Annotated in this window: 48 protein-coding genes and 1 tRNA gene (2 of these 49 running past the window's edge); 20 read left to right on the top strand and 29 right to left on the bottom strand. The window is 46.6% G+C overall.

Annotated features, from left to right (window positions below; all coding sequences use genetic code 11):
• The 9 genes from rodA to VYM24_RS08780 form a co-directional block, all read right to left on the bottom strand.
• On the bottom strand, positions 1 to 386 hold the 5' end (the start) of the coding sequence (rodA, locus tag VYM24_RS08820; protein ID WP_330941971.1) for a rod shape-determining protein RodA. 1,081 nt of this gene lie to the left of the window's left edge; the window shows 386 of its 1,467 coding nt (coding positions 1–386); its start codon is at positions 384 to 386; its stop codon lies beyond the left edge, outside the window.
• Positions 367 to 2,232, bottom strand: a complete 1,866-nt coding sequence (mrdA, locus tag VYM24_RS08815; protein WP_278706291.1) for a penicillin-binding protein 2 — start codon at positions 2,230 to 2,232, stop codon at positions 367 to 369. Before mrdA ends, rodA begins: the two co-directional genes overlap by 20 nt.
• Position 2,233: 1 nt before the next feature.
• Positions 2,234 to 2,734: a rod shape-determining protein MreD gene (gene mreD / locus VYM24_RS08810; protein WP_291537811.1), complete on the bottom strand. Its 501-nt coding sequence runs from the start codon at positions 2,732 to 2,734 to the stop codon at positions 2,234 to 2,236.
• Positions 2,735 to 2,816: 82 nt separating this feature from the next.
• Positions 2,817 to 3,659, bottom strand: coding sequence for a rod shape-determining protein MreC (mreC, locus tag VYM24_RS08805; RefSeq protein WP_291553159.1), 843 nt, complete (start codon positions 3,657 to 3,659; stop codon positions 2,817 to 2,819).
• A 9-nt stretch (positions 3,660 to 3,668) separates the two neighbouring features.
• Positions 3,669 to 4,691, bottom strand: coding sequence for a rod shape-determining protein (locus tag VYM24_RS08800; RefSeq protein ID WP_007209637.1), 1,023 nt, complete (start codon positions 4,689 to 4,691; stop codon positions 3,669 to 3,671).
• A gap of 112 nt (positions 4,692 to 4,803) precedes the next feature.
• Positions 4,804 to 6,327, bottom strand: coding sequence for a bifunctional phosphoribosylaminoimidazolecarboxamide formyltransferase/IMP cyclohydrolase (gene purH / locus VYM24_RS08795; RefSeq protein WP_299092405.1), 1,524 nt, complete (start codon positions 6,325 to 6,327; stop codon positions 4,804 to 4,806).
• A 198-nt stretch (positions 6,328 to 6,525) separates the two neighbouring features.
• Entirely contained in the window at positions 6,526 to 8,562 is a 2,037-nt protein-coding gene (locus VYM24_RS08790) for a M13 family metallopeptidase (protein ID WP_291553164.1), read from the bottom strand.
• Between the two features lie 25 nt (positions 8,563 to 8,587).
• Positions 8,588 to 10,549 (bottom strand): ABC-F family ATP-binding cassette domain-containing protein, encoded by a 1,962-nt coding sequence (locus VYM24_RS08785; protein ID WP_330941970.1) that lies wholly within the window; start codon positions 10,547 to 10,549, stop codon positions 8,588 to 8,590.
• Positions 10,550 to 10,675: 126 nt separating this feature from the next.
• Positions 10,676 to 12,169, bottom strand: coding sequence for a PAS domain-containing sensor histidine kinase (locus tag VYM24_RS08780; protein WP_330941969.1), 1,494 nt, complete (start codon positions 12,167 to 12,169; stop codon positions 10,676 to 10,678).
• Between the two features lie 221 nt (positions 12,170 to 12,390).
• Between VYM24_RS08780 and VYM24_RS08775 the strand changes: the two genes are divergently transcribed.
• Complete coding sequence (locus tag VYM24_RS08775; protein ID WP_330941968.1) at positions 12,391 to 13,236, top strand: helix-turn-helix domain-containing protein; 846 nt, start codon at positions 12,391 to 12,393, stop codon at positions 13,234 to 13,236.
• Between the two features lie 53 nt (positions 13,237 to 13,289).
• Here the strand turns inward: VYM24_RS08775 and VYM24_RS08770 are convergent, their stop codons facing one another.
• Both VYM24_RS08770 and VYM24_RS08765 read right to left on the bottom strand, forming a co-directional pair.
• Positions 13,290 to 13,478: a hypothetical protein gene (locus tag VYM24_RS08770; RefSeq protein ID WP_330941967.1), complete on the bottom strand. Its 189-nt coding sequence runs from the start codon at positions 13,476 to 13,478 to the stop codon at positions 13,290 to 13,292.
• Entirely contained in the window at positions 13,465 to 14,049 is a 585-nt protein-coding gene (locus tag VYM24_RS08765) for an ATPase (RefSeq protein WP_291553175.1), read from the bottom strand. Before VYM24_RS08765 ends, VYM24_RS08770 begins: the two co-directional genes overlap by 14 nt.
• A 285-nt stretch (positions 14,050 to 14,334) precedes the next feature.
• Here VYM24_RS08765 and VYM24_RS08760 point away from each other — a divergent pair, with 285 nt between their 5' ends.
• The 6 genes from VYM24_RS08760 to VYM24_RS08735 all read left to right on the top strand — a co-directional run bounded on the left by VYM24_RS08760 (position 14,335) and on the right by VYM24_RS08735 (position 20,660).
• On the top strand, positions 14,335 to 15,813 hold the full coding sequence (locus VYM24_RS08760) for a DUF3943 domain-containing protein (RefSeq protein WP_330941966.1): 1,479 nt from the start codon (positions 14,335 to 14,337) through the stop codon (positions 15,811 to 15,813).
• A 108-nt stretch (positions 15,814 to 15,921) separates the two neighbouring features.
• The gene (locus VYM24_RS08755) at positions 15,922 to 16,842 is read left to right on the top strand and encodes a hypothetical protein (RefSeq protein WP_291554401.1); all 921 of its coding nucleotides are present in this window, start codon (positions 15,922 to 15,924) and stop codon (positions 16,840 to 16,842) included.
• Positions 16,843 to 16,941: 99 nt separating this feature from the next.
• A complete protein-coding gene (locus tag VYM24_RS08750; RefSeq protein WP_291554403.1) occupies positions 16,942 to 17,448 on the top strand; it encodes a S24/S26 family peptidase in 507 nt (168 codons plus the stop codon).
• A gap of 72 nt (positions 17,449 to 17,520) precedes the next feature.
• Complete coding sequence (locus VYM24_RS08745; protein ID WP_291554405.1) at positions 17,521 to 17,787, top strand: PqqD family protein; 267 nt, start codon at positions 17,521 to 17,523, stop codon at positions 17,785 to 17,787.
• Between the two features lie 3 nt (positions 17,788 to 17,790).
• Entirely contained in the window at positions 17,791 to 18,966 is a 1,176-nt protein-coding gene (locus VYM24_RS08740; RefSeq protein ID WP_330941965.1) for a nucleotidyltransferase domain-containing protein, read from the top strand.
• A 32-nt stretch (positions 18,967 to 18,998) separates the two neighbouring features.
• Positions 18,999 to 20,660 carry an ABC transporter ATP-binding protein gene (locus VYM24_RS08735; protein ID WP_330941964.1) on the top strand — a complete coding sequence of 554 codons (1,662 nt, stop codon included), beginning with the start codon at positions 18,999 to 19,001 and terminating at the stop codon, positions 20,658 to 20,660.
• 95 nt (positions 20,661 to 20,755) lie between these two features.
• Here VYM24_RS08735 and VYM24_RS08730 read toward each other — a convergent pair whose 3' ends face one another.
• The 3 genes from VYM24_RS08730 to VYM24_RS08720 all read right to left on the bottom strand — a co-directional run bounded on the left by VYM24_RS08730 (position 20,756) and on the right by VYM24_RS08720 (position 28,738).
• On the bottom strand, positions 20,756 to 21,667 hold the full coding sequence (locus VYM24_RS08730) for a nucleotidyltransferase family protein (RefSeq protein ID WP_007219823.1): 912 nt from the start codon (positions 21,665 to 21,667) through the stop codon (positions 20,756 to 20,758).
• Positions 21,668 to 21,792: 125 nt separating this feature from the next.
• Positions 21,793 to 24,141, bottom strand: coding sequence for a translocation and assembly module lipoprotein TamL (gene tamL, locus VYM24_RS08725; RefSeq protein ID WP_330941963.1), 2,349 nt, complete (start codon positions 24,139 to 24,141; stop codon positions 21,793 to 21,795).
• Positions 24,142 to 24,163: 22 nt separating this feature from the next.
• The gene (locus VYM24_RS08720) at positions 24,164 to 28,738 is read right to left on the bottom strand and encodes a translocation/assembly module TamB domain-containing protein (protein WP_330941962.1); all 4,575 of its coding nucleotides are present in this window, start codon (positions 28,736 to 28,738) and stop codon (positions 24,164 to 24,166) included.
• Between the two features lie 520 nt (positions 28,739 to 29,258).
• On the opposite strand from VYM24_RS08720, the gene VYM24_RS08715 reads away from it, so the two are divergent.
• Positions 29,259 to 30,521 (top strand): transglutaminase domain-containing protein, encoded by a 1,263-nt coding sequence (locus tag VYM24_RS08715; protein ID WP_291554416.1) that lies wholly within the window; start codon positions 29,259 to 29,261, stop codon positions 30,519 to 30,521.
• Here the strand turns inward: VYM24_RS08715 and VYM24_RS08710 are convergent.
• The 4 genes from VYM24_RS08710 to VYM24_RS08695 all read right to left on the bottom strand — a co-directional run bounded on the left by VYM24_RS08710 (position 30,505) and on the right by VYM24_RS08695 (position 36,407).
• Positions 30,505 to 32,799 (bottom strand): hybrid sensor histidine kinase/response regulator, encoded by a 2,295-nt coding sequence (locus tag VYM24_RS08710; protein ID WP_330941961.1) that lies wholly within the window; start codon positions 32,797 to 32,799, stop codon positions 30,505 to 30,507. The genes VYM24_RS08715 and VYM24_RS08710 overlap by 17 nt on opposite strands.
• Before the next feature lie 37 nt (positions 32,800 to 32,836).
• Positions 32,837 to 34,171, bottom strand: a complete 1,335-nt coding sequence (locus VYM24_RS08705) for an MATE family efflux transporter (RefSeq protein WP_291554420.1) — start codon at positions 34,169 to 34,171, stop codon at positions 32,837 to 32,839.
• Positions 34,168 to 35,403, bottom strand: a complete 1,236-nt coding sequence (locus VYM24_RS08700) for a M16 family metallopeptidase (RefSeq protein WP_330941960.1) — start codon at positions 35,401 to 35,403, stop codon at positions 34,168 to 34,170. The genes VYM24_RS08705 and VYM24_RS08700 overlap by 4 nt, the downstream gene beginning before the upstream one ends.
• Before the next feature lie 164 nt (positions 35,404 to 35,567).
• The gene (locus VYM24_RS08695) at positions 35,568 to 36,407 is read right to left on the bottom strand and encodes a peptidylprolyl isomerase (RefSeq protein ID WP_007209611.1); all 840 of its coding nucleotides are present in this window, start codon (positions 36,405 to 36,407) and stop codon (positions 35,568 to 35,570) included.
• A gap of 92 nt (positions 36,408 to 36,499) precedes the next feature.
• Here VYM24_RS08695 and VYM24_RS08690 point away from each other — a divergent pair, with 92 nt between their 5' ends.
• The 11 genes from VYM24_RS08690 (at position 36,500) to VYM24_RS08640 (ending at position 48,527) form a co-directional block, all read left to right on the top strand.
• Positions 36,500 to 37,858, top strand: coding sequence for a sigma-54-dependent transcriptional regulator (locus VYM24_RS08690; RefSeq protein ID WP_330941959.1), 1,359 nt, complete (start codon positions 36,500 to 36,502; stop codon positions 37,856 to 37,858).
• A 134-nt stretch (positions 37,859 to 37,992) separates the two neighbouring features.
• A complete protein-coding gene (locus VYM24_RS08685; RefSeq protein WP_291554427.1) occupies positions 37,993 to 38,286 on the top strand; it encodes a hypothetical protein in 294 nt (97 codons plus the stop codon).
• A gap of 85 nt (positions 38,287 to 38,371) precedes the next feature.
• On the top strand, positions 38,372 to 38,614 hold the full coding sequence (locus VYM24_RS08680; protein WP_291554429.1) for a hypothetical protein: 243 nt from the start codon (positions 38,372 to 38,374) through the stop codon (positions 38,612 to 38,614).
• 182 nt (positions 38,615 to 38,796) lie between these two features.
• Complete coding sequence (locus VYM24_RS08675) at positions 38,797 to 41,532, top strand: TonB-dependent receptor (RefSeq protein WP_291554431.1); 2,736 nt, start codon at positions 38,797 to 38,799, stop codon at positions 41,530 to 41,532.
• A gap of 27 nt (positions 41,533 to 41,559) precedes the next feature.
• On the top strand, positions 41,560 to 42,849 hold the full coding sequence (locus VYM24_RS08670) for a DUF4876 domain-containing protein (protein WP_330941958.1): 1,290 nt from the start codon (positions 41,560 to 41,562) through the stop codon (positions 42,847 to 42,849).
• A 13-nt stretch (positions 42,850 to 42,862) separates the two neighbouring features.
• Positions 42,863 to 44,404: a DUF6850 family outer membrane beta-barrel protein gene (locus tag VYM24_RS08665; RefSeq protein WP_330941957.1), complete on the top strand. Its 1,542-nt coding sequence runs from the start codon at positions 42,863 to 42,865 to the stop codon at positions 44,402 to 44,404.
• A gap of 77 nt (positions 44,405 to 44,481) precedes the next feature.
• The gene (locus tag VYM24_RS08660; protein ID WP_330941956.1) at positions 44,482 to 45,066 is read left to right on the top strand and encodes a hypothetical protein; all 585 of its coding nucleotides are present in this window, start codon (positions 44,482 to 44,484) and stop codon (positions 45,064 to 45,066) included.
• Complete coding sequence (locus VYM24_RS08655) at positions 45,053 to 45,625, top strand: PepSY-associated TM helix domain-containing protein (RefSeq protein WP_291554439.1); 573 nt, start codon at positions 45,053 to 45,055, stop codon at positions 45,623 to 45,625. The genes VYM24_RS08660 and VYM24_RS08655 overlap by 14 nt, the downstream gene beginning before the upstream one ends.
• Before the next feature lie 262 nt (positions 45,626 to 45,887).
• Positions 45,888 to 46,775 (top strand): ABC transporter ATP-binding protein, encoded by an 888-nt coding sequence (locus VYM24_RS08650; protein ID WP_330941955.1) that lies wholly within the window; start codon positions 45,888 to 45,890, stop codon positions 46,773 to 46,775.
• Positions 46,776 to 46,790: 15 nt separating this feature from the next.
• Positions 46,791 to 47,459 (top strand): hypothetical protein, encoded by a 669-nt coding sequence (locus VYM24_RS08645; RefSeq protein ID WP_294502066.1) that lies wholly within the window; start codon positions 46,791 to 46,793, stop codon positions 47,457 to 47,459.
• A gap of 36 nt (positions 47,460 to 47,495) precedes the next feature.
• Positions 47,496 to 48,527 carry a DUF4857 domain-containing protein gene (locus VYM24_RS08640; RefSeq protein WP_330941954.1) on the top strand — a complete coding sequence of 344 codons (1,032 nt, stop codon included), beginning with the start codon at positions 47,496 to 47,498 and terminating at the stop codon, positions 48,525 to 48,527.
• A 99-nt stretch (positions 48,528 to 48,626) separates the two neighbouring features.
• Here VYM24_RS08640 and VYM24_RS08635 read toward each other — a convergent pair whose 3' ends face one another.
• The 3 genes from VYM24_RS08635 to VYM24_RS08625 all read right to left on the bottom strand — a co-directional run bounded on the left by VYM24_RS08635 (position 48,627) and on the right by VYM24_RS08625 (position 50,760).
• On the bottom strand, positions 48,627 to 49,298 hold the full coding sequence (locus tag VYM24_RS08635; protein ID WP_330941953.1) for an RluA family pseudouridine synthase: 672 nt from the start codon (positions 49,296 to 49,298) through the stop codon (positions 48,627 to 48,629).
• 104 nt (positions 49,299 to 49,402) lie between these two features.
• A complete protein-coding gene (gene fabG, locus VYM24_RS08630) occupies positions 49,403 to 50,149 on the bottom strand; it encodes a 3-oxoacyl-[acyl-carrier-protein] reductase (protein ID WP_044265620.1) in 747 nt (248 codons plus the stop codon).
• Between the two features lie 23 nt (positions 50,150 to 50,172).
• Positions 50,173 to 50,760, bottom strand: a complete 588-nt coding sequence (locus VYM24_RS08625; protein ID WP_026367270.1) for a TetR/AcrR family transcriptional regulator — start codon at positions 50,758 to 50,760, stop codon at positions 50,173 to 50,175.
• A 234-nt stretch (positions 50,761 to 50,994) separates the two neighbouring features.
• Here VYM24_RS08625 and VYM24_RS08620 point away from each other — a divergent pair.
• Positions 50,995 to 51,067 (top strand) — tRNA-Met (locus VYM24_RS08620).
• A gap of 60 nt (positions 51,068 to 51,127) precedes the next feature.
• Here VYM24_RS08620 and VYM24_RS08615 read toward each other — a convergent pair.
• From VYM24_RS08615 to VYM24_RS08580, 8 genes are all read right to left on the bottom strand, one after another.
• A complete protein-coding gene (locus tag VYM24_RS08615; protein WP_299092359.1) occupies positions 51,128 to 51,952 on the bottom strand; it encodes a hypothetical protein in 825 nt (274 codons plus the stop codon).
• 11 nt (positions 51,953 to 51,963) lie between these two features.
• A complete protein-coding gene (locus VYM24_RS08610) occupies positions 51,964 to 52,332 on the bottom strand; it encodes a GntR family transcriptional regulator (protein ID WP_007209418.1) in 369 nt (122 codons plus the stop codon).
• Between the two features lie 2 nt (positions 52,333 to 52,334).
• Complete coding sequence (locus VYM24_RS08605; RefSeq protein ID WP_330941952.1) at positions 52,335 to 53,174, bottom strand: hypothetical protein; 840 nt, start codon at positions 53,172 to 53,174, stop codon at positions 52,335 to 52,337.
• Positions 53,171 to 54,025: an ABC transporter ATP-binding protein gene (locus VYM24_RS08600; protein WP_195538488.1), complete on the bottom strand. Its 855-nt coding sequence runs from the start codon at positions 54,023 to 54,025 to the stop codon at positions 53,171 to 53,173. The genes VYM24_RS08605 and VYM24_RS08600 overlap by 4 nt, the downstream gene beginning before the upstream one ends.
• Positions 54,026 to 54,254: 229 nt before the next feature.
• Positions 54,255 to 55,700 (bottom strand): tetratricopeptide repeat protein, encoded by a 1,446-nt coding sequence (locus VYM24_RS08595; protein ID WP_291555339.1) that lies wholly within the window; start codon positions 55,698 to 55,700, stop codon positions 54,255 to 54,257.
• A gap of 5 nt (positions 55,701 to 55,705) precedes the next feature.
• Positions 55,706 to 56,656, bottom strand: a complete 951-nt coding sequence (locus tag VYM24_RS08590; protein ID WP_330941951.1) for a PstS family phosphate ABC transporter substrate-binding protein — start codon at positions 56,654 to 56,656, stop codon at positions 55,706 to 55,708.
• 13 nt (positions 56,657 to 56,669) lie between these two features.
• Positions 56,670 to 57,485: an energy transducer TonB gene (locus tag VYM24_RS08585; RefSeq protein WP_291555337.1), complete on the bottom strand. Its 816-nt coding sequence runs from the start codon at positions 57,483 to 57,485 to the stop codon at positions 56,670 to 56,672.
• A gap of 26 nt (positions 57,486 to 57,511) precedes the next feature.
• A protein-coding gene (locus tag VYM24_RS08580) for an ExbD/TolR family protein (RefSeq protein ID WP_330942225.1) crosses the window boundary here: on the bottom strand, positions 57,512 to 57,671 show its final stretch. It continues 497 nt past the right edge of the window; 160 of the gene's 657 nt are visible here — the last part of the coding sequence; its start codon lies off the right edge, out of view — the gene reads right to left on this strand; it ends in the stop codon at positions 57,512 to 57,514.

The following is a 57,671-nucleotide window of genomic DNA, read 5'->3' as shown; positions in this document are numbered from 1 at the left end:
GCAAGAGCCAGCGCCGTAGCAAACTTGGCAAACTCAGCCGGCTGCAAACTTACCGGCCCCATGACCAGCCACGACCTCGACCCCTTCGTATCAGGGGCTATAAAGATAGTGACCACAAGTAAGATGGCAAGTGCTATATAAATCAGATAGGCAAACATATCATAAATATCATCTTCAAGCATCAACAGCACAAACCCTAATCCGAAAGAGCAGATAATCCAAACCAGTTGCTTACCTGCACGAGTGGAGAAATCCCAGAAGTCACGGTCGCCATAATCATAGCTTGCCCCGCAAACGCTAAACCAACCGAATACAATCAGAATCAAGTAAACACAGATCGTCACCCAATCCAGTGATTTCCATATACTATCTCTCCTCGTCACCATACATTATCACACGATTACTCATTTCTTCCGCTCTTTCTTCGCTGGCAGGCGAAAGTTTTCCATTCAAATACTGTTCCATCATTAAAGCACCATAAGGTACTCCGTAGGTTGCCCCCCAACCACCATTCTCCACATAAACAGCAATTGCGATCTTCGGCTTATCCATTGGGGCAAAACCTATAAATGCAGAGTGGTCATGTCCGCGATTCTGTGCCGTACCCGTCTTTCCACAGACTTCTACACCCGGCAGTATGGTTCCGGCTATACGGCAAGTAGCACTTCCAGTAACTCCCGTAACGGCAGCCCGCATACCTTCTACAATTTCTTCATAATAAGAGCGGTCGATAGAAGTGTAACGACGTTCCCGGTAGATACTGTCCAATTCTGCGTCCTGAATATCCTTCACAATATGCGGAGTCACAAAATAACCACGATTAGCGATGGTAGCCGCTAAATTTGCCATTTGCAAAGGTGTACTTAAAACTTCACCCTGACCGATAGAAATACTGATTACCGTCAATCCATTCCATGATCCACGATAGGCCTTATCATAAACACCCGCATTGGGAATAAATCCGCGTTTCTCACCCGGCAAGTCCGTTCCCAGCTTATAACCAAATCCTTGAGAAACCATGTGATCTTTCCATACAGTAAGCGCATTCTGTGGTGAACCGTATTTCTTATCACCAAACATGCGATAAAGCCCCCAACAGAAATAAGCATTACACGAAGTGGCAATAGCAGGTATCAGCGGAAGAGGTGATCCATGCCCGTGACATCCCACACGCAGACCTCCATAAATGAATCCGTGAGAACAAGGAAACGATGTGGATGGCTGTATGATACCTTCCTGTAAGAATGTCAGCGCCTGCGCTGTTTTAAAAGTAGACCCCGGAGGATAAACACCCATAATAGCACGATTCAGCAAAGGTTTCTGCTTATCTCTCTGTAGCATATTATGATTTTTACCACGTTGGCGGCCAATCATCAAGTGCGGATCAAAATTCGGAGCAGATACCAAACAAAGGATCTCCCCCGTTTCCGGCTCAATAGCCACAATTGCACCGATTTTATTCTTCATCAGACGCTCACCCAACATCTGCAAATCAATATCCAACCCTAATTTCAGGTTCTTACCCGGTATGGATGGTCGATCCAGTTTCCCATCCATATAGTGGCCCTGAATACGTCCATGCGCATCACGAAGCAAAACCTCTACTCCTTTTTCGCCACGCAGGTATTTCTCGTATGACTTTTCTATACCTTGCTTACCCACATAATCACCGCGAATGTAATAGTCGTCAGCCTCAATATCTCTCATTGAAACCTCACCGATATCCCCCAAAGCATGTCCAGCAGAATTATAAGTGTATTGCCGGATAGTACGCCTCTGAATATAAAAACCCGGGAATTTAAAGAGTTTTTCCTGGAATACACCGCACTCTTCCGCCGAGAGCTGCGTCATAAACACCTGATGCGTATATCTGGAATAACCGGGATTCATCCAGCGGTTCTTCACATCTTTCATTCGCTTCAGCAACTGTTCTTTCGTAATATTCAGTGTGCGGCAAAAATCGAGAGTATCCAGTTCCGTCACCTCTCGCGGCACGAATGTGATATCATACGCAGGTTGATTGAACACCAGTAACTTTCCATTACGGTCATAAATCGCACCGCGCGAAGGATACTGGATTTTATTGAGGAAAGCGTTACTGTCCGCGTTCTTCTTGTAAGTATCAGTCATGATCTGCAACACAAAAAGACGCATGATATAAATGATAACAATCACAATTGCTACCCCACCTATCACTAATTTCCGCTTTTCGAGTGTATAATCTTTTGCCATCTTACTTCTTCTTCACTCCTTCTATAGCCATGATACAGGTTATAGTCAGCAACGCACTTGCCACAATTCTCAGCAGCAACGTTCCGATATGGGCGAACGAAAAGAATTCTATGGTAAGTAATATTGCATGATGAATAAAAACGCTAACAACCAAATACTTCAGGAAAGGTACAATTCCCATCGACTTGATCGAAGGAACTATATTCTCAAACGCATCCCTCGGCACAAACAGGCGTAGGAATGTAGGACGCAGAAAAGCCAGTGCCACCGTAGCTGCAGCATTCATACCCGGCGTATCCGAAAAGATATCCACCGTCAGTCCCAGAAAAAACGCCCACAGCATCAAAGTATTCCGTGGTGTTTCCGACTCAAATTTCAGTATGAGATAAATATATAGAAAAGGAGTGGCATATCCGGCAATATGCACATTATTCAGTATCAGTACCTGCAATAGTACCAAACCGACAAACCAACCTATTTTATGCAGATAATTGATGACCAATTTGATTTACGATTTTACGATTTACTATTTACGATTGAGGTTCCCCCCTATCATTTATCACTCTATCACCTTATCACTCCCATCATTCCCCTTCTTCCTTCTCCAACATCTGCTGCTCTTCTTGTCCGGTACGGGCAATCACCCGAACGTTGCTCACCTTTCCGAAGTCCGTGGCCAACTTTATCTTCAACAGATAAGAGAGGCCGTCGTGGGAATCAGACATATCATCCACCGTTCCCACCATGATGCCTGCAGGAAATACTGTAGAATATCCACTTGTCACCACCGTATCACCCAGGTTAAACTCTGCGTGGCGAGGTAAATCTTTCAGATAAGCATAACGAGAGTCTCCATATTCCCACTTCAAGTAACCGAAATATTCACTGCCCACAATCTTGCAACTGATGCTCGATTTACTGTTCAGCAATGGGATAACGGTAGAGTAATGCGGAGAAGTCTTATAGACAATGCCCACTACTCCGTTGGCATCTACCACTCCCATTTCCGGACGGATACCCGCAGAACTTCCTTCATCAAGGGTGATATAGTTATCCACCCGGTTCAGACTATTCTTGATTACATTCGCTTTGAAAATATGGTATTCGTCCGGTTCGAGCCGTTCCAGGCTATACAACCGAACAGAGTCCATTCCTTTATTTTTCAGCGTTTTCTCCAGGAAAGCCACCCGCTGCTCCAACCACATATTACGGTCGAGCAGGTCTTCATTGACAGATTTCAGATGGAAATAAGAAGTAATAGCTCCCGAAACATCGTAAACTTTCCCCGCCACACTATTGGCTGATGTGAAAAACACACTCTGCTGATAGTAATTGAAGTGGAACAATAAAACAAAACTGGCTGCCTCTAACAGTAGAAAGAGGAACCAGTAGTTGTATTTAATAAGAAAGTTCAGTAAATTTCGCATATGGCTTTATCATCTCATCAGGAATGAGAAACGATCCACATTCTTCAGCGCCACACCCGTACCTTTGGCAACAGCATGCAGGGGATCCTCAGCAATATGGAACGGAATGTTAATCTTATCAGTCAGACGCTTATCGAGTCCGCGGAGCAATGCACCACCACCTGCCAGATAAATACCATTGTGCACGATATCGGCATACAGTTCAGGAGGTGTATTTTCCAGCGCGTTCAAGATAGCGGTTTCAATCTTCGAGATTGATTTCTCCAGACAGTGCGCCACTTCCTGATAGCATACAGGCACTTCCATAGGCAGAGCCGTGATACGGTTCGGTCCGTGAACGATATAATCTTCGGGGGCGTCTTCACCAAGCTCGGTCAGGGCGGCACCCGCATTGATCTTAATACGTTCGGCCATACGCTCGCTGACCTTCACATTGTGCTGACGGCTCATATACTCCTGAATGTCTGCAGTAAAGTCATCACCCGCTATGCGGATGGAATTGTTGGCTACGATACCACCCAAGGAGATAACGGCAATTTCCGTAGAGCCACCACCTATATCTACAATCATGTTTCCTTCCGGAGCTTCCACATCGATGCCGATACCGATAGCGGCAGCCATAGGTTCGAAAATCAGATAGACGTCACGTCCGCCGGCATGCTCGGCAGAGTCGCGCACGGCACGCAGTTCCACTTCAGTACTACCCGAGGGGACACCGATAACCATACGGAGCGAAGGTGAGAAGAGACGGTTGCGATTATTCACCATCTTTATCAAACCGCGTATCATCTGCTCGCAAGCATAGAAGTCGGCAATTACACCGTCGCGAAGCGGACGGATGGTACGTATGTTTTCGTGGGTCTTTTCGTGCATCATCTTTGCCTTATCACCCACGGCAATCATCTTATCGGTGCGACGGTCGAGAGCTACCACCGAAGGCTCATCCACCACAATCTTACCATTGGTTGTAATAATGGTATTGGCGGTACCAAGGTCCATCGCTATTTCTTGCGTAAAAGAGAATAATCCCATATTCTAAATGTAGAATTAAGAATGAAGAATGAAGAATACTATGCAGAATAACAGCGCAAGTAAAGACAGCGCAGCAAATTCTTTATTCTTCATTCTTCATTCATCATTAATATTAGTGTTTGAAATGACGAATTCCCGTAATCACCATCGCGATGCCATGTTCGTTGCAATAGTCGAACGAAAGCTGATCCTTGATGGAACCACCCGGTTGAATAACTGCGGTCACACCTTCATTTCCGGCAATCTCCACACAGTCAGGGAAGGGGAAGAAAGCGTCGGATGCCATCACGGCACCTTTCAGGTCGAAGCCGAAGTTCTTGGCTTTTTCGATGGCCTGCTTCAAAGCATCCACACGTGAAGTCTGTCCCACACCGCTTGCCAGCAATTGCTTGCCTTTAGCCAGTACGATAGCGTTGGACTTACTGTTCTTCACAATCTTGTTAGCGAAAAGCATGTCTTCTATTTCCTGTGCGGTAGGCACTTTCGTAGTTGCAGTTTTCAAATCTTCAGGCTTCTCGATGTTCAGGTCGCGGTCCTGTACCAATACACCATTCAGGAGAGAACGGAACTGCTTCTTAGGCAGTGCGGCAGGCTTGCGAACCAAAATAATACGGTTTTTCTTCTGTCCCAGGATTTCCAATGCGTCTACATCATAATCAGGGGCAATAATTACTTCGAAGAAGATTTTATTGATTTCCTCAGCAGCGTCCTTATCGATCACTCCGTTTGTGATGAGCACACCACCGAAAGCGGAAACCGGGTCACCAGCCAATGCGTCGTTCCATGCTTCAAGCACCGTGGGGCGTGAAGCCAGACCGCAAGCATTGTTATGCTTCAATACGGCAAACGTAGTCTCTTCAAATTCATCGATCAGGTCAACGGCTGCATTGATATCGAGCAGGTTGTTGTAAGAGATTTCCTTTCCGTGAATCTGGTCGAACATAGCTTCCAGATTTCCGTAGAAGTAACCCTTCTGATGCGGGTTCTCGCCGTAGCGCAAAGTTTTCTGATTATTGGCAGAGCAACGGAATGCGGAACCTTCTTCGCCATCGAAGTAGTTGAAGATGGCTGAATCGTAATGAGAAGAAACGGAAAACGCCTCTTTGGCAAACCAACGGCGTTCTTCCAGCGAAGTGGTAGCTCCATGTTCCATCAGCATATCGCGGAACGGCTGGTATTGTGCCTGAGAAGCAATGATAACCACGTCATTGTAATTCTTGGCAGCTGCACGGATCAATGAGATACCGCCTATATCTATTTTCTCGATGATAGTCGGCTCGTCGGCACCGGAAGCTACGGTAGCTTCAAACGGATACAAATCGACGATAACGAGGTCTATTTCGGGAATTTCATATTTTTCTATCTGTTGCATATCCTGTTCCAGTCCGCGACGGCAGAGAATACCACCGAACACTTTCGGATGCAGGGTCTTCACACGTCCACCCAGAATAGAGGGATACGTGGTCAAGTCTTCCACTGCTTTACAGGGATAACCCAGTGATTCTATAAACTGACGAGTTCCGCCTGTTGACAGAAACTCAACTCCTTCTTCATGCAGTTTGGTGATGATTTCGTCCAAACCTTCCTTATGATAAACCGATACTAAAGCGGTTTTAATTCTTTTTGTTTCAGACATGGAATTGCGTATATAAGTATTTGATGTGCAAAGGTACTAAAAATGTTTATTTGCACACATACTCAAACACAATAAATTAGGTATAATTAAAAAAGGCAGCAATCCTGTTTAGGATTTACTGCCTTTATCTTTCTTTTTTGCTAAACGGAGAGAATACCGCCCCATTGTGCCAGAGTTGTGCCAAAACGATGGCAAGACTTACCAGATAGAGACGCGTTCTGCCGCCGGTACATACATCGGATCTTTCTCCGTAATGCCAAATGCATCATACCATGCAGCAATGTGCGGCAACGCAGCGTCTACACGCCATTTGCCCAAAGAATGCACGTCGATCTTCGTCAATTGCAGGATGGCTTCGGGACGGGTATTGTTAGCCCAAACATTGGCATAAGCCAGGAAGAAGCGTTGTTCGGGAGTGAAACCGTCTTTTACTTCCAGCGGAGCGGCAGCAGTAGCCTTCTTGAATGCCTGGTAAGATACCTGCAAACCTCCGTGGTCGGCAATGTTCTCACCCAGTGTCATACGACCGTTGGCATGTACCCCCGGCGCAACTTCGATGCTGTCAAAGAAAGCAACCATTACATCGGCACGTTTCTCGAAGTTCTTGGCATCTTCTTCCGTCCACCAGTCTTTCAGATTACCGTCTTTGTCGTACTGGCGACCTTGGTCGTCGAAGCCGTGTGTCATCTCATGGCCGATTACAACACCGATTGCACCGTAATTGAAAGCATCGTCAGCATCCATATCGAAGAACGGATATTGCAGGATACCGGCAGGGAAACAGATTTCGTTCGTTGTCGGGTTGTAATAAGCGTTTACGGTTTGCGGAGTCATCAGCCACTCGTCCTTGTCCACCGGTTTACCGGCTTTGGCAACCATTTCGGCATATCCCCAAAGATTGGCACGTTTGATGTTGTTCCAATATGAATCGTCTTTGATTTCCAACGTAGAGTAGTCTTTCCACTTATCAGGATAACCGATCTTCACGTGGAAAGTAGCCAGTTTCTCCTGTGCTTTCAGCTTGGTTTCGTCGCTCATCCAGGCAAGGTTGTTGATGCGTTCGCCCAAGCTGGTCTGAAGGTTCTTCACCAAAGATACCATACGTTCCTTGGCAGCGGCGGGGAAGTATTTCTCTACATACATCTGGCCTACGGCTTCACCCAGTGCGGAGCTTACTACAGAAACGGCAGTCTTCCAGCGGGGTTGCATTTCCTGCGTTCCGGACATGGTGCGTTCGTAGAAGTCGAAGTTCTGTTGAGCCATCTCGTCATTCAAATAACCGGCAGCAGAATCAATCAGTTTCCATTGCAGGTAAAGAGCTTGCTGATCAACAGGTAAGGTGTTCAGGATGTTGGCAGCTTCAGCTACTGAAGCGGGCTGGCCGACAATGATTTCCTTCACATCTGTCAGTCCAAGACCTGAAAGGTATGCGTCCCAGTTGAAAGTAGGATAATTCTTCTTCACCTCTTCCATGCTCATCTTATTGTAGTTGGCATGCGGGTCACGCAGTTCGGTACGAGAACGGAAAGCTTTGGCAAGACGGGTTTCCACGTCCATAACCACTTCCATACCTTTCTTGGCAGTAGCTTCATCGAAACCGGCCAACTGATACATTTTCTGTACATGAGTACGGAAGGCATCACGGATAGCGGTAGTAGAAGGGTCAGTAGCCAGATAGTAATCGCGTTCGCCCATGCTCAAGCCGCTTTGATAAAGCTGCACGGCGTTCTCGTTACTGTTCATTTCGTCGGCAGCCACATAGAGGCCGAGGTAAGCACCGATGCCCTGCTTGCGCAGATCGGCGAGCAAAGCATAAACTGCTTCCTTATCTTTCAGGGAAGCAATCTGTTCCAGATCGGCTTTGATAGGAGCAACACCTTCCTTATTCAGCTTCACGCTGTCCATAACAATCTTGTAGAGGTCGCCTACCTTTTGCGCTACACTGCCGGCTTCGTGCTGAGTGGCAGCCAGTTCTTCAATCAAACCTTGTATCTGCTTACGGTTATTCTCGGCAAGTTCTGTAAAAGAACCGTACTGTGAATACTCAGGTGAAAGTGGATGGTTTTCAATCCAACCGCCACAGGCGTACTGATAGAAACTACTCCCCGGAAGGGCAGTTGTGTCAAGATTGGCAAGCTGGATACCGGCTGTCATTTCAGCTTTCTGCTTGCCCGTACCACATCCCGCCATCATAAGGCAAGCTGCGGCTAAAGATAAATAATGAGTTACTTTCATAAGATATAAAATAATGTTATAAGTTTTATTGTGCTTTCCGAGCCTCTTCCAGTTCGGTAGAGACGGCATCCCACTCTTCCATCACAGAGTCGAGTTGTTGCTTCAGTTTCTGATGCTGCTCGTAAAGGGCCATATCCGAAGCTCCCTCAGGAGTTGCCATCCGGGCTTCGAGAATGGCGATGGCAGACTCGGTCTGCTCTATCTCCGATTCACAGTCGGCAACGCGACGTTCCAGTTTTTTGAGCTTCTTGTTCAGTTCCTTCTGCTCTTCATAGGAAAGCTTGGCACCGGAAGACTGAGTGGCGGTATCCGTATTCTCTTTTCCACCGGAGGGTGAGGTAGAAAGTGCGGGGGCTTTCTGTAATTCGTTCAGGCTTTCTATCTGCTTCTTTTGCAGGAAGTCGTAGATGCCACCGAGGTGTTCTTTCACAATTCCACCACCGAATTCATATACTTTAGTCGCAAGTCCGTCCAGGAAATCACGGTCGTGGCTTACTAAAATGACTGTACCGTCAAATTCGCGAATGGCATCTTTCAGTACATCCTTCGAACGCATATCGAGGTGGTTGGTCGGTTCATCCAGTATCAGGAAGTTCACAGGTTCCAGCAGGAGCTTGATCATTGCGAGGCGGGTACGTTCTCCACCGGACAACACTTTCACCTTCTTATCAGAAGCTTCGCCGCCGAACATGAAGGCACCGAGGATATCGCGTATCTTCAGGCGGATCTCGCCTACGGCTACACGGTCGATGGTATCGAATACCGTCAGACTTTCATCCAGAAGTTGTGCCTGGTTCTGGGCGAAGTAACCGATCTGTACATTATGACCGAGGGTGAGCTTACCGGTATAGTCGGTGATTTCCCCCATGATACACTTTACCAGGGTGGATTTACCTTCACCGTTCTTACCTACGAACGCCACTTTCTCACCACGGTTTATGGTCAGGTTGACATCGTGGAAGATGACATGGTCGCCATAGGCTTTCCGGACATTCTCACAGATGACAGGGTAACTTCCGCTACGGCTGCTGCAAGCAAACTTCAGGCGCAATGCCGAGTTGTCTTCCTCGTCTACCTCGATGCGTTCTATCTTTTCCAGTTGTTTAATGCGGCTCTGTACCTGCACTGCTTTCGTGGCTTTATAGCGGAAGCGTTCGATGAAGGCTTCGGTATCTTCTATCTGTTTCTGCTGATTCTCATAGGCACGGAGTTGCTGTTCACGGCGTTCCTTGCGTAGTACGACGAATTCGTCATACTTCACTTTGTAGTCGTAAATCTGTCCGCAAGTAATTTCAATGGTACGTGTGGTGACGTTATTGAGAAATGCACGGTCGTGACTCACCAATACCACGGCATTGGCACGTGTGGAAAGGAAGTTTTCAAGCCATTGGATACTCTCAATATCCAGGTGGTTGGTAGGCTCGTCGAGCAACAGCACATCGGGACGGCGAAGCAGGAGTTTGGCAAGCTCGATACGCATACGCCAACCACCGGAGAACTCACTGGTGGAGCGGTCGAAGTCTTCGCGGCTGAAACCTAAACCTTGCAAGGTTCGTTCTATTTCAGCACGGAAGTTGGTGCCGCCCATCATCAGGAAACGTTCGTTCTCGTGAGTGAAACGGTCGATGAGTTTATGGTATTCTTCGCTGTCATAATCGGTGCGTTCGGCAAGTTGCCGGTTCATGCGTTCGATGTCCGCTTGCATTTCGAAGATGTGTTCGAAAGCCAGTTCCGCCTCTTGCATCACGGTACGCTTATCACTAAGAATCATCACCTGTGGCAGGTAACCGATAGTACATTCGCGGGGAATGGCAACGACGCCGGAAGTGGGCTGCTGTAGTCCGGCCAATATCTTGAGCATGGTAGACTTACCCGCACCATTCTTACCCACCAGGGCGATGCGGTCTTTTTTGTTGATTACGTAAGAGACGTCTTCGAACAGAGGGGTTGCATTAAATTCTACCTTCAGTCCTTCTACTGATATCATAGTGTCAATGAATTTATCGTTCAGGGCTGCAAAGGTAACGATTTCCAGCGGGATATGACATCGTAAGCCTATATTATTGTAACTCGCTGGCGGAATTCATTACTTTCTATAGGGTTATGCACCAATTCATTCTTCTACTTTCAGCGGTAGAATGATTGTAAAACGTGTACCCTCTCCAGGAGTGGACACCACTTCGATCTTGCCTTCGAAACGTTTGACGATTGTTTTGCAAATGGACAGTCCCAACCCCGTACCTTGCTTGAAAGAATCTCCTTTGTAGAAGCGGTCGAAAATATGTTCAAGTACTTCTTTTGCCATGCCTGTCCCAGTATCTTCCACAAATATATTTACACGATCAGAAGCAGTGGGCCGGTAGCCTATACGGATATTTCCTTCGGAGGTGAACTTTATCGCATTGTTCACCAGATTGTTGATAACCTGGCTCAAGCGGGTGGGGTCGGTATAAACGGTCACCTCCTGCCCGGGGAGATCCAGCAACAGCTCCACTCCTTTGCGCATATTCATTCTTTGTGCACTACCTATCTCATTCAATACCCGATGAAGGGAAACACTGCAAAAACTAAACTCCATAGTGTTCGACTCTATCTTGGAAAGATCCAAGATATCGGAGATCAAGACCATCAGCAACTGGCTGTTCTTTTCGATCAGAGAGGTAAATTCAATGATATCTTCTTTGGTCAAGTCCGATTCGCCATAGGCCAACAGAGAAGAAAAACCTACGATAGCATTGAGCGGCGTGCGTATTTCGTGACTCATATTGGCAAGAAAGATACTTTTTAGTTCGTCACTACGCCGGGCTTTACGCAAGGCTTCATTCAGCCGTTCTTCGGTATCCTTGTATTTCTGGGTACTCATGCAGATACCTACAATACGATAAGGGGTTTCTTTCAGTTGCCCGACGTAGGTGGACTGGGCTTCGAACCACTCCCAACTGCCATCGTCACGGCGAAGACGATATTCTACGGGGGCTTCATACAGACTGCCATCCAGTTGGAGGGTCAAAGCGTCAAATACCGACTGACGATCATCGGGATGCATCAGATAAGCAAACTCTTCGGAGGTGAGAGTGTAGTCTCGCGTGGGAATGCCCAAATATTCGAAGTAGCGGGGATCAATAATCATAAGGTTACGCTCCATGTCGTACGACCATTGGAATATTTGTGTTCGGCTCAGGGCGATGTTCAACAGATGCTCCCGAGTACTCTCTTCCAGCACGTTGCGGTAGTAAAGTACTATTCTTACCAATCGGTTTTCTTCATATATGCCCATCAGGGCACCTTGTATAAGAAAACTGATATGTCTTTTCGGTTCGAGCATAAAGCAATTGGAAGTCAAATGGATGATACGCTGGCGGTCTTCATGCAATTCCTGCAAGTAGCGGGGCAGGATATTCTCTTTATCCTGCACTACCTCCAACATATCAACAACGGGCTTTCCAATGATATCCGCATCCAGTTGAAGTTCATCGCTCATCTGCTTGTTCACACGCCAGATGCGGTCTTCAAGATCGATCATAACAATGCTAACGGGCCATACATCGAACAATTGTTCAGCAATGGCGTTCACTATCCGTACTTCCTGAGGTATATTGAGGTTCATAAGGTTATGTTTATCGTGTAGGGTGACAAAGGTCGGGCATAAACAGGTAGATGGCAAACAAAACGGATGAAATCAACATTCCATTTCGGCGCAGATATATTCCATCGTTCACACCTTTACATCTTTTAACGGGGCAGAAAAAGATAGAGAAGCGAATTTAACGGTTATTCCTATTGATTATATACCGATATCTTTCAAATTTGCATACCAAAAGGAAAGAAATGAGCATAAGTAAATTCAATACACATACAAGCTTCACTGCTTACGAGTGTATCACAGTCAATGAGTTAGAACCCTTATTGGAGAAATCTTATAAGACAGAGGGAGGCATTTTTGCCCTCTGCAGCAAGGGTTCCCTGAAAACAATCATCAATCATACCGAATACCGGATTCGGGCGAATGAGTTAATAGCACTTCCGCCGGAATCTTTCCTCCAACTGTTGGCTGCATCGGATGATTTGGAGATACATACTGTCATGTTTTCACAGCAACTGATCCAGAACGCGGGAATGGGTAAAAATATGATGGATAAGTTCTACATCATCGGCAAGCACTATGTTTTCCCGCTATCGGAGGGAACTTCAATATTATATGCGGAAATGTTTACGTTTCTTTCGCACCTTTATAAAGAGGTTGGGGAGAAATTGAGTGACGCTGTTTCTCAGTCGTTCCTAAGCCTAATGTTACAGGGTGTATCCGAACTTTGTCCGGAACAGACGAGGCTGATAGAAACACCGGGTAGCAGACATTTCCAGCAGTACCGGATTTTTGTCAGGCTGGTACATGCAGACTATGCCCAAGAGCACCAGGTGGCACATTATGCAAAGAAAATGCATATGCAGCCGTCCGCCCTTTGCCGGCTTGTCAAGAAGGAGTCGGGGCATACGGCGATGGAGATTATCAATATAGCGCTCATCATGGATGCCAAGACACAACTATGCACGGAGAATACGCCAGTGAAGGATATTGCGCTGAGTCTGGGATTCAACAATGCCGCCTTCTTCAATAAGTTCTTTAAGAAGCATACAGGGGTGACGCCGCAGATGTTTCGGAATTCTGTAAGATAGCAGGGATACAGAAAAAGAACGTATATCTCCACATTCCCAGCAAGCGAAGATATTTATTTCATCTTTCGCTGCTTTGCCTTACGAAGCAGACGGCGGGCAGGAATGGCTTTTATTTCGCCATCAAGTGTACCCACTATCACAGTTTCGTTCCGCAGTGCTTTTTTCTCAAGCATGCGTTGCTCGGCCAGTGCCAACCCATAGTGCAATTTCTCGCTTAATTCCTTCCACTCATCGTTTGACATAACTTTCTATGGTTTTAAAGAGTTCTACTTCATACATCCGTGTCGGAAGAGTAGGACCGCCTTCAGCAACAATAATGCGGTTCTCCCGACTATTATCCGCCAACAGCCAATAGTCTACACAGGACATATAGATGTCGAACAGATTATTTATCCCAGCCTGATAGCGCCGGCGTATAACTTCTTCCGGTATATCATGACCACCTTCACTGACACGCTGACGTACACGATTGATTGCCAGTTCCGGTGAATTCAGCCAAAAGTAAATGAGGCTAACCCGATATCCTTTCTTCTGCACCTGCCGGACAAGCCGGGCATAAGAACGTGTAGCAAGTGTTGTTTCAATCGAGAAATTCTCTCCTTCCCGCATCAGTTCTTCAATACGCCTCAGCATCAGACGACCCGCATCAATCGCCACTCCCTCAGGATTGAAGGGAGACAAGCCACGGGCAATCTCATCAGCGTTCACAAATTCCTTACATTGCAACACCTCGGGCAAAACAGTATAAGATGCCGTTGTTTTGCCGGCACCATTACAACCACTGATAATATAAAGCTGTTTCTCCTTCAGCATATTCTTAGTAAGAATTTAGAGTTGCTAACATTTTCACTGTAACAGTTGCGACAAAGATAAAGAAACTCCCCCAAATCCATGCAGCACAAGCCATAATTTTCGATTCATCCGGAGAATAATTGGTACGCGGACAACGCGGATGGAGCGGATGGAGCGGACGAACGCGTACCAGTCCCCCCCTTTTGTGAACCTTTTATGCTGCAAACGAGTTAATTAAGAAGTTATAGAGGCTTTTTACAAAAAATACAACTACGTGCATTTAATAAAAATCCCTAAGTTTGCGTCATGAAAAAGTTACTGCTGACTCTGCTCACTTTCCTGATAACCGTTAATGTGGCTTATCCGCAACTCGCCATCCGCCACCGTTTAGCCACTCCCCGACCTGCCGACTCGCTCGATATAGACTATTACTCCCATAAAAGGGGACTTCAGGCGGGCAGCATGGTCTTCGGCATCAATATGGGAGTCTGGGCCTTCGACCGCTATATCCGTAAAGCTGACTTTGCCTACATCAACGGGCGTACTATCAAGGACAACCTCAAGCATGGCTTCGTGTGGGACAATGACGCCATGGGCACCAATATGTTCATGCACCCCTACCACGGCAGTCTGTACTTCAACTCAGCCCGATCCAACGGATACAATTTCTGGCAGTCCGGGCTCTTCGCTTTCGGCGGCAGCTTCATGTGGGAGATGTTTATGGAGAACGAATATCCCTCTACCAACGACATCATTGCCACCCCCATTGGCGGTATGGCCCTGGGTGAAGTGACTTACAGGGTTTCCGACCTCATCCTCGACGACCGGAAAACCGGTTGGTCACGCTTCGGACTGGAATTTGCCGGATTTCTGGTATCCCCCATGCGCGGCTTGACCCGTATTATCAACGGAGATGCCTGGAAGCGGCGTTCCACTTCGGGCAAGCAATTCGGTGTACCCGATGTAAGCGTGGATGTGTCTCTGGGCATACGTACCCTGGAACTGAAAGACGAGATTCTGGACAAAGGTATGGGTCTGGCCTCCGAAATCAACGTCGAATACGGTGACTGCTTCGATGCGGAAGATACCAAACCCTACGACTATTTCTCCATCCAAGCGAACCTGAACTGGCAGAAAGATCAACCGGTCCTGGGACAGATAAATATCGTTGGCCGACTGGTGGCCAAAGAGTTGGTGAACAATAAAAAGCACTACCTCAGCCTTGGGCTGTACCAGCACTTCGATTACTACGATTCGGATACGATATCGGCAGTATCGGCAAAAGTACCTTATAAATTCTGTACACCCGCTTCCGTGGGCGGCGGCCTCATCTACAAAAGAAACCTCAAACGGAACTGGGGAATAGATGGTTACGCCTACCTCAACGCCATCCTCCTGGGAGGTACCCTCAGCGACTATTATCAAGTGGACGAACGCATCTACAACCTGGCCAGCGGCTACAGTAGCAAGCTCAACTTTAACTTTACCTACAAGGACCGTCTCGCCATATCCACCATCTACGAAGTCTACCACATGTTCACCTGGAAAGGATACCCCCAAGACATCAACTGGGACGAAGTGGAACCGAAGACGCTCAATGCGCAGGGCGACCGTTCGAGGGCCATTCTCCATGCAGTCGGCCTCCGGCTGGACCTGAAATTGCGGAAGCAACTGTACCTCACCGGCACATTTACGAACTACACCCGCGATACCAAATACAGGTATCACGCCAATGTATTTTCCAATACTTCGGAAGGACGTGTTATGCTGACTTATAAATATTGATGAAAAGACTGGAAAAATGAACCGATACCTGTAATATTGTGTAAAATTCAGTTGTCCAATCAGAAGAATTCCTCTACCTTTACACCGGTACATCAAATATAATAGATTATGAAAGGAGAGCGTAACGCACAGGTATATCAAGTAGGGCCTTATCTATTCGGTACTTCCTCCACCATTCCACGCTGGAAAACGGAAGAGCTGATTCCCTCTCTGAAACCTTTCCTGTTATCTTTAGATACATACAAAGAGAAAGAACTCAAAATAGCATTCTCACTTGCCGTCCAGCCGGAGAGTGAAATCCAAGAAGAAGACCATGCAAAATATCGCTCACTCGTCGAGTTCGAATGGGAAGGTGCCACGTGCAGGATCAGTGTGATTCCGGATACGGACTCTTATCTCATTACCATCCTCGCCCCCAACGATCCGAAAGAGTACACAGCTTATTTCTTCTACGGATTTACCAAAGGTGTCCTGTTCCTGCACGAAACAGAAGCGGATGCATTTGTGCTCAACAATATCCTGATGATGATTTACGCTTTCAATACGGCTTGTTCCGATACTGTATTAATGCACGCTTCCGTCATAAAGAAAAATGGAAAGGGGTATCTCTTCCAAGGCAAAAGCGGAACGGGAAAGAGTACGCACAGCGGGTTGTGGCTGAAGCATATCCCCGGCTGTGAACTGCTGAACGATGATAATCCCATCGTGCATTTCAACCGGAAAACAGGGGAAGCCACAGTCTACGGTTCGCCCTGGAGCGGAAAGACGCCTTGCTACAAAAATGACTCCGTTCCTGTAGGGGCATTTGTACGATTGGAACAGGCTCCGATGAATGAGATTCAACGGGAGAGTCCGGCACGGGCATTCGCATCACTATTGCCGTCGTGCTCCAATCTGAAAGAAGTGAGAGAATTGAATAATGGTGTCATCGAGACAGTGAAATATCTTGCGGTCCATACTCCGGTGTATTTTCTGAGATGCTTGCCGGACAGGGAAGCGGCAGAGATTTGTTTTAATACAATTAAGTAACAAGCTATGAGCTACAAGGTACAAGCTACAAGTGCCTTTCGGTTCATTGCGCAGCCACTCGTAGCTTGTAGCCTGTAGTTCGTAGCTAAAACCAACATAATGATAGATAACGGACGAAAAAGAATCATCCCCAACGAGGTACTGTTACCCGAAGTAGCACGCCTCATCAGCGAAGGACATACCGTAACCCTGACAGTCAGAGGAAACAGTATGAACCCGTTTCTTGTAGACCGTCGCGACCGTATTATTTTAGGCCCTTTTACCGATGATGATTTACAACCGGGCGTTGCCGTACTTGCCAGAGATATAAACGGACGTATTATCTTCCACCGCATCATCCACCGCAATGGCCAAGAACTAACACTACTGGGAGACGGTAATATACGAATAACCGAACAGACCAACATAGCCAATGTCATGGGAGTAATGATTGCCGCCATCCGTAAAGAGAAAGAATATCCGTGTAATGGCCGTACCTGGCAGCGCTATTCTTTTTGGTGGATGAAACTGACCCCTGTAAGGCGATGGCTATTGGCAATATTCAGAAGAAGAAAGATTTTTTCATCCGCAGATGACGCAGATAACGCAGGATTAAATACTACGTAACAAAAAATCAGTGTCATCCGTGTCATCTGCGGATGAGAAATCATCATAATAACAACCTAATACATACAAACAATGAAAATCAAGAACGGATTTACCTTACATCAGATTGGTGACGAACATATCATCATGCACAACGGTACAGGAAACGTAGATTTCAGCAATATCATCAGCCTGAACCCTACGGCAACCCGCCTTTGGCAACATGTGGAAGGAACAGATTTCAATACCGACACTCTTACCGATTTCCTTACGGAGAACTACGAAGTAGACGCTGAAACCGCAAAGCGGGATGCAGAACAACTGATAAAGAACTGGCTGAAAACCGGAATCATAGAATAGCATATGCGTCGTACTTTCCTAACCTTGGTGCGTTCCGGATTATGGAACACCCCCGTCGACCCGACCCCATTCAGTAGTATGAATACTGCCGACTGGGAAGAGATATACCAGCTGGCACGTACCCAAGCCCTTCTCGCCATTACCTTCGACGGAGTACTCAACCTGCCGGTAGAATTGCGCCCACCCCGACCGCTCTACCTGCAATGGGCAGCTAAAGTAGCACAAATCGAGCAGTCTAACCTCCGCCTGAATGAAGAACTCCCGGAAGTTTTTATGCCATACCGGGAAGCCGGTCTACATCCTATTCTACTGAAAGGACAAGGCATCGCCACTCACTACATAAACCCATTGCACCGTCAATGTGGCGACATCGACGTCTATATCGGAAAGGAAGGACAGCCCGTAGCCAACAATATTCTGCTCCGTCACGGTGCAGAGGCAGAAGGAGAAGCATCGGACAAACACGCCAGCTATTCATTTCATGGCGTTCATATAGAAAACCATCGTATCATCCTGCGGATTAACAATCCGGCAGGTAACCGATACTTCCAGCACTTGGTACAGGAATGGTACCCACAACATGCTGAAACAAGAGAGATACACGAATATCCCGTCAGCCTCCCGCCTGTAACATTCAATGCGCTGTATATCTTCATGCATGCATTCGTCCATTTCCTGAACAGCGGCATTGGTCTTCGCCAGGTTTGCGACTGGACCCGTCTGTTGGCAACACGTCATGAAGATATTGACAAACTTTTGCTGGAAAAGTATTTCCGCAAAGTAGGATTGCTACGTGCCGCAAAAGCTTTCGGATATATCACCGTGCATTATCTGGGTTTGCCGGAAGACAACCTGCCCTTCTCTATCAAAGGTATGGAACGGGCAGGAGAAAACTTACTGGATGATATCTTTGCTACCGGAAACTTCGGTCAGCATGACGCACGCATCAAGCCACGTCCCAAAGGTTATTGGGCCGGAAAATGGCACACTTTCTGCCGGGCAACCAAACGCTGCATGAAGCTGCGAAAGTTTGCTCCCAATGAGGCGTTATGGTATCCGGTGAAGCTGATAAAGGGAACAGTAACAATACAAATTAATAAGCTACGAGCTACAAAGCTACAGGCTACAGAGCTACAAGCTACGAGTGCTATGCAGCATGATAGCGCCAGCCACTCGTAGCTTATAGCTTTGCAGCTCGTAACTAATTCATTATGAAGACAGAACAAATAAAGTATATCTGGGAAGTATCTCACGGACAACGGGGACGTATTCTCCTCTCCTGCCTCACAGGTATCATTGGGGTAGCGGTTTCTCTTACCTTTATTTATGCTTCCAAAGTCGTCATCGACATTGCCACAGGTGCCGCCATCGGAAGCCTGACCAATGCCGCTATCCTTACTATTGCTTTATTAATCGCCCAACTTCTGTGCGGAACCGTCGACACCTGGCTCAGTGCCCGTATGCAAGTGGAAACAGGAAACGCATTGCGCCACCGCCTCTTCTCCCGTCTATTGCAAAGCCGTTGGAACGAATTGGAACGCTTCCACACCGGCGATATCGTAAACCGGGTGGAACAAGATACCGCTGCCATCGTGGGGTTACTGACCAGTACAATTCCGGCTTTCATAGTTACCATCGTTCAGTTGGTAGCCGCATTCGTATTTTTCTGCTTTCTCGATCCGTCTCTGCCTTGGGTAGTGGTAGGCATTCTACCTATTTTCCTATTGGGTAGCCGCTTCTATATGAAACGAATGCGCCGCTACACCCGTGAAATCCGGCAGAGCGACAGTCGTATCCAGTCCGTTATACAAGAAAGCCTGCAACACCGAACCGTCATCAAAACCCTGGAACAAAGCGATCGGCATATCGGAAAACTGGATGATCTGCAAGATGCACTCCGTAGTCAGATATTCGGTCGTACCCGCTTTTCACTCTCTGCACGTATGCTGGTGGCATTTGCGTTCTCCGGCGGCTATCTTACAGCATTTCTTTGGGGGGCAGTACGCCTTAGTACAGGGAGTATCACCTTCGGAACAATGACCGCCTTCCTGCAACTGGTAGGAAAAGTGCAACGACCTGCCCTCGATCTTTCACGCCTGCTGCCTTCCTTTATCAATGCCCTCACCGCCGTAGAGCGACTGATGGAACTTGAAGAACTTCCCTCCGAAGCAAGTGGAACAGTGCAACTGTTCCCCCAAACCCCGGACTTACAATTAAAGGATGTCACATTCAGTTATTCAACAGGAGACCGACCTATATTAAATCACTTCTCCTGTAACTTCCCCGCCGGAAGCTGCACTGCCGTATTGGGTGAAACCGGTGCCGGAAAAACTACCTTGATCCGGTTGCTTCTCGCACTCGCTGACCCGCAAGTAGGAAGTATTACCCTTTCATCCGCAAATACAACACAGTCCCTACCCCCAACTTTCAATTCTCAGTCCTCAACTCTTGAAGTTTCCCCTCAAACCCGTTCCAACTTCGTCTATGTCCCCCAAGGAAACACTCTTTTCAGCGGTACCATTCGCGACAACCTATTAATGGGGAACCCTCATGCCACCGAAGCCGAAATGCTCCAGGCTCTCCGTACCGCCTGTGCTGACTTCGTTCTCTCTCTACCGGACGGAATAGATACCAACCTCAACGAACAAGGTGGCGGCCTCAGTGAAGGACAAGCCCAACGTATCGCCATCGCCCGTGCCCTCCTCCGTCCTGGACACATCCTGCTGCTGGACGAAGCCACTTCCGCCCTCGATCCCGAAACGGAACGACTATTAATAAAAAACCTGCGCAGAGACTGCACAGGCAAAACATTCATCTTCATCACACACCATCCGGCAGTAGCCAAGGCTTGCGAAGCAACTATACAACTTTAAAAGAGACATTGCCGTAAAATTAAGAAAGGGAACCATCTCACGATGACTCCCTTTCATTCCTAATTTTAAATTTGCTTTCGCAAAGTTCTCCAGACTTAAAATAGCTTGGCAGGATATTCACCCGCATCCACTAAAGCCTGGATTTTATCTACAACACTTTGGCGATCTTCAGGATAAGTCACGCCAAACCATTTGCTTGTAGTATCGAGGACCTCGCATGTAGCGACACCGTCCTGAATCAACTTATCTACCATCAACGGAATGAAGAATTCACTCTTCAGGTTCTCCATATTCTTCGGATCGCTCAGGAAGCTCTTGAAGAAATCGCAGCTGTATGCGAAATAATCGGGAGTAAAGCCCCAGAAGTTCATACTTACCGGAGTAGTTTCGGGAGTAGCCGTCCATTCGCCATTATCGTCAATGTATTTCACTTCTCCGTCCATACGTTGGATCTTAGTACGTTCTACAACAGAAGTCAGCAGATTGTTGGCATCCGTACCGCAAAGACCGCGAGACACAGTACCGCTATCGCTCAGTGTATTACCAATGCGGAAACCTACCATTGAATATACATTCTTTGAATCTTCGGGCAGTGCAGAAAGGAATTTACCCATCACCTGAAAAGAATCGCGACCATAGAAGTCGTCGCAGTTGATAACGGCAAACGGTTCCTGAATTACATCAGCGCCCATCATTACGGCGTGGTTGGTTCCCCAGGGTTTCGTACGACCTTCGGGGCAAGTGAAGCCTTCGGGCAGATCGTCGATAGACTGGAACACCAATTCGCACGGGATATGACCTTCGTATTTGGAAATAATTTTATCACGGAAGTCTTTCTCAAAATCCTTACGGATTACGAAAACGAGCTTACCAAATCCAGCGTTAATGGCGTCATAAATTGAATAATCCATAATAGTTTCGCCATTCGGACCCAGTCCGTCCAATTGCTTCAAGCCACCGTAACGGCTGCCCATTCCGGCTGCCAATAAGAATAAAGTTGGTTTCATACTTAGTTATTATTTAAAAAGGTTAGTGTATCCTTGTTTTGATTACGGGGCAAAATTACAAAAAATAAAGTCAAGAAAGGTAGACAATTGGTTCATATTTTAGCTCTATCGTACAAAACCCGCCATTAGAACGGATAACCGATAGCAAAATGCCATGCCATGCCATCTTTAAATTTCGGAATATTATAATATCCCTTCTTACCTGTATCATACGGATCATGCAGTGCCACTCCCCAGTCGAAACGGAATACAAGGAAATCCAGGTCGTAACGCAAACCGGCGCCTGTACCCAAAGCAACCTGTTTCGGAAAATTCTTCAACGTCAGCTGTCCATCAGGACGGTTTTTATCCTTACGCATCAGCCAGACATTACCCGCATCGAGGAAAATAGCTCCGTGCAGGTCGCCGAGAATACGGAAGCGGTATTCCACGTTTGCTTCCATACGGATATCGCCCACGTGGTTGATATAGGAATACTTTTTCTCTTTATCGGGTGGATAACCACCGGGACCGATGCTGCGGGCAGAATAGGCACGGATACTGTTGGCGCCACCAATATAGAACTGTTCGGTATAAGGCGCAGTCGTTGCATTTCCGTAGGACCAGATTACTCCTCCTGCAATACGGGAAGCAATCATCTGGTTCTTGTCTATCCTGTAATGATAGCGAAACTCCGAATTCAGCTTCAGGAATTGTGCGAAAGGCACTCCCAACAGTTTTTTATCTTCCTTGCTGAAGGACTGTCCGAATGCTTTATAAATCAAAGAGGTCAGATTACCGGCAGAGCCGAGTGTAGTCTGCCACCAGATGGGATTACGTACATTGCGAAGAGAAGCGTTATCATAAGTGTAGGTATATTCCATCTTGGGAATAAACTGATTACGGAGGCTGATGTAAAGAGCCGGATTCTGAGCCTGTATTTCCTCAAAAGCCGCAGTCGGATTGCGCAGCACATTAAATGTCAGTTGGAAGGGAGTGATACTATGCTTCCGGGTAGGCACAGGCTGAAAGTCATACGTGACGTTTCCACCGAAAGCAAGCAGTTTGTAGTACTTGGCACGGTTCATCTGGTCTATGTAGACACGGAAGGTGGTGGAAGCCGGGAAGTCATATTCCTTGGTACCCATCCGGGGGAAGACAATACGTGGGAAGGTAAGTGCAGAAGATAAGCCCAACTCGTAGCTATTCATCAGCGAGCTGCTGTTCTTACCCGTCTGCCATTCATAAGAGCCGTTCACTTTCACATTCCAGGTTTCACCACCGCCAAAGACGTTGTTCTTCGTTACGGTGAAGGCGGCACCGGGACCGGTCTGGTTATTGCTCTTCATGGTGACATTAAAGTCCAATTCGGCATCATACGGTTTATCCAACATGGCACGGATATTCACATCCAGCGTATCGGAAACGAGTGCCGTATCGCGGGGCGTGTACTGCATCTCCAAATAACGGAAGATGCCCACACTTGCCAGACGCTCCTGGATACGGGTTTGCCGGTATTGACTATATAGCTTTTCCGGACGACGGCGCATACCTCCCTTGTCCAGTTCCTGGCGTTTCCGTTGGTAACCTTGGTAGTTCAGCCAACGGTGGAGCATATTGGGACGTATCTTCAGTTTATCGTAATAGTGTATCCAGAAAGTCTTGTAATAAAGACTGTCATTGGGCGTTTGTCCTTGCGGGCCGTGGAGGTAGAAATTAGTTTTACCTACAAAGAAAGGGCGTTCGGCATCCTTCGGCATACCGGGAACAGGGATCATGCGCAGGCTGACGTGCCCACCGGGAACGAGAGTTGTATCGGCCTGGTAAGTCAGGTAATCAGGGCGAAAATAGTAATACCCCATATTACGCAGCAAACCGCTGACGCGGGTACGCTCACCATCAAGATCGGTAACATTGAACTGTTCACCCGGACTGATCAGGGAGCGACGGCGACCAAGGTTGATAATCTGCATCGTCGTACTATTGAATCCCCGATAATATACGGTATCAATGAAATACGGGTTACGCATATCGACCGTGTATTGCAATTTAGCTTTCAGACTGTCCTTAGGATTAACGAAAGTTTGATAACTTACCGTACCATTGAAGTACCCATAATCGTGCAGGATATTCGTCGCTACTTTCTGCCGGATGTCCGGATTAACGGAAGATATGAGCACGGGAGTAGCGGCAAAGCGATTGAATATCCACTTACCAAAACCTTTTTTGTACTTCGCAAAACCATTGTACACCCACAGTCCGAATGGGAAAGGGATGCGGTATTCGGAGCTACCGAGCAGGGAGTTATTGGGAGCTTTGGCAAGGGCGGCTTCCACTTCTTCCATAGCGGTCTCGCCTACCTTGGTATCAGAGCGGTTCTCTACAATCATCGGCTTCTGACCGGTGTAGAGCACTTCGCCTTCGGGCAGGTGCTTAGTAGTGGAGCAGGCTGCCAGAAGCAGGGTTGCAAGGAGGATGTATACGAATTTCTTCATTTTGATTCTTATTTCTTTTACACTATTCGCTCACAGGTTCTACTTTCTTCTTTCTCTTGAATATGAACAGCTCACTCAGTCGGTCCATCTTGCGGCGAAGTACAAGTCCGACACCCGTCTCGGTTATCTCACCATCGAGCACACTTTCATAGTTTTTGTTGTGGAACACGCGGACATAGCGTGTACCGCTATTATCCAAACGATACTCCAAAGATATATTATCGATGAACGATTCCACGTCATTCGTTGCATTGGCACCACTGGACACTTTTCCACCGATTACAATCTGTATACGGTCATTGAAGAAACGCTGAGAGTAGCGGAAACTATAGTCCGTCTGTTTATCACCCGTTTCAGCAGCGGTACGGTCTTCAATGCCGACACTGAGAGAAGCGTTCTTCAGATTTCCGGTCAGCGCATTAATCTGACTTTGCAGCACGCTGTTCAGTGCGGAACCCATGGTCAAACCACCACCTTTTCCGCTGTTATAAAGATACATACCTGTGGCAAGCATGGTAATGGCTTGTTTGCTTCGTTCATCGGCACTCATTCCTGCCAGTTCGCCCTGTACGTTGGCATCATCGGGAGCACTCAGATTAAAACTCAAATCAGGATTCTCCAAACGGTTCTTGATGCTGATGGAAACGTCGAAGTTCACCATGCGCGAACCGCCGTCATCGCCATCGGATACAGAAGCGCGGACACGTTCCGTAGCAGTCAGGTTGAGTGAAGGGTTCATCGGATTACCCGTCCAGTCCACATAACTTCCATTGACAAACTGGAACTCTTTCAACGGAATAACGGGCAGGGCATATTTCATCATACCACCTATCAACGTATAGCGACCGGACAATGTGAGATCGCCTTGCGGAGTATATTGCAAATTCAGGTCACCTCCACCTTCCAGTTCCACACGACTACTGCGGTCGGGACTAAGATCAGCACGCAAACGTACGGCATCATCGATGTGCACAGACATCAACATGTCCATACCGCCGAGCGACATAGTGGGGACCTCGGTTGCCTGTACCGAAGTAGTATCCGTAAAGGAAGTGAACGTGACAAGTTCACCCAAACGGTCTTCTACAGTCAGAGGAGAGTCAGTCAACACATAGGTCACATCTGTGTTACCCAGCAGATTCATGTTTCCACGCATGGTCAGTCCATCCAGCGGACCACGTACAGTGGCATTCAAATCCACGAAGATTTTGCCGTAAATCATACTTTCCTTGGTACGGGGAGCATCAAGCAAAGTGTAGTTCTGTGCACGCAGGTTCAACTTCGCCGTCGGATTTTCCATATTGCGAAAGTCTATGTTCCCGTCTATCGTAAAAGGATTCCGGCTGGTGGTGTATATGGCAAACTTATTAAAAATAAGTTGATTATTCTCTATCTTCAACGGACGATTGTCAAACCAGTAACGTGCACCTGCCTGACGGGCATAGACGGATACACTGTCCAGTGAAAGGTCACCGCTTAGTTTAGGCTTCTCCATGGCACCGCTGATATAGAGTCCGCCGTCGATGTCACCGGTAAAGGCAACTACCTGGTCGGGCATGAAAGCATTGGCAAGCGAGAGTGGGAAATGCTCAAAAGTAGTGTTGACTTCAACCGAATCGCGCCCGTTTTTCTGGGTCAAGACGGCATCAGCGGTCATTACCTCCTGATCTCCCGACCGGAAGTAGGCATTCAGATAATGCGTACCTTTATCACCCGGAAGCCAGGTGGCACCCAATCCGATGTTACCTACCGGCTGGCGTTCGTAAGTCAGCTTTTCCACACCAGCCTCAGCGGAAACTTGCAATGAGGTTGCGGTCTGTATATAGTTGGCTTCTGCCGAGAAAAGTCCCGTGATGCGGGGCATATATGGCAGAATACCGCTCAGTTTATCCAGGCGGAAACGTATGAGTTCCAAATTGATATTCTGCAAGGAAACGGTGTCGGAACGATCGGACTGCATGCGGAAGCAAAGTCCATCGTCGCTGTCCATATCCACATTGGCATAAACGCGCATATTCTTATGCAAGTAAATCCAGTCGCTGTTATCCACAAAGCGGAACTTCTGGAAAGCGATAATAGGCTCGGCAGGTGTCAGGCGGAAGGCAATACCATTACCCCTACCCCGGCCCTCTATCAAAGGACAGGCATTGATACCCAGATCGAGTCCGGTATCTCCCTTCGCATCCACATAATTCAAGGTCAGTTCGGCATCTTCATTACGGATTTCACCCGTCAGTGTACTGCGGAAGACAAACTGCGGGTTCTTTGGACCATTAATGACACCACCCTGCAACTTCATGCGTGCAGTATCTTGGCTGATAGCGAAGAAAATAGTATCCAGTTGCAGGGAGTCCATGCGCAAACCATGTATAGCAGTACGCCCATTGATACCTCGTTGGGGGGTAGTGCCGAAACGCAACACAAAATCATCAAAAGAAATATCCTTAGTTGCCAGGAAATAACTGACAGGGTTCTGTTTACCGGCTTTCAGTTGCATACCGGCTGAGGGCAGCGCTTTCCGTAATTCTGCATGATCGAGTTGCTTCAATTCTATCTGCTTGGTAAGAAGCGTAGAAAAGGCAGTGCCTTGTTCCAGCAATTTCTTCAGTGTGCTGCGGGCACGGAACTGGAAGTCGAGGTCGCCTGCATCCATGCTCATCTTGATAGAGTCGTGGCGTGCTTCGGCATCGAGAGTGAAAGCGAAAGGATACTTCAATGGCTTGGGAGAAATTCCTAACTCGTGTAAACCGACATTCTCCACATTCATAGCCACCTTGCCATCCAGGTATTTACGATCAAGACGCATATCGGCATCCGCCTGCATCTTCAGCAGAGCATTGTCGCTCGTCATGTGTACAGTGGCAAGAGCGGATTTCAATCCGGCGGTCAGGTCAATGCCGGAAATATCCCAGTGTCCGTATTGTAATTCGCCGAGAGAAGCTTGTACAACAGCCACGGTACGGTAGTTGGCGGGATCGAATCCTTTTCCTTTAGCGGCAACCTTAGCCGAAAGGGTATAGATAGAATCTTTAGGTAGGAAGTGGTGTACTTGCAGGGCATCCACATGAAGGTCTGCCTGATAGGCTTCAGTGGCAGTGTTATAGTGCGCCAACAAGCTCAATAACCCTTCGCGTTCTTTCAGCTTAAGCGTAGCGTCATACTTAGGTCCATCCATGCCAAGACGTGCTGCCAAATGCATACTGTCCGGCACTACTATGGAGCCATCCGGGGTGACGCCTGTCAGTCCGGTAAGGAAATTCAGATTTTGTGTCCGGATATCGAAGTCAATGCTTCCGTTGCGCGTCAGACTGTCGGTAAGATTCCAAATTTCACCACCACCATTCAAAGTAAAAGCACCCGGCAGATCAATGTTGAAGCGGGAAATCTGCATCTGCTTAAAGTTACCTTCCGTACCGGCACGAATAGTAAGAGGGCGGAAAGGATATGCATCCTTGAATGTATCAGGTAAATCACCTGCAAAGAGCATCACATCCTGCTTGCCGATGCGGGCATTGAAACGGGCGGAGAGTCGTCCGGAAGTGGGAATTTCCACCAGTTCCCAATAAGTCTGGGCAGTGAAATCCATTTCACTGTGTGGGGTAAGCAATTTTAAGGAAGGCACCTGAATGACTGTGGAATCAGCATATACCCGTCCCGTCAGTGAAGTGACACTCAGACCGGAACGCTCGTTCATGGAGAATTCCCGGATAACGGCATTGATATTCCGTCCATGATAAAGCACGGAATCCACCCCAATACGAATATCCCGCAAGGCGATGTGCGAAGCATCAAATCCGGGAGCTGGTTTCACACCGGTACTATCAGTAGCCGCAAGACTACCGGTATCTATCAGGCTATTAATGGCACTGAGCAATTGGTTGCCCGTGTCATAGTTCACCGTAGTACCGCTCAATTCAAATTTCTTCAGACCGTACATCTGTCCGCCCAGATTAGCAACCGCATCATCTACCTCCGCATCGCCCAGACGGGCAGCAAGACGCATGGAATCCAGCGGCATTTGCAAATCAACGGAAACGTTTTTCAGTGCCAACTTATGCAAGGCTACTTTCCAATTAAGGGCGGTAGTCGCGGTGTCCGGTTCGGCAGTGGTAGTATCGTTCATCACAACGAGCATGTGGGTATCACTCAATTCCACACGATTGATAACGGCATCCTCTTTCTTCAGGTCTATGCCATGGCTTTCAAGGAAGAAACGTCCCAGCACGCCACGTATGCGGATACCCTCTATCAGATCGGCAGAGTTCATGAAAACTCCGTTCACGGTTACCTCATCCACTTCTACTTGTCCGCGTATCAACGGCCATGCCTGCACGCGCACGTTCAGGCTTTCCAGAGCCAGCAGAGTATCAGGAGTTTGAATGACCTGCACACCACGTACCAAAAGGTTCAGCGGAAAGCGGAGGTCAATGCGTTCAACAGATATATCCATACCTGTTGCCTCGGATGCGATGGCAGTAGCTTGCTTCCGTATCAGGTTCTGTACGGGAGGGATATAAAGCAATATCATCAGTATTGCAAATAATAGGATAGGGGTCAGTAGTATCCACACTACCCATTTTAACCATTTTCTTCTCATTAGGACGTCAATCGATAGTCAGTGTTTAAATCGTTACAAAGTAAACAAATTCCAACGACATTTGGTTGATGCAGAAGACAAAAAGGCTATTTATTCCACTATCCGGCACTCTATACAATGGAGATTCCCTATGCGAATCAGTAGTTGGAATAGATTCATGAGGGAAAAGAAGCGGGTTTGAATCAAATGGGTACGCATCGTCCGCGTACCTATTGTTCATTACTATTAGGTTATGAGGTAAAGTGATCATTCATTTTCCATCCGCAGATAACACGGATAACACGGATTTTTATTTATCAATATCATAGCGTAGTCTTTTAAATCCGCGTCATCCGCGTCATCTGCGGATGAAAAATAATATACCGAATGACGCTTATCACTTATCACTAAACCCTAGTCACTTTTATTCCTTTCTATACCGTTATAAATAGAGCACAAAATACCCCTTTGCATATATTTTTCAACATTTACCCTTGCTGTTTATCAATAAATCCCTTACCTTTGCTTCCATCAAATAGATATGACAAGTATGTTCCGGCAATCAACAAACAGGCTCACGGTATGGTTATTCTCCCTCTGCCTCTTTTTTCCTTTCTGCAAATTGTCTTCTGCATGGCGTAATGCCGCCGCGCAGGATAAGGCTTTTTCAACTTCAGCTGCATCAAAAGCATCCCCTGACAGTATAATGCCTGAACGCCTTACGTTTCCCGATTCCGTGGCACTTGCAGCACCCGAAGCTGCCGGAAGGAGCGTTTCTTCTCTTGTGGCTTACCTGAAACAGCATCTCAGCACAGACGACCAACTGGCACGCGCCATCTATACCTGGGTTTCAAGCAATATTAAATACAATGTGTACATAACTTATACCTCGCGCAGCGAGGAAGCAAACGAAACGAAAGAAATACAAAAGATACTGTCCGAACGCAAAGGTATTTGTCAGGATTACGCATTGCTTTTTAAAGCACTGGTGAAGGAAGCGGGAATGGACGCTTATGTTATTAATGGCTATAACCGCAGAGACGGTGCCTTATTGCCCGACCCACATGAATGGTGCGCAGCCAAAGTAAGCGGGAAATGGTATATGTTCGACCCTACATGGGGCGCAGGATTTGTGGAAAACTACCAGTTCATTCCTTCCCCGAATCATCGTTTCTGCATGCTGTTGCCGGATACATTGCTGAAAACACACATGCCTTTCGATCCGATGTTCCAGTTCCGCGAACGTCCACTGAGCTATGAAGAGTTTGATACAGGAGTTGTGGATGAACAACGCTCCGTACCGGTATTCTATTGGGCGGATACATTGGCTCTATATGCAAGGCAGGATACACTGGAAAGACTGGCAAGTGCCAGACAGCGCATGTTATCGAACGGGCGGAGCAATGACTTGGTTTATTATATGCTGGAACTTACGAGTAACAACATCCGCATAGCCGGTTACCAGAAGATTCTGAATGCTTACAATATGGCAATGGATTTACAGGGAAAAGCTACGGATGCCATCAATGAATTCGTCCGTTACCGGAATAAGGCATTTGAGCCCCTGAAACCGGATGTGGAAATTCAGGCGATGGTAGATATCCCCGAGGGATTGATAAACCGGGCAGATAGTGCGATCAATAGCATCCGCACCGCACCGGAAAGATATAGGGAACCTATCCTTAAATTACGGGATCAGATAATGGAAGTGGCAACAACCGTATATAAACATAAACTTTTTCTGAGGCAGTACTTTAAACTACCGGCCAAGCAGAGGAAAGGGATGTTTAAGCAGACGAAATAAAAAGGAAGGCTTGTTCAAGTATATCTTCTATCAGGCTCAGGGCAGCAAGCGATTTCTCTTTTACCGCTTCATCAAAAGGTACTCCGCGTGAGGCTTCAAGCTCTTTCAATAAAGTAACAAGCTCATTGGCTCCCAACAGAGTAAACAGGGGAAGCATCTTGTGCCCCATGGCGGCAATGCCGTCTGTGTCTTCCGTTTCCAATACCTGTCGCAAGCGATCAACATTCAGGCGTGTTTCTGTGACAAAACTTTCCAGTATGGATTTTGCCGCGTCTGGATCATCACCGGAAAAAGCGGTAAGGGCGGAAAAGTTCAAGGTAGAAGAAGGGGCGGCATCAACAGTAGCAATATCCGCTTGCAGCACACCAATCTCCGCAAGCAATTCATTCACCGTAAACGGTTTATGCAGACTTCCGACAAAACCATGTTGCAGAAACTCCTCACGTTTCATATCACTGCGGGCGGTAACGGCAATCACCGGAATAGTCTTGGCTTGCGGGATATTCGAAGCACGCAGCAGTTTCAGCAAGTCAAAACCATTCATGGCAGGCATTTGCACATCGGTCAGCAGCACATCAAAAGTATCAGTACGGAGGGCTTCCAAAAGTTCATCCAGTTGCAGGCAGGTTACGGAAGTAATGCCACTCTGTGCAAGCATAGCTGCAGTGAGAGTAAGCTGAATGCGGTCGTCATCAATCAAAAGAATATGCAAAGCGGGTATCTGAGTTTGTGGGTCCCCACTTGGTTGTTCATGCAAGGCGGAAGTATCATTATCCAATGCCACCGGATACAAAGGTACCCGTAACGTGAATGTACTCCCCTTTCCGAGCACGCTGTCCACCTCAATACGCCCCTCCAGCAGTTGCACCAGCATACGAACAATAGACAGCCCCAGTCCGAAGCCCTCCTCTCCCTGTGCTCCGGGCAGACGGATGAATTCCTGGAAAATACGCTCACGGTCACCAGGCTCCATACCCTTTCCCGTATCGATAACAGAGAGTTTCAAATGATTACCGGGAAAAGCTGAATCACCTTTCGGCACAAAAGAGGCAGTCAGCGTAATGCCGCCCTCCGAAGTAAACTTCACTGCATTAGAGAGCAGGTTATTGACAATCTGGCGTAAGCGCAATGGATCACTGATAAAAGCTCCTTTCAGCTCCGGATCTATCTCACACTTCAAAGACAATCCTTTGGCAGAAGTCAGTGGTTCAAAGCTGACATAAATTTCTTCCAGCAAGCGTGCGGGATGGAAAGTAACACGATTTATCTCAGCTTTATTCAAGTCTAGGCGGTGGAAGTCGAGCAAGTCGGTAACGAGCTTCAACAGGTGTTCCGAAGAAGTTTTCATGTTGTCGAGATAGAAGCGTTGCCTTCCGTCAACGGTGAGCCGGGAGAGCAAGTCGGCATATCCCATGATGGAACCCAAGGGAGCCTTGAAGTCGTGGGTAATGGCAAGCATCAACTTTTCGCGGGAGGCAAGCAACTCTTCTGCAAAACGGTTGGCCTCCTCCAATTGATGCCGGTAACGGTTACTACGGGTGACATCCCGCCAGATCATGACAAGAAAGATAACAGACAGCACAACAGCCCCGGCAGCAATACCCGAAATAATCGTTGCAGAACGATGCCGGACAGCTTTCTGATACTCAGCTTCTTCGCGGGCACGCATCAGAGTTTCCTGTTCATATCCTTTCAAAAGACTATCGATACGAGCACTCAGCGCGTGGTCAAGACGTTGCAAAGTTCGCTTACGACGCTGCATCACACTATTGGTAGCCTTCTTCTGTCGGGCAACAGTGCGCAGCTTCGCATGCAGGGAATCAACCGGATTATAAGCATCGAGTACAGTATCCGTAGCAACTTCAAGGGTTGTTTGCACCTGAACAGCAGAATCTTTACGTGGCGGAACGAAGACTTCCCCCAGACGGCGGAAGAAGCCTTTCTTCTTGGGTTGTGTCACAACCGTATCGCGACGGGCAATAACCCGGCGTTGTACACGTTGCTGGGTGATAATAGTATCCTGTTCGGCAATAATCTGTTCCACTTCACGGGCTGAAATCATGCTGTCATTGGCTTCGCTCAGTGTGCGCAGCAGGCGGACGGTATTAGCATCCTTTTCCCTCAAAAGTTCTATCAGACTGTCCGTGCGCAGAATATCAGTATTATCCGAACTCATAAGATTCTCCATTTCCCGGTGCACGAAGAACAGGGAATAAAGTAAGACTGCCAACAGGACAGCATAACCGGCAGCTATCTTCTTCTTGGAGACATTATTCATTGTATATTATTATATTGATAGGGTGATACACTTTCCCTCATCTCGTTTTATAGCGGAAACGCAGCCAGAGCATAATCCCCGCACTGGTCAGTCCGAACGGGAAGGCCATCCATACACCGACCGTACCCCAGCCTAGCACGAAACCGCATAAGTATCCTACAGGCAAAGATATAACAAAATAGGAAATAAATGCGATGAGCATCATCGGTTTTACGTCTGCAATACCACGCAGGGCATTGGCAAAACTGATTTGCAGTCCGTCACCAAACTGGTAAACCAGGAATGGCAGGAACAGAGAAGATACCATAGCAGAAACCTCCACACTATCCGTAAACCAGCCCCCCACCTGATTGCGCAACAGAAACACAATACTCAGAAGCACCACCGCCATTGCCATGATCAGGTGATAACCGGCATATGCCGAACGGCGGACATTCACCATATCGTTCTGCCCCTTGAAGTTACTGACACGAACGGCAATCGCCGCCCCCATTCCATAGAACATCATAAAGGTGAACTGAGAAATAGTAAGCATAATCTGATGCGACGCCAAAGCAATAGTTCCCAGCCAACCGACCATGATCGTACTGAGACTGAATGAAGCCGTCTCCATGCCCATCTGCAAACCGACAGGCCACCCAAGTCCATTCAATTTCCTGAACATCTGTTTCGACCATCCCAAGCGGAAGAACCCTGCTTTATATCTCAGGAACCTCCGACTACGAAAAACAATCAATGCAAAAGCAATAACCATGACGATGCGTGAGAACAGGGTACTGACACCTGCACCGAACAATCCCCATTCCGGGAAACCGAACTTTCCGTAAATCAGCACATAATTGCCGACAATATTCAGCGCATTTCCACCAAGAAGCACCCACATGGCAGTCTGCGTTTGAGTAATGCCATCCGTAAATTGCTTAAAGCCATTAAACAGCATGACAAATACCAGGGATGCAAGTAGAACCAGAAAATAAGGTTTTATCAAGGGAATCAGTTCCTCGGGTTGTCCCATGTATTCCACACAGAAATAGACGACAGTCATGATAAGCGTCAGCAACAGTGCTACCAACACATTGGCAAGCAGACTTGAACGCAAAGCTTGTCCGGCCTCCATGAAACGACGGTTACCATAGAACTCGCCCACCACAGGCGTCAGCCCATAAGAGAAACCGGTACTGAAAATAATGCAAAGTGTAAAAAGATTGTTGGTGAAAGAAGCTGCAGCCAACTCAGCCGTGCTGTGATGTCCCACCATCAAGGTATCGGCAAATCCAAGAACAATGACCCCCATCTGGCCGATAACAATGGGAAGTCCTAAGTAAAAGAGGGCTTTATAGTGCCCCTTGTATGTAGCGATTAATCTATTCATTTATCTTTCTCATAATATAATACCACCGAGTTTTCCTCACGGAAAGTCTCTTGTGCAACTGCCTTCAACTGCTCTGCCGTCACTGCACGATACCGTTCTACCTCATGGTCTATATCCTCCGCCTGCCCGGTCAGTTCGAACCATGCCAGATTTGTGGCAACATTCAGATAATTGATATTCCCGAATATCTGGGTGGATTCAAACTTATTCTTTACTTTCTCGAGTTCCTGTTCTTCTATCGCCACTTGCTGCAACTCCTGCAACTCTTTACGTACAGCGGCCTCAGCCTGTTCCAGTGACACTCCGGCCGACGGTTTTCCACTGATATGCAGCAATCCCGCATCACGCGTTCCCGAAATATAAGCATCTATGCCGGAGAATAATTTCTGTTCCTGCACCAACCGACGGTTCAAGCGACTGGAACGTCCGTTGCTAAGGATATCTGAAAGGATGTCAAAAGCGTAATAATCAGGATGCTCGCGACTACACATATGATAAGCCATGAACAGGGCATCCAGGGGGACAGGCCGTTTCACCACCTGTCTGCGTTCCGCTGTTTGTACGGGTTCCTGCGGCAATTGTCGCACAGGCACATTCCTGCGGGGAATCGGACCGAACCATTTTTCTGTCAATCGAACAGCTTCTTCCCACGATATATTTCCGGTAACGGCAAGCACGGCATTATTAGGTGCATAAAAACGGTAGAAGAATGATTTCACTTCCTCCAGTGTAGCGTGTTCGATGTGCGATAAATCCTTCCCGATGGTAGGCCAGCGGTACGGATGCACCTCGTAAGCCAACGGACGGATAAGATGCCCCACATCTCCGTAAGGCTGGTTCAGACAACGCTGTTTGAACTCCTCCATGACCACACCGCGCTGCACTTCAAGGCTTTGTTCACTGAATGCCAGTTCCAGCATACGGTCGGACTCCAGCCAGAAGCCAATCTCTACATTCGACTTGGGAACGGTGAGGTAATAGTTCGTAATGTCATTGTTCGTCCAGGCATTGTTTTCGCCACCTGCCGACTGTAAAGGAGCATCATAGTCAGTTATATTCACAGAACCGCCAAACATCAGATGTTCAAACAAATGGGCAAAGCCGGTATGTTCGGGATCTTCGTCCCGGGCACCTACATCATAGACGATATTCAGTGCTACCATCTGAGTACTGAGATCCTGGTAATGCACCAGACGCAGACCGTTATTAAGACAGTATTTATTTATTTTCATAAAATAGCGATTGTTACTTATCGGAGAAAGGATTTTCTTTCGGGCGGGAATGAATCAGCTACCGGCTACGAGCTACAAGTACCTTTCAGAATATAGCGCAGCTACTTGTAGCTTGTAGCCGGTAGCTCGTAACTTTTCCGTTTTGAACTAATTTCATCAACGGTTTAGTCCAACACTACCACTTTCTTAATCTTCACATCCTCTTCCGGGCGGTCGCTACGATCCGTTTTTACCTGCTGTATCTTATCTACTATATCCATACCTTCAATCACTTCGCCGAACACAGTATATTCACCATCCAAGTGCGGAGTACCACCTACCGTAGTATAAGCCTTCACCTGCTCCGGTGTGAAGTGGAATTCCGGTTGCTTGGCAACTTCCGCCTCAGCCTGTGCAAACAGGCTATCCTGCAAGTTCATCAGACCATCCTGGTCATTTTCCTTACGCATCTTATAGATTTCCTTCATGTGCTTCTGTGCCAAAGCATTGAACACAGTAGTCAGACGATTCTGGTTCATCTGGTTCTCCATCCCCAGCAACGTAGTGTCATTATACACTTTACCCGTCACAATGTAGAACTGGCAACCTGATGATTCCTTCTTCGGATTCACATTGTCACCCTGACGCGCAGCCGACAATGCACCTTTCTTATGGAAATACTTCGGATAAACGAACTCAGCCGGAATAGTATAACCTACATCACCTGCACCCAGCATCTTTCCTTTCGGAGCATTCTTTGACTCAGGGTCGCCTGCCTGTATCATAAAATCCTTGATGACACGGTGGAACAATGTACCTTCGTATGTACCCTCCTCCGCCAGTTTGATGAAGTTATCACGATGTTGCGGTGTCTCATTATACAGTTTCACGATAATGTCACCCGCAGTTGTCTCGATCTTCAATTTAGTTTCCTGATCCATGTTTCTATCTTTCTTTTGTCCCGATTGGCAGGCTGTAACGCTGCAAATCAGTATGGTTAATAATACGGTGAAATTCCTCTTCATAACGCTTTTTATTTAAATTAAGTTTGCAAATATACGATTTTCAGACAAAACGGTTTACCTTTGTGTCTTAAAAGAGACAAAAGAATAAGGCAATGAAATCCATACTCATCGTTGAAGACGACATTACTTACGGTATGATGCTGAAGACCTGGTTAGGCAAAAAAGGCTTTCAGGTAGCTTCCGTCAGCAGTATCGCCCGCGCCCAGAAACATTTGGAAACAGAGGGTGCCGACTTGATTTTGTCCGACCTGCGTCTACCCGACAAGGACGGCATCAATCTGTTGAAGTGGTTGGGAGAGCAAGGTCTGTCCGTTCCGCTCATCATGATGACAAGCTATGCTGATATACAATCGGCGGTGCAAGCCATGAAATTAGGTGCCAGCGATTACGTTGCCAAACCGGTGAATCCAGACGAACTTCTGAAGAAAATTAGCGAAGCGATGAAGCAGCCATCTGTTTCCTCCAAACAGACTGTCTGTTCCGAAAAAGGAAACAATACCCGCTCACAAGCCTCCGGAGAAACTTCTTCTTCCGACTATCTGGAAGGAGAAAGTGATGCAGCCAAGCAATTATATAATTATGTGAAGTTGGTCGCACCTACTACCATGTCGGTACTCATCAACGGTGCCAGCGGAACGGGAAAAGAGTATGTAGCCCACCGTATCCATCAACTCAGCAAGCGCGCCAAACAGCCTTTTGTCGCTATTGATTGCGGCTCCATCCCTAAAGAACTTGCCGCATCGGAATTCTTCGGGCATGTAAAAGGATCGTTCACCGGAGCATTGACAGACAAGACAGGTGCCTTTGTCGCTGCCAACGGGGGAACTATCTTTCTGGACGAAATAGGCAATCTCAGCTATGAAGTGCAGATACAGCTGTTGCGTGCCTTGCAGGAACGAAAAATACGTCCGGTAGGTTCCAATAAGGAAATCACCGTAGATATACGTTTAGTTTCGGCTACGAATGAAGACCTGGAGCAGGCCATTGAGAAAGGAACTTTCCGCCAGGATTTGTTTCACCGTATCAATGAGTTCACCCTGCGTATGCCTGAACTAAAAGACCGCCGTGAAGACATCCTTCTTTTTGCCAACTTCTTCCTCGACCAGGCCAATCGGGAACTGGACAAACAGTTGATTGGTTTTGATGATGCAGCATCCAAAGCACTGTTAGAATATCACTGGCCCGGCAATCTCCGGCAAATGAAAAATATCGTGCGACGCGCCACTCTTTTAGCACAAAGCAAATTCATTACTCCAAATGAACTGAACGAACTTCACGAAACAGTTCATACCCATATCGGTCTGCCTCTGCGCAATGAGGAAACAGAGAAACAGCAGATTATCGAAGCACTGCGGCAAACAGGAAATAACAAGAGCCGGGCAGCACAACTCTTAGGTGTAGACAGAAAAACTCTATACAATAAGTTGAAGTTGTATGATATAGACTTATAACTTCATCGTTGCAGCCTGCCAGGAAAACTAAATCAAGCAAATATAAGAATAAAAAAACACTTGCGGTTGCTACGGCTAACACTTGTGGGAGTGTAAGCCTTCACTGGCGCAAGTGAAAGCTTACGCAGCCGCAAGTGTTAACCGTAGCTTCTTCGTACCTTCTCCGTAGATTCTCCGTATCTCCTCCGTATCCCCTCCGTAGAATCTCCATACCCATAGACACGGACTTGACACGGTTCGGGCATATTCAGAAAGAGAAGAAGAGAAACTACTCATTGAGTGTGGAAATTTTCCACACTACACTCCACACTTTCCACACAATTCCACACCATGCCACACGTACCCACTCCATCTATCGCAACTATCAATCAAGCACTTACCTAAATACCATTCCTTCTGGCACAGCCTTTGCAACTACTTATGTGTAAGCGACAAGCTTCCTCAAAATAGAAAAGGAAACCTAAACTTTAACTTATAATATAAAATAGTATAACACTTAAAAAGCAAATGATTATGAAAAAGTTAGTATTAGTAGCAGCCCTGTTTATGTTTGTTTGTGGTGGTTCTTTCCTGGCAAATGCTCAAGATCCTGTAAAGACTCAGCAACCGGCAACGGAAAAAACTGAAGAACCTAAGGCAACTGAGCCTGCCAAGGAAGAACCCAAAGCAGAAGAACCGAAAGCTGAAGAGCCTAAAGCCGAAGCTCCTGCAACGGAAACACCTGCAGCAGAAACACCTGCACAGCCTGCCAAATAATAGTAAGCACGCTAACACATAAAAGCCGCTCCCTACTTGTCTATTCTGGGGAACGGCTTTTGTTGTTTCTAGCCAATACCTATTTATAAGTAACAGAACAACAACTCTGCACACAATTTACCTATATATAGCGATTTCCCACGTTTCCCATTCTACATAACTTTGCAAACAAATCTATAGAGATGTTTCGCAAAGTTTTTTATATCATAACAATACTGTTTATCAACCACTTGTCTGCCTCTGCCCAACATGGTTACACCTGCACCGGAACTATACAGGATGCGCAGACCAAAGAGCCTTTAAGTTTTGCCACCATTCAGTTGCAAGCGACAAATGAAACTTGGTATGGTACTCTCAGTGACCAGAACGGGCGGTATTCTTTCACCAAGTTAACTGCCGGAACATATACGGCAACCGTTTCTTATCTAGGCTATGACAAGTTAACAAAGACTCTCTCTATCTCCCAAAATACAACCCTGTCTTTCCAACTCACTTCATCGACCCTAGCACTGAATGAGGTAGTGATTACCGCTTCGGAGTCGAAAGGACTGACCAGTGCGTCAAGAATAGACCGCAGGGCAATGGAGCATCTGCAACCGACAAGTTTCACCGACTTGCTGGAGTTGCTTCCCGGCGGAAAGTCCGTTGACCCGAACATGGGCAGCGCCAATCTGATAAAAATCCGTGAAGCCGGAAATACCAGCGAGACCATCGCCTCTTTAGGAGTAGGATTTGTGGTGGACGGCATGACCGTAAACACTGATGCCAACTTACAATACCTGCAAGGAACAAATCAAAGTGACAAAGAGTCCGTATCCAAAGGTGTAGATATGCGTACGCTTTCAACAGACAATATAGAAAGCGTGGAAATCATCCGGGGAATACCTTCTGTGGAATATGGCAACCTGACCGGAGGATTAGTGAACATCAAACGGAAATCAAGTGCCTCTCCCCTGACTGCACGTTTCAAAGCAGACCAGGTAAGCAAACTGTTCTCCGCCGGAAAAGGCTGGGCAATCAGCGGCACCAATGTACTGAATCTGGATCTTAGTTATCTGGATTCGAAAGTAGATCCGCGCGACAGCCGTGAGAACTACAAACGCATCACCGCATCCGCCCGTCTGAATACTAACTACAAAGCAAAGATTGGACACATAGACTGGCGTATCAACGCCGATTATACCGGTTCATTCGACAATGTGAAGCGTGATAAAGATATTACCGTAAAGGAGGATTCTTACAAGTCCTCTTATGATAAAATGACGCTGGGCGGCGAGTGGGTGTTGAAGCGCCCCGAGCACTCTTTCTTGCGCCAACTGCGTGCCAACGCATCTGTTTCACAAGAATTCAGCCAGATAAAAGAACAGAAGTCGGTATCACTGGACCGCCCCACAGGTATTCCCAACAGCACGGAACAAGGAGAGGCGGACGGACTTTACCTCCCTTATAATTATGTAGCGGACATGCTTATTAACGGTAAGCCTTTTTACGCAAGTGCCAAAGTTATCAGCGACTTTGCATTCAAATGGCTGAAAAGTTCGCATACGCTAAAAACCGGTGCAGAGTGGAACTTAAGTAAAAACTTTGGTGACGGACAGGTGTACGACATCACCCGACCACTACAAACAGCTTCAACCACCCGACCAAGAAGTTATAATGAGATACCTGCCCGCCAGGATTTATCCATTTATGCAGAAGAACAAATGAAGTTGTCTCTCGGTAAGCATGAAATCTATCTCTCGGCCGGTATACGCGCCAACTCCCTAATCGGATTATCCGGCAAGTTCGCCATGCAGGGAAAATTCTATTTCGACCCGCGCTTCAACTTGAAATGGAGTCTGCCTGCTCTCGGTAAAAATGAGGATTGGCTTATTGACATTTCCGGCGGCATAGGTTGGTTGTCGAGAATGCCGACCACAGCACAGCTCTATCCGGACGCTCTATACGTAGACGTTGTACAACTGAATTATTACCATAACAATCCCGAGTTCCGCCGCATCAACCTGATGACCTACAAATGGGATAATACGAACTATGACCTGAAACCGGCACGCAACCGGAAATGGGAAGTAAGGCTGAACGTAACCCATAACGGTTACGGATTTGCAGTCACTTACTTTCAAGAGCGCATGGACAATGCTTTCCGGGATATTTCTTATTACCAGACGCTGGCTTATAAAAAATATGATTCATCGTCCATCAACTCTTCTGAACTAACCGGACCACCGGCATTGGAGGAACTGACTTATGCGGAAGACACTATGATCAATGCATATAGGACAGCGGGCAATGGCACGCGTGTACACAAAGAAGGGATAGAATTCACCTTCCATACACCGCGTATCAAGCAGCTGCAAACAAGGTTTACAGTTACAGGAGCCTGGCTGAAAAGTACATATAGCAACAGCGTGCTTCTATATAGGGAGTCGTCCGTTGTGATTAACGGAGAACAGTTAAGATACGTAGGTTTGTATGACTGGGATTCCAATTCCAGGATTCAGGAAGCATTCAACACCAACCTCACCGCCGACACTTATCTGCAAAGAATCGGTATGTCTTTCTCACTGACCGCACAATGCACATGGTACACCTCCGGCCAGCCATTATGGAATAGCGGTATGCCCATCAGCTACGTTGACAAAGGAGGAAATGTGCATCAGTTTACCGAAGCAGACGCCACCGATGCCCAACTGCAACATCTGGTAACCAAACATGGAGAAAATTACTTTGACCGTGTAACAGTTCCTTTTGAAATGACCGTCAATCTGAAAGCAACCAAGAGGATCGGGAAATATATGGATTTGTCTCTGTACGTAAACCGAATATTGACCATAGCACCCGATTATCACAGAGGGACTCAACTTGTAAGACGCGTCATGAACCCCTACTTCGGTATGGAAGCTAATTTAAGATTTTAATATTAATACATAAAACAATAGACTAAGATGAAAAAAGTGAAGTATTTAACATTGGCAGTCCTGCTAACAGGAAGTTTTGCCATGACAAGTTGTAGTGACGACAACGTGGCCACCACTCAAGTGAACGCAAATCTGAACATCAGCAACAGTATTGGAAACGACCTGACGGTAAAAACGGGAACATATACTTTTGCCAATGTCAGTACAGGACTTGAGACGACCATTGACTATGGTTCTACCTTGACCCGTGCCGCCTCCGAAAGCACATTGGCTACCTTGACGGACGGATTGTATAATGTAACCTTTATAGGTACGGCAACCTACACTTATACCGAAACCCAGATAGTGGAAAACGAAGAAGTAGAAGTGGAGAAGACAGCCGAAGCCAACATTCAAGGTTCGCAGCAAAATGTGGAAGTAAAAGGTGGCAGCGTAACTCTGAACCTGACCGTTTACGTGCAGAACAAAGATGAAAAAGGCAACTTCGTAATTGCCGAGATATTTGCCAGCGGTTCATACAATACAGCAACCGGTAAGCAATATAACGGCGACCAATATATCCGCATCCACAACAACTCTTCCGAAACACTTTATGCTGACGGATTGGTATTGCTGGAATCTAAATTTACTACCAGTCAGAAGTTCGATTATACTCCCAACGTTATGGATCAGGCCATGGTGGTACAAGTAGTAGCCAGAGTTCCCGGTACCGGAAAAGAACACCCTGTTCTGCCAGGGAAAAGTATCATTTTATGCGACAATGCCATTGATCATACGGAAGCACTGTCCACCTCGGCTAATTTGACTAACGCCGACTTTGAATGGTATACAGGCGGCACTTCCTCAAACCCGGATGTAGATAATCCTGATGTGCCCAACTTGGATATGATCTTCAATTATACAAAAACTGTCTGGTTGTTAGCCAAGCAGGGCAACAGAGCTTATGCTATCGGCCGCATACCGGAAAACATCAGTGCGGATAATTATATAGCTGACTATGTCTATACTGCCAATTATGTAAATAGTGGAGTAACATTACCCGTAAAAAATGCCTACCAGTTTCCTAATGAATGGATTATCGATGCCGTCAACTTAAGCCCGAAAACCGCATACGTATGGAATGTGGTAAGTCCTGCCCTGGACATGGGATATTCTTATATAGGAGAAGGTACCGCGGCCGTTGAAAATGCCGGTAAAGCAGTGGTTCGCAGAACATCCTACACCACCGAAGACGGACGCGCGGTATTGCAGGACACCAACAACTCCAGCGTAGACTTCAAAGCCTCGGTACGCGCTACATTGTTACCTGCCCAATAATTAAAGACCAAGCATGAAACAACGTTTCCTTATCCTATCAGCCATAATCAGCCTGCTGCCTATCAAACTGATGGCGGCAGACACGCTGACCGTTGAACAAAAAATAGTGTCGGAATACAATCACAAAGCTGTATTCCGCAATCAGATATGGCAGAATATCGCTATTCGCTATGACCTGCGTCCTTTCAGTCTGACAACCGTCAGCGTGAACGGCCTGTATGAAGAGCGTGGCAATGCCGCATTAGCACAGGAAGGAAACGGAGAGAAGAACTTTAGCGCAGAGGTTAACTCTTCCATCGTGCTGAATCAGCGTAACCGACTTTTCGGAACCGCCTCCTACCGCAACGGACGCAGGGAAAATGTGATTTGGAATGAGAATTCAGACTATTCACTGATTTATCCGTATGTAGTGGGTGATTCTATTGGCGGCTACATGAAAGAAGAAGAATATAAATTCTCCGGAGGATATACCCACCGCTTTGGCCAATGGACTGCCGGTGCCGAACTGGCATACCGTGCCGTGATTGCTTACCGTGACAAGGACCCGCGCCCGCAGAACATCATTTCCGACTTGCAGGCACATCTTGCACTTTCACGCAATCTGAGTGGAAAGTACATATTAGGCCTTTCGGTGCAGGCACGCCAATATAACCAGAAAAGTGATATCAAATTCCTTGCCGATAAAGGTTCTACTTCTGTTTATCAGATGCTGGGACTGGGGATGGATTATGTACGTTTTGCAAGTTCACAAACATCCTCCCGCTACACCGGTTCGGGGATAGGCGGCAGCATCGACCTGTTGCCGATAAGCAAACATGGAGAATGCAACGGCTTCTCTGCCTCACTGCGTACCGACTATTTCCATCTGACAAAGGAACTGGTCAGCACCAACTATGCCCCGATCAACGAAATCAAGAATGTAGATATCTCCCTTGAAGGTGCATGGACGCGCCGAAACAGAGAATGGGAATATGGGGTACGCCTACTTGCCTTATTACAACAACGCACAGGGGTTGAGAATATCTTTGGTGACCCCACTGGTAATGTTTATCCTAAAATCAGTAGTGTAGATCAGTTCAAGAATAGCACTTTTCAAGCTACATTAAAAGGAATGATAGGACAACTCCTCAACGAAAAGCGTCACTGGGGATGGACTTTACTCCCCATCGTCAGCTACGGGCAAACTAAACCGGAGTATAAAGACAATGGACGTTATATTGAAATAGCCTCTGCAAGCGGCGGACTGGAAGCGCAATCCCTCTGGAAAGTATCGAAAGTGCTGTTATCGGCAAGCATTGCCGGAGGATATACCTCCAATGTGAAGTCCGAGTATTCCCTGACGGGACTGGACAGCAAAGGTTCAGTAGGCAGCACTTTACTCTCGAACATCGATTACCTGAGTGACGTCCACGCCTCCGTTGCCCTCAAACTGCGCGGAGACTACATCCTCAGCGACCGATACGCCGTGTTCCTCTCAGCCAACTGGCTACACCAGGAATACAATAAATGTGGCGGAACAGACCGGATAGAAGTATCTCTGGGAGTTACTTTCTAAGGAAATCACCCCGCCAATTATCTATAGTGAATTACGTAATAAACAAAAGTATAACTAACAATAAAACCAAAACAACAATGAGTACTAAAACATTATCAATCGCAGCCGCCATCATGGCGTTATTCTTTATCGGAACTTCTTGCAGCAACAAGCAAAAGAGCACCGAAGAAACCGCAACCACCGAACAGACCTCCGGTACCATGGAAATAGACGACCTCCTTACCAATGCCGAGTCATTGACCGACCAGGAAGTCACCATCGAAGGTGTATGCACACATGCCTGCAAGCACGGTGCCACCAAAATCTTCCTGATGGGCAGTGACGACACGCAAACCATCCGCGTAGAAGCCGCCAAGTTGGGTTCATTTGATACGAAATGCGTCAACAGCATCGTCCGCGTCACCGGAACCCTGAAAGAACAACGTGTGGACGAAGCATACCTGCAACAATGGGAAGCCCGCCTGAAAGCCGCTGCCGCCGAGAAACACGGCGAAGGCGAAGCCGGATGCACCACTGAGAAGAAAGCACGTGGCGAAACTGCCAATACGCCCGAAGCCCGCATCGCCGACTTCCGCGCCAAGATCGCCAAACGTCAGGCTGAAACTGGAAAACCCTATTTGTCTTTCTACTTTATGGAAGCCGCAAGCTATGAAATTCAGTAAAACGGGAACCGCGCTCCGTAAATGGAGCCGGCTTATTCACCGGGATCTCTCATTCGTCTTTTCAGGGATGGTACTGATATACGCCATCTCTGGAATTGTGATGAACCACCGGAATACGATAAACCCCAATTACTCGGTAGTGCGGCAGGAATACAGCATCACTGAAACGATGCCGCCACAAGCCGGAATGAAGAAAAACGATGTACTGAAACTGCTGGCACCACTTGGTGAAGAAAAGAACTACACCAAGCACTACTTCCCGAAGGAAGACCAGATGAAGGTGTTCCTGAAAGGTGGTTCCAACCTGATGGTAAATCTGTCTACCAAGCAAGCCGTTTACGAGAAGCTGACACGCCGTCCGTTGATAAGCGCCCTGACCAAGCTGCACTATAATCCCGGAAGATGGTGGACTCACTTCGCAGATGTGTTTGCCGTGGGGCTTATTATCATCACCGTCACAGGACTCGTCATGGTGAAAGGGCCGAAAGGTTTGTGGGGACGCGGGGGAATAGAATTGGTGGCGGGCATCCTCATTCCGATACTTTTTCTCTTTTTATGAATTAATCCCATCAACAGGTAAGTCAAATACAGCTTCGGTATAAGCGTAGGGTAAAGGTGCGGAACAAGTGATATAAATTGCCAACACCATGAGTCTTGCAGTTTCACTTAATAGGAACGATAGTTTCACAGGATAGAAACTTCAGTTCCTCAGGACAGAAACAAGAGTTTCACTTAACTGAAACAACAGTGCCTCCAGATTGGAATGAACTGCACCTTTTATCCCCTTTCTGCCGGACATTAATCAAAACAAAAAGAAATCAATGGAGAACATCATTGAATGCAATAACCTGACGCACTATTATGGCAAAAGGTTAATTTACGAAGACCTCAGTTTCAGCGTACCGAAAGGACGCATCCTGGGACTGCTGGGCAAGAATGGTACAGGTAAAACCACAACCATCAATATATTGAGCGGTTACCTCAAACCCCGCTCCGGTCAATGCTCCATCTTCGGACAGGACATTCAGACGATGCACCCCTCAACACGCCGTAATATTGGCCTGCTCATCGAGGGACATGTGCAATATCAGTTCATGACCATCCGGGAGATTGAGAAGTTTTATTCTGCTTTCTATCCGAGACAGTGGCGTAAGGAAGCCTACTACGACCTGATGGACAAACTGAAAGTAGCTCCCGGACAACGCATCTCGCGTATGTCGTGCGGACAGCGTTCGCAGGTGGCACTGGGACTTATCCTGGCGCAAAATCCGGAACTGCTGGTACTGGACGATTTCTCTCTCGGCCTGGACCCCGGCTACCGCCGCCTCTTTGTGGACTATCTGCGTGACTACGCCCGTTCGGAAAACAAAACAGTTTTCCTGACCTCGCACATCATTCAGGACATGGAGCGCCTGGTAGACGACTGCATCATCATGGATTACGGACGCATCCTTATCCAACAGCCCGTAAAGGAACTGCTGGACACGATACGCCGCTATACCTGCACGTTGCCCGAAGGTTACAAGATGCCGGAAGATAAGGATTTCTACCATCCGTCTCTTATCAGAAATACGCTGGAAACCTTCTCGTTCCTGCCTCAACAAGAAGTAGAAAACCGTTTCAAAGCCCTGCAAGTGCCTTACAGCGATTTGAAATGCGAGACTGTAAACCTGGAAGATGCTTTTATCGGACTGACGGGAAAATACTAATAACGAATAATTATTATGAACGCTATATTTTATAAAGAATGGATTAAAACCCGCTGGTATCTGCTGCTTGCACTGCTTGTAACGCTCGGTTTTGCCGGATACTCGATGCTGCGCATCAACCGTGTTGCCAGCATGAAAGGCGTAGAACACGTTTGGGAAGTTATGCTGTCACGGGATACCGTGTTCGTGGATTTACTGGAATTTATTCCTCTATTAGTCGGGATACTGCTTGCCCTGGTGCAATTCGTACCCGAAATGCACCATAAATGCCTGAAACTGACATTACATCTGCCCTACCCGCAACTGCGGATGATTAACCTGATGCTACTCTACGGGCTGATAGTGTTACTTGCCTGCTTTGCCGCCAACTATCTGTTGATGACGGTTTACATGCAAGGCGTCCTGGCTCCGGAACTTTATTCACGGATTCTGCTGACAGCTCTTCCCTGGTATCTGGCGGGCATTGCCGCTTATCTTCTGATTTCGTGGATATGCCTGGAACCGACCTGGAAACGGCGCGTCCTCAATCTGGTAATCTCCGTATTGCTGTTGCGTATCTTCTTCCTGGCTCCGGCACCGGAAGCCTATAATGCTTTCCTGCCCTGGCTGGCAATCTACACCCTGCTCACGGCAAGTCTCTCATGGCTTTCCATCGCACGGTTCAAGGTAGGCAAACAAGATTAACAGGTCATACATTCACTCTTAAGAACGAAAAAGACAATGAAACGTTTTAGTCAAATATTCTTATACATCACCATTGCATTGCTCATTATCTGGCAGTTGCCCTGGTGTTATTCTTTCTTTGCGGCAAAGCCATCTAAAGTTCCTTTCTCCATGTACAGTTGTGTCCTCGGTGACTTCCTCTCCATGGGCAATGAAGATGGTAAAGGCGTAGTACGACGCGACCAGTCCGGCAATGTATATACGCAGGAGCAGACGGACAGTATTCTCCCGTTCTTCTACATGCGCCAGCTTATGGCGGATGAGCGGTTCCCGGACAGCATCAATGGTGTTGCCGTCACTCCGCGCGAAGTGCAGCTTACGAATTTCAGCTTCCGCTCGGCAGCCTCGGATATCAATGCCTCCAAGATAGAACTTTATCCTTTGCTGGAAAGTATGTCGGGACGCGTGGATCTGACTATACCCGATGACGTGTTCCGTATCACCTCGAAAGGAATCGAATTTATCGGTATGAAAACCAATACGATAGATGCTGACAAAAGCCAACTGTTCACAGAGGCTATGGTGAAGAAAGGGTTTAAATTCCCTGCCCGCCGGTTGGCCGGTAATCCTACCACCCGCAAGGAGTACGATGAAGGCTATCTGATTCTGGACAATGAGGGAAAACTTTTCCATCTGAAACAGACGAAAGGACGCCCGTATGTGCGTGCCATTTCCCTGCCCGAAGGCTTAAATGCGAAGTATCTCTTCATCACAGAATTCAAGGACCACAAGACACTGGGTTTCCTGACGGACATGGATAACAACTTCTATGTACTGAACAATAAGACTTATGATGTGATCAAGACCGGAGTTCCTTCCTTCAACCCCGAAGAGGATGCTCTGTCTATCTTCGGAAATATGTTCGACTGGACGGTTTGCGTGAAAACAGCCAACGCGGACGAATATTATGCACTGGATGCGGATGATTATTCACTTATCAAGTCCATCAGCTTCCCGAGAAAGAGTAACGGGATACCGGGATTGCACTTTACGTCCTCTCAGGATAAATATGTGAAACCGAGGTTCTGATAAAGCATTTCACCACAGAGGACACAGAGAGCACAGAGGCTATTGATTATCCATGAATCATAACCCTCCGTGCTCTCTGTGTCCTCTGTGGTGAAAATCTTATATCATCCGGAATCCTTGCCAAAGATTCGTCTCCGGCACAGGCGCCTCCACATCAATCATTTCCTTAGATACCGGATGCACAAAACTGATATGGCGTGCATGCAGGCAAATACTTCCATCCGGATTGGAACGGGCAAAGCCATACTTCAAATCTCCCTTGATAGGACATCCCATCTTTGCCAACTGGCATCGTATCTGATGATGCCGTCCGGTCTTCAGATCCACTTCCAGCAGAAAGTAATTATCCGACTTACCTATCAGCCGATAGTGCAGGATAGCCTTTTTACTCTTCGGCACTTCCTTATCATAAGCATAACTCTTGTTCTGCTTCTCATTGCGCACCAGATAGTTCACCAATTCTCCTTCCGACTCCTTCGGGGCATTCTTTACGATAGCCCAGTAGGTCTTCTTCACCTCACTGGTTTTGAACATTTCATTGAGGCGGGACAATGCCTTGCTGGTCTTAGCAAATACAACAAGACCGCTCACAGGGCGGTCCAGCCGGTGGGTAACACCGATGAAGACATTACCGGGTTTCTGGTATTTCTCCTTCAGATACTGCTTTACGGTTTCCGAAAGCGGCGTATCCCCCGTCTTGTCTCCCTGAACGATCTCGGAAGCGGTCTTGTTGACTATAATGATATGATTGTCCTCGTATACGACAGTCATTTTTTTTATGAAGAATGATGAATGAAGAATGATGAATTACTTTGCGGCCTACTTGCATAGCGCAGCAAAATTCTTCATTCATCATTCTTCATTCTTAATTTAAACTACATATTCATACCACCATCTACCTGAATCACCTGTCCTGATACATAAGAAGACATATCAGAAGCCAGGAAGGTAGCAATGTTTGCCACGTCTTCGGGAGTACCACCACGACGCAAAGGAATCTTCTTTGCCCATTCAGCTCTTACCTCGTCAGACAATGCAGCAGTCATATCGGTCAGGATAAAGCCCGGAGCGATAGCGTTGGCACGGATACCGCGAGAACCTAATTCCTGTGCGATAGATTTAGCCAGAGCAATCATACCAGCTTTGGAAGCTGCGTAGTTGGCTTGTCCGGCATTACCGTGAACACCTACTACAGAAGCCATATTAATAATGCTACCACCCTTCTGGCGCATCATGATCGGGGTACAAGCGTGAACGAAATTGAAAGCGGACTTCAAGTTAACGTTGATAACCATATCCCATTGTTGCTCGCTCATACGCATCATCAGACCGTCACGGGTGATACCTGCATTGTTTACCAGAATATCGATGCGACCAAAATCTGCATGAATAGCTTCTACTACCTTGGCAGTATCTTCAAAATTAGCAGCGTTTGAAGCATAACCTTTAGCTTTCACGCCCATTGCTTCAATTTCCTTTGCCGTATTCTCTGCATTTTCATCAATCACCAGGTCAGTGAATGCGATATTTGCTCCTTCAGAAGCAAACTTTAATGCGATAGCCTTACCGATACCACGTGCAGCACCAGTTACAATGGCTGTTTTTCCATCTAATAATCCCATACTTTTTTAATTATTGATTAAAGTTATTCTTTTCTACGCAGTGCCCCGAACACGATGTTCTCAACGTATTGCCCACGTGTTTCATCGGTCAGTTTAGCACCTATATGCCCACGTATGTAAGGCACTTCAATACCTTTCACACTATAATGCACCAATTCGGCAGTCATGTCGATATCGTCAACCTGAAACACCCCTTTCTCCACGCCTTCACGAAGCACATCCTTGAAAAGCTGTATTTCTTTGGCATCAAAACGTTTGCGCACCTTCTCTACCCGCCATATATCACGGAAAAAGGTAGCACGGAGTGTTCCATTCCGGTACACTACCTCTTTCACGGCATCCAGGCGGGTATAAATCATTTCGATGATCTTCTGATCGGGCGAGATGTCTTTCTCTACTACCCGCTTCATTATATCCGAAAGGATGTCCAGCTCCGATTCGACAACAGCCATATAGATATCTTCCTTACTTTTAAAATAGGTATAAAGCGTTCTTCTACCTTTTTTAGAAGCAAGAGCGATATCGTTCATTGTGGTATTCTCAACACCCATCTTCGCAAATAGCTGACGGGCTACATCCACTAATTTAGCTTTTGTCTTCGATACGGCCATATTAATAATTGCACATTGCTTAATAATTTGAGCAAAAGTAAAACTTTTCTGCATACCACACAAGAAAACGCACATTTTATTAACATTTGGTCACAGGGAGAGGATAAAAAAAGTATATCTATTATAACACTACTTATCAACAAGTTAGTCCGCTTATTACATTTTTTAGCAAAAATAATATGGCTTTTATTTGTTTGTTCCATAAAAAGCCGTACCTTTGCACCCGTTAAACATCGCGGAGTGGAGCAGTTGGTAGCTCGTTGGGCTCATAACCCAAAGGTCATTCGTTCGAGTCGGATCTCCGCAACTAAATAAAAAAAGACCGTTTTTCAACGGTCTTTTTTTCGTATTCTAGCAATACCTATTGTTATTTCACAACTACTGTCGCTGCTTCTTTCAACTTTATATCCAATGAAGCGCCTTCCGATTGAGGCATCCAAACTACCTGTCGACATTCGCCTTTCTCCAAAGTACATTTTTGATTACCATGAGCATATAGATATTCCGTATCAACATGGAAAGAACTTGCATTCACATTCCAACTCCGTATCCCGTTCAGATGAAGATACAAATTGTCCGCTTTGCCAGTATTAAACAACCACGCACCATTCTGGACTGTTAGAGCTCTAAAATTACAGTCATTTATGGTAGCATAATCTTGCACCATCAAAGACAATGAATCGCGGGTTAACCCTTCAACAGTCATTTTTTGAGCTTCAAGACTGGTCTGTAAGAACTGAACATGATCCGGCAGAGCTATAGTCATCTCTTCGGAGCGTAAATAAAGCCAATACAGGTCATGATATTTCTTTTCAAGCTTATCATTAGGAAAATCAAATACGATACGTAATGTATCTCCAACTGAGTTCATCGTCATAAATTCATCCATACCGGAAGCATAAGTGCAAGTTCCCTGTCCAGCTTCGGCAGGAGTAATTTTCAAAGGGAGCTCTCCAAATGCCGGCATTCTTATTCCCTTCTTTTCGCCCTCGCCGGTAGTGATGATATTTCTAATTGCCACCATCTGTATAACTTTGCATTCCGGCAGTTGAACCGTCTTCTTTTCTCCTTTAATATCCAGGAAATTATTATCCCAACCTGTAACTTGCATAGAGGCGTAGAATATGCCAGCGCACACCACAACCAATCCGGTAAGCAACATTCCAAATATTATATAAGTTGTTCGTTTCATAATCTTCTTCTTTATTTTTGTTTCTTACTAAATTCCCGATACATAGCGGACATATCTTCCGCCGAAATACCGAGGGTATACATCTGCTTAAAGAAATAATCTACTTCTTCTTTGAGGAAATACTCTTTGCGCAATGAAAGGATTAACGCGCGAGCACCGGAAGCAACAAAATAACCGATACCACGTTTGTTATAGATAACTTCCTGCGATTGTAGATAATCGTATGAACGCATCACCGTATTGGCATTCACCTCTACCACAGCTGCATATTCTCTGACGGATGGTATGCGTTCCTCTTCCCGATATTGCCCGAGAAGTACCTCGTCACAAATGCGATCTGCTATTTGAAGATAGATGGCTTTACTTTCTTTAAAATTCATACTTACCAACGGTTAATGATTTCAGACTCTTTAAAACGAAAATAAGCAACTACCCAGTTGAAGATAGCCATACCCAAGAAAATGATTGTAGTCCAAAGTGTCATAGCTTCATCAGATATATCCTGATTCACTCCATGTACACCACGCGCTTCAAACAATATTTTTGCCAATGCTGATCCTATTGCTATATAAATAATAGCAACGACCACAATGGCTGAGAAAGTCTTCACAAATGAGTTCTTCGGCCAAATGGAACTCCCCAGAACAAACAAAGACTGTACAAAGAAATAAGCGCTTATTCCTAACATAAAATAATTGCAATCATCAAAAACCGTCCAGAATTGTTCTTTTCCTACCAGATGGGAAAGCGGAGTAGAGGAAATGATATCTTTTAACTCAGGATAGCTAACCATGTAAACCACTACACGTGTCCAATCCGCTAATTTAAAAGCTATCAAGAACACAATAAGGAAACCGAAGGTAAATACCAGCCAACGGGAGAAGAACTTCTCAAACATCGTAGCAGGCGTCATTAACATAGCTATCCGGTTCGTTTTAGATTTCATACGTTCCATAATGAACGAAGCGCTCAGAAGTCCCATAATGACAAGCGCCCAAATGAAAGCCCCCAATTCGAATGTCCATATAGGATCCTGAGTTATCCCTCTATTAATCAGGCCTTCCGGATAATTATATTGAAAATATCCGTTCCATACGAAAGCAATCGCCATTATACCGTACATCATTACGAAGCGGAGCAAATTTGCCTTCCAACTCTCCACCATTTCTTTGCGACATAAGTTCACAAAACGGGGTGCACTAAAAAAGGTATCGCGTATCATTGTTCATTCTGTTTAGGGTGAAACATTCCTTTTATTTTCTCAGGGTCCGTAAGCGCAGCACCGAACAACAATTCAAGATTGATCTCCGACTCTTCATCATCCGTATTCGGCAACATCAGGAAATTACCCTGTATGGAAGGAAGCGTGTAAATTGCCGCTTCTGCCAATTCGCGGTCATCGCTTTCAACGAAAAGAAACTTACTACAGATGTTGGCAGTGGATGCGTCGAGCAACACATGACTGTTATCCATAATCACCACATGATCCAGTATCTTATCTATATCCCGCACCTGGTGAGTAGAGATAATAATAGTTCTGTCGTCCGACATGCCCGAAGCTATAAATTTACGGAACTGGCTCTTACCCGGAATATCAAGACCATTAGTCGGTTCGTCCATAATCAATAGTGAGGTGTGGGTAGCCAATGCAAAGCTCATAAAGACTTTCTTCTTCTGCCCCATAGACAAGGCTCCCAGGTCAATATCCTGCTCCATTTCGAAGTAATGCAGGTATTTCACCATGTCTTCCTTACTGAAACGGGGATAGAACTGGCTGTTCAACTCCACATAGCTGACTAAAGATATAGGAGGTAATTCAAATTCTTCGGGAACTAGGAACATATCCTGTAGTGTAATAGGCAACCGACGGCGTACATCGGTATCATGGTACATTATTTTCCCACTCTTGGGAGTAAGCAAACCGCTCATCAGATAAAGCAGTGTAGATTTGCCGGCACCGTTCTTTCCCAGTAACCCGTATACCCTACCCTTCTCTAACGAGAGCGAAAAATCGTGCAGGACTTCTTTTTTACCCCGACGATAACTGAACGAAATGTTTTCTACCTGTAGCATACTTATATGTTTTTATAGGTGGCAAGGAAACAAGATACAAGGAGAAGGCCTTGTCAACTGGTATCTGATACCTTGTTAACCCCAATATTAGTGTATTAGTTTATTGGTACACCGCAAAGGTAGATAATCTTTTTAATAATCCAAGCGTTTACAGAAAAAAACATAAAAAAAGGAGGAGCTAAGAATCACTCTCCACTCCTCCCGACACGACAAACAACTAAAATTGTTGCTATTTGATGCCTTCCAACGCCTTTTTGGCAGTAGCATTGGCGGGGTCTATAGCCAGAATTTTATTCCAGAATTCTTTCGAAGTAGGATAGTCGCTCTTTAACAGATAGTAGTAGCCCAGATAACTGTAGCACTCTATCAACGCAGAGTTATACTTCGGTTCATTTTTACTCAGCAACATGTCCATTACCTTTTCATAATAAGGTTTCGCTAACCCGTCAGTAGTTTCGGGGTCCATAGCAGAATTGGTCCGGGCACGCCACATTTCTCCCAGATAACTGTCGGGAGCTTGTTCGGAAACAAGTGCGAATACAGAATCAGCGGCCTGCAACGCCAGTTTACGGTCGGCAGGCTGCACGGCGAGCGAATCCAAAGATGTGCCCTGTCCGTAATAAAGACGTCCTAACTGGAATAATGTTTCAGGAGTCTTCTTGTCTTTAGTTAATGCATCGTAATATTTGCGGTAAGCCGCAATAGCCTCTGCATAATTATTGTTCATTTCATGGGCATCGGATATTTCACGCCACAAGTCCACCTGTGTATTATCCTTATCCAATGCCTTGCCATATTCTATAATAGCTTTATCATATTTCTTCAATGCACTCAGTAAAGCGCCATAATAGCGGTAATCTAAATAAGAATAGTCTGCATGGTCCGAAGCATTGAAGAAAGCATCAGCAGCCTTCTCGGCATCTTCATAACGTTTCAGGTCCGTATTGTTATACATGACAAGGCGGTTGAAGGCAGCGTGGCGTGCATTCTTCTGCAACCCCTTCTGTGCAACCTGCAATGATTTCTCGAAATCATGATTCAAGAACAGGGCAAAAGCATATTTCAACATATCATCTTCCGTAGCAAGAGGCGTGTCAATGAATTTCGTATACATCTCGACAGCTTTGCCAAAACGGTTGCCGGAATAATATACCTCAGCCAGTTCCCTATCAGCTTCCAGACAGTTCGGATCTACTGCTTTAAGCTGCTCCAACTTTTCAATGGCCTGTGTAGGACTGGCAGACTTATAAGCCTGCGCATACTTCAGGTAGGCTTCCTTGCAATTCGGATCAAAATAGATGGCTTGCTCATAAAGTTGGCAAGCTTGTCCAATATTCTTTTGTGCAAGGGCAATATCACCCTCCAATACAGACACCTTGGGATCTTTGTTATTGGCTTTCTTTGCCATAGCCAGATATTCCTGAGCTTCGGTGATTTTTCCAGCGTCCAGATAAACATGGGCTACAGAAGTCACAAGATCCACATTCTTTTTATTCTTCCCTTTCAGCAACTCCCCAGCCTCCTCGGAAGCTTGTGCGGGATTGGACTGAATCAAGGTTTTTACTTTATCTACCCCAGCCTGCCATTCGGGTACAGGCGTTTGTGCGGAAAGTGTGCCAGCCAACAGCAACGCTCCCATACTAAGAACTAACATCGTTTTCATAATAGCACTCATTTTAGTTATTTATCTTTTATATTCACCACCCGTACCTGTTGGGTAGCGGGTACTAATCCCGACTTTAAAATAATCCGCTGTCCCCGGTCGGAAGCGAGGAAGGAGGCAAATCCCCACGGAAGCGCACTCCGCGGATCGTTTAACAGGGCATAGATGCTGCGTGCCAACGGATAATCACCGTAAAACAAATATGCCTGATAAGGTTTGAAACTGTTTTCCGGCGTCGCCTTGTCGGCAGCGCTGACGGACATCACACGTACTTCTTTGCTGAAGGAGAGCCCTGTGCTATCATTACGGTCGCTCAGCCAATTCACACCGATAATACCAATAGCATCAGGAGTCTTTGACACAAAGTCGATGACCTCTCTGTTGGTTTTCAATGCTTTCACCTGGTCCGATAACGGAGCACCCTTACAAATGGAATCTACCGCAAAACGCACGGTACTGGAGTTTTTGTTATCAAATACCAAGCGGATATCCTTCAGCCGAGATGCCGGATAAATTTCCTTCCATTGTGTAACCTTTCCCGTCAGGATGCTGCGAATTTCATTCACGGTGATCAACGTATCAGGATTCTCCCTGTTCGTAATCAACGCTAACCCATCCGTAGCAATCTTTATCTCCTGCGGGAAGAACTTCCGGCTATTGAAAGAGTTCACCTCCTCCGATGTCAGCCTGCGACTGGTTATAGCCAACCGCAGACTGTCCTTGAGCAATAGATTGACGGCTTCCACTTCCGTCACATAACGGGGGACAATTCCTGCCAGAGGAAACAGTCCTTCAAATACATCCACCTCTTCCTGTACGATAGGCTGGAAACTTTCGTCCGCAGCAATTGCTATCACACCCGAAGTGTACGTATCCGCCAGCCCGTCCTTAGGCTTACTTTGGCAGGCAGACACTGCAAGCAGCATCACTGCCAAACTCAAAAGTTGAAGTTGTTTCACCGTTTTCATGACACACACATTATTATTGTAACCTAAACACTACCGGAATTGTATACTTCACCGATACAGCTTTACCATTCTGTTTACCAGGAATCCACTTAGGCATGGACATAATCACACGGACAGCTTCTTTGTCCAGGTAAGGGTCTACACCTCTCAGCACATTCACATCACGCACACGACCATCCGCACCTACTACAAACTGGCAAGTCACACGTCCCTGCGTTCCGTTTTCCTGGGCAATAGTCGGATACTTCATATTCTTGCTGATGAACTGCATCATCTCAGCCTGCCCACCGGGGAACTGAGGCATCTGTTCTACCATATCGAAAACCTTTTCAGGTTCCGGTTCAGCTTGGGTAACCACTTGTTTCAGGTCGGCAATATCCTTACCATGCTCTTCGTCGTTACCTTTCACGTCAGCGATAGAAATAGTCACCTTCGTTTCCGCCAGTTCATGCTGGCTCTTTATTTCATCCTCATCTCTCACTTCTTCGTCCTTCTTGATGACGGGAGCCGTGAATTTGATAGAACTCTTCAGTGCAGGAGGCGGGGGAGCAACGGGCTCCACTCTTTTCATTTCTTCCTGCTTAATTTCCGGTTCTTCCAATTGAGACAAAGTAGTCACCTCGGTCATCACTTCCTTCTGCTTCGGCGTAGCCATCTTTATCAAGGTAGGGATACTAAATCCTACCAATGCGATGACGATCACCAGTATCACAGCGATATTATGACGCTTTGGCGATTTCTCTCTTAACTGATAGGCACCGTACGCCTTATTCTTGCCACTGAATATCAAGTCACACCATTCCGAAGAACTTAAATCTACTTTAGCCATATTCTTACTTTTTTAGGTGTTACACATTATTCGGCAATATTCTGCGACAATTCACCTTTACTATCGTAGTTCTTTATCAGGAACTGATCAGCTTCAGCGATGTCCGTAATCACATACTTACCTATATTACATATCTGCATTTCATCGAGTGCATCAATCAGATTCTTGTACGAAGCGTCATCGGTG

Source organism: Bacteroides sp. MSB163, assembly GCF_036416795.1.
GTDB lineage: Bacteria > Bacteroidota > Bacteroidia > Bacteroidales > Bacteroidaceae > Bacteroides > Bacteroides maternus.
The sequence above is the reverse complement of the archived record's forward strand: the minus strand, read 5'-3'. Positions and strand labels throughout refer to the sequence as shown.

What these genes read in the sequence shown, in the direction of transcription:
- VYM24_RS08645 (WP_294502066.1), top strand. Translation starts at nt 46,791, where the DNA reads ATGAACGCTATATTTTATAAAGAATGGATTAAAACCCGCTGGTATCTG.
- VYM24_RS08760 (WP_330941966.1), top strand. Translation starts at nt 14,335, where the DNA reads ATGAAAAAGTTACTGCTGACTCTGCTCACTTTCCTGATAACCGTTAAT.
- VYM24_RS08700 (WP_330941960.1), bottom strand. Translation starts at nt 35,403, where the DNA reads ATGAAAATAAATAAATACTGTCTTAATAACGGTCTGCGTCTGGTGCAT.
- mreC (WP_291553159.1), bottom strand. Translation starts at nt 3,659, where the DNA reads ATGCGAAATTTACTGAACTTTCTTATTAAATACAACTACTGGTTCCTC.
- VYM24_RS08735 (WP_330941964.1), top strand. Translation starts at nt 18,999, where the DNA reads ATGAAGACAGAACAAATAAAGTATATCTGGGAAGTATCTCACGGACAA.
- VYM24_RS08690 (WP_330941959.1), top strand. Translation starts at nt 36,500, where the DNA reads ATGAAATCCATACTCATCGTTGAAGACGACATTACTTACGGTATGATG.
- VYM24_RS08780 (WP_330941969.1), bottom strand. Translation starts at nt 12,169, where the DNA reads ATGAACCTCAATATACCTCAGGAAGTACGGATAGTGAACGCCATTGCT.
- VYM24_RS08625 (WP_026367270.1), bottom strand. Translation starts at nt 50,760, where the DNA reads ATGGCCGTATCGAAGACAAAAGCTAAATTAGTGGATGTAGCCCGTCAG.
- VYM24_RS08730 (WP_007219823.1), bottom strand. Translation starts at nt 21,667, where the DNA reads ATGAAACCAACTTTATTCTTATTGGCAGCCGGAATGGGCAGCCGTTAC.
- VYM24_RS08755 (WP_291554401.1), top strand. Translation starts at nt 15,922, where the DNA reads ATGAAAGGAGAGCGTAACGCACAGGTATATCAAGTAGGGCCTTATCTA.
- VYM24_RS08800 (WP_007209637.1), bottom strand. Translation starts at nt 4,691, where the DNA reads ATGGGATTATTCTCTTTTACGCAAGAAATAGCGATGGACCTTGGTACC.
- VYM24_RS08695 (WP_007209611.1), bottom strand. Translation starts at nt 36,407, where the DNA reads ATGAAGAGGAATTTCACCGTATTATTAACCATACTGATTTGCAGCGTT.
- VYM24_RS08710 (WP_330941961.1), bottom strand. Translation starts at nt 32,799, where the DNA reads ATGAATAATGTCTCCAAGAAGAAGATAGCTGCCGGTTATGCTGTCCTG.
- VYM24_RS08775 (WP_330941968.1), top strand. Translation starts at nt 12,391, where the DNA reads ATGAGCATAAGTAAATTCAATACACATACAAGCTTCACTGCTTACGAG.
- VYM24_RS08740 (WP_330941965.1), top strand. Translation starts at nt 17,791, where the DNA reads ATGCGTCGTACTTTCCTAACCTTGGTGCGTTCCGGATTATGGAACACC.
- VYM24_RS08665 (WP_330941957.1), top strand. Translation starts at nt 42,863, where the DNA reads ATGAAACAACGTTTCCTTATCCTATCAGCCATAATCAGCCTGCTGCCT.
- VYM24_RS08635 (WP_330941953.1), bottom strand. Translation starts at nt 49,298, where the DNA reads ATGACTGTCGTATACGAGGACAATCATATCATTATAGTCAACAAGACC.
- VYM24_RS08595 (WP_291555339.1), bottom strand. Translation starts at nt 55,700, where the DNA reads ATGAGTGCTATTATGAAAACGATGTTAGTTCTTAGTATGGGAGCGTTG.
- VYM24_RS08585 (WP_291555337.1), bottom strand. Translation starts at nt 57,485, where the DNA reads ATGGCTAAAGTAGATTTAAGTTCTTCGGAATGGTGTGACTTGATATTC.
- VYM24_RS08650 (WP_330941955.1), top strand. Translation starts at nt 45,888, where the DNA reads ATGGAGAACATCATTGAATGCAATAACCTGACGCACTATTATGGCAAA.
- VYM24_RS08790 (WP_291553164.1), bottom strand. Translation starts at nt 8,562, where the DNA reads ATGAAAGTAACTCATTATTTATCTTTAGCCGCAGCTTGCCTTATGATG.
- VYM24_RS08655 (WP_291554439.1), top strand. Translation starts at nt 45,053, where the DNA reads ATGAAATTCAGTAAAACGGGAACCGCGCTCCGTAAATGGAGCCGGCTT.
- VYM24_RS08680 (WP_291554429.1), top strand. Translation starts at nt 38,372, where the DNA reads ATGAAAAAGTTAGTATTAGTAGCAGCCCTGTTTATGTTTGTTTGTGGT.
- VYM24_RS08720 (WP_330941962.1), bottom strand. Translation starts at nt 28,738, where the DNA reads ATGAGAAGAAAATGGTTAAAATGGGTAGTGTGGATACTACTGACCCCT.
- VYM24_RS08715 (WP_291554416.1), top strand. Translation starts at nt 29,259, where the DNA reads ATGACAAGTATGTTCCGGCAATCAACAAACAGGCTCACGGTATGGTTA.
- VYM24_RS08640 (WP_330941954.1), top strand. Translation starts at nt 47,496, where the DNA reads ATGAAACGTTTTAGTCAAATATTCTTATACATCACCATTGCATTGCTC.
- VYM24_RS08600 (WP_195538488.1), bottom strand. Translation starts at nt 54,025, where the DNA reads ATGCTACAGGTAGAAAACATTTCGTTCAGTTATCGTCGGGGTAAAAAA.
- fabG (WP_044265620.1), bottom strand. Translation starts at nt 50,149, where the DNA reads ATGGGATTATTAGATGGAAAAACAGCCATTGTAACTGGTGCTGCACGT.
- VYM24_RS08750 (WP_291554403.1), top strand. Translation starts at nt 16,942, where the DNA reads ATGATAGATAACGGACGAAAAAGAATCATCCCCAACGAGGTACTGTTA.
- VYM24_RS08705 (WP_291554420.1), bottom strand. Translation starts at nt 34,171, where the DNA reads ATGAATAGATTAATCGCTACATACAAGGGGCACTATAAAGCCCTCTTT.
- VYM24_RS08590 (WP_330941951.1), bottom strand. Translation starts at nt 56,656, where the DNA reads ATGAAAACGGTGAAACAACTTCAACTTTTGAGTTTGGCAGTGATGCTG.
- VYM24_RS08615 (WP_299092359.1), bottom strand. Translation starts at nt 51,952, where the DNA reads ATGAAACGAACAACTTATATAATATTTGGAATGTTGCTTACCGGATTG.
- mrdA (WP_278706291.1), bottom strand. Translation starts at nt 2,232, where the DNA reads ATGGCAAAAGATTATACACTCGAAAAGCGGAAATTAGTGATAGGTGGG.
- tamL (WP_330941963.1), bottom strand. Translation starts at nt 24,141, where the DNA reads ATGAAGAAATTCGTATACATCCTCCTTGCAACCCTGCTTCTGGCAGCC.
- VYM24_RS08670 (WP_330941958.1), top strand. Translation starts at nt 41,560, where the DNA reads ATGAAAAAAGTGAAGTATTTAACATTGGCAGTCCTGCTAACAGGAAGT.
- VYM24_RS08660 (WP_330941956.1), top strand. Translation starts at nt 44,482, where the DNA reads ATGAGTACTAAAACATTATCAATCGCAGCCGCCATCATGGCGTTATTC.
- VYM24_RS08765 (WP_291553175.1), bottom strand. Translation starts at nt 14,049, where the DNA reads ATGCTGAAGGAGAAACAGCTTTATATTATCAGTGGTTGTAATGGTGCC.
- VYM24_RS08610 (WP_007209418.1), bottom strand. Translation starts at nt 52,332, where the DNA reads ATGAATTTTAAAGAAAGTAAAGCCATCTATCTTCAAATAGCAGATCGC.
- VYM24_RS08745 (WP_291554405.1), top strand. Translation starts at nt 17,521, where the DNA reads ATGAAAATCAAGAACGGATTTACCTTACATCAGATTGGTGACGAACAT.
- VYM24_RS08675 (WP_291554431.1), top strand. Translation starts at nt 38,797, where the DNA reads ATGTTTCGCAAAGTTTTTTATATCATAACAATACTGTTTATCAACCAC.
- VYM24_RS08785 (WP_330941970.1), bottom strand. Translation starts at nt 10,549, where the DNA reads ATGATATCAGTAGAAGGACTGAAGGTAGAATTTAATGCAACCCCTCTG.
- purH (WP_299092405.1), bottom strand. Translation starts at nt 6,327, where the DNA reads ATGTCTGAAACAAAAAGAATTAAAACCGCTTTAGTATCGGTTTATCAT.
- VYM24_RS08770 (WP_330941967.1), bottom strand. Translation starts at nt 13,478, where the DNA reads ATGTCAAACGATGAGTGGAAGGAATTAAGCGAGAAATTGCACTATGGG.
- VYM24_RS08605 (WP_330941952.1), bottom strand. Translation starts at nt 53,174, where the DNA reads ATGATACGCGATACCTTTTTTAGTGCACCCCGTTTTGTGAACTTATGT.